Source organism: Arthrobacter jinronghuae (assembly GCF_025244825.1).
Lineage (GTDB): Bacteria > Actinomycetota > Actinomycetes > Actinomycetales > Micrococcaceae > Arthrobacter_B > Arthrobacter_B jinronghuae.
On record NZ_CP104263.1, the window covers coordinates 3,197,223 to 3,254,310 of the forward strand.

Below are 57,088 nucleotides of genomic sequence, written 5' to 3' on the forward strand. Positions count from 1 at the left end.
GCCTTCAGCGCCCCCGGTTCCTGGCCGGCGTCGAGCGCTTCCCGCACTTGGCCGAGCCCGAACTCATGGGTGACCAAACCGTCCAGGTCCACCTTGCCCTCTGCGACCAGCGAGATGGCCGTCGGCCAGGTGTTGGCGTAGCGGAAGACGCCGGTGAGCCAGATTTCGCGGTTCTGGATCACGCCGACCGGCAGTTCGACGTCCTCGGCGCCCATGCCCACCAACACGGCCCGGCCGCCGGGAGCCACCGCCCGGATGCCGGCGCGGACCGCGCTGGGAGCTCCGGAGGCGTCGATGAACGCATCCACTCCCAGCCCGTCCACCGGCTGGGAGGCATGCAGGGTGTGAGTGGCTCCGTGCGCGGCGGCGAAGTCCAGCCGGTCCTGCGCGATGTCACTGATGTACACGGCGCTGGCGCCGAAGGCGCGGGCCACCTGGGCAATGATCACGCCGATCGGTCCGGCACCGGCTACCAGCACCCGCTGTCCGGGCCCGACGCCGGCCTTCCGGCAGGCCCAGATGCCTACCGAGAGCGGCTCCATCAGGGCGGCGGCCTCGTCCGAGACCGTGTCCGGAACGGCGTGGGCGAAATCGGACTCGATCGCCACGTATTCGGCAAAGGCGCCGTCGACCGGCGGGGTGGCGTAGAAGGCCATGTCGGGACACAGGTTGTAGCGGCCCTGCTTGCACTGCTCGCAGCGGCGGCAGGGTTTCTGCGGCTCGATGGATACCCGCTGGCCGATCCGGGCCGGATCCACGGAGGCGCCGACGGCGGCAATGGTCCCGGACGCTTCGTGCCCCAGGACCAGCGGCTCCTCCACGACAAACTGCCCGATCCGCCCGTGCCGGAAATAATGCACGTCGCTGCCGCAGACGCCGACGGCGGCCACCCGGACCAGCACCTCGTTCGGTTCCAGCTGCGGAAGCGGGCGTTCGTCGACGGACAGCTGGTTGGGGACGGCCTCGTCCGCGGCGCCGTCGGCATTTCCGCCGGGGGTGGCCGGGACGCGCAGGACCGAGACGCGCATGCTGTCCGGAAGCTCCGGCGTCGGGGTCTCGGCGGCGGCGCTGGTGGAAAGTGACATTAGGGTTCCTCTTCGTTGCGGGTCCGCGGGCATGGCGGCCCCGGCGTACTGAGGACTCTAGTCCGGTGCGGCACCCGGTGTCCTTAACCGCCGTCGGGCAAACCCCCTGTCCCGTTGCCACCGAGAGCGTTACCTTTTCAGCATGCACACCCTCGTTGTTTTGTTCCGGCAGCCGCGGGACCCGGCTGCCTTCCGCCGGCACTACCGCAACGTGCACCTGCCGCTGGTGCGCAACATCCCCGGCCTCCGTGAGCTGCGGGCGTCCGAGGAGCTGAGGTCGGCGGAGGAGCAACCGCCGTATTTCGCACTGTTCGAAGCCGATTTCGACGACGAATCGGCCATGCAGGAGTCCCTGACCACCGCCGAGGGGCAGGCCGCCAACGCCGACATCCCTCGGTTCGCGACCGGCGGGCTGACCGTGTTCACCTACCGGAACTAGTGGCAGTTTCGGGGAGTTCCGGCTCAGTCGTCGTCGCCCGGCGCGGCCCGGAAACCGCGCTGCTTGGCGTCCATCCACAGCACCACGTCCATGGCCCGCAGGGCTGACACCCGCACCGGCAGCGCAGCCCGGTCCTGGACTTCGTCCAGGAGGCGGACCAGTTCCCGGTCATTGGCGGTCAGCAGCGCATGCCATTCCTCCCACTGCGTGAGGGAGGTCCCCGCTCCGATGCTGCGGGCCACCATCGAGTCCCAGATCGGAATCAGTTTCGGCCGTTTGCGGGCCAGCAGCTTGCTGGTTTTCGTGGGGCCCATCTTCCACTGCCCGCCCCGGTAGCCGCGGAAAATCTCCCAGAGCAGCCACGCCGGGCTGTCCTTGCCGAGGACGTGGACGTATTCGACGCCGGTGACGTCCGCCAGCTCCAGACTCACCGGAATCAGTTCCAGCAGCTCGCCGATCTCCGGTGCCTTCGTCTCGAGCAGCCCCACCACCGCCGGTCCCTTGATTTCCTCGCCCAGCAGGGCCAGTGCAACCAGGTCATCGGCGGTGATCCGGTCGGCGGCTCCCGGGGAGTCTCCCCCGCCGGCCCAGGTGTCGAACCTCGCCCCGGTCCGCACATGCCCGGAGGTCAGTTTCTGCGTGTAGTAGCGGCGCAGCAGGCCGGCGGCGTCGTCAACGTGGCCGGCGTCGAGGATGGCTGGAAGGTCCACGGGGTCCACCTCACTCGGGAGCGGTAATCAGGCCCTTCTCGACCATCCAGTCGAAGGCGACGTCCGCGGGCTCCTGGCCGTTGACGTCTACGGCAAGGTTCATCTTGCGCAGTTCCTCGTCCGTTAGCAACGGGGACACCTGCGCAAAGATGTCCACCAGCTCCGGATATTCCTCCAGCGCCTCGGTGTTGAAGACGGGCGCCGCGTTGTAGGCGGGGAAGTAGGCCAGATCGTCCTCGAGCACGGTCAGTCCCAGCGAATCGATCCGTCCGTCCGTGGCAAAGACCTCGCCGAAGTTGCACTCCCCGGCGTCGGTGGCCGAATACACGGCACCGGTGTCATAGATGCCGATGTTGGCGTCCGGCACGCCGTTGGGTGCCCCGCGCGGCATACCGTACTTTTCCAGCAGCGGGTTCATGCCGTCCGGACGCGAGTTGAACTCGGCCTCAAGGCAGAACGTGCGCTCCTCCACCGGCAGGGTGGTGATGTCGGAGATGCTGGCCACGCCCAGCTCCTCGGCGGCCTCGCTGCGGATCGCCATGGCGTAGGTGTTGTTCAGCGGCGCCGGATCGCCCCAAGTGACACCGTTTGCCAGGTCCGCGTCATGCACGGCCTGCCATTGTTCCTGTTTGTCCGGGATGCCTTCGCTTTGGCCGAGGTAGGCGATCCATCCGGTGCCGGTGTATTCCCAGGTCATGCCGGCCTGCCCCGACAGGAGCAGCTCCCGCGCCGGCTGGCTGCCGGGCACGTTGGTCAGGTCGGTGACGTCGAAGCCGGCGACCTTGGTGGCCAGCACCGCGATCTTGCCCAGGATGAGCTGTTCGGTGAAGTTCTTGCTGGTGATGGTGAGCTCCGCGTCGTCGGGCAGGCCCTCGACGGGCTGGATCAGCCCGGGGTCCGCGTCCGGCACGTACGAGGCGGCGGGCTGCAGTCCGCAGCCCGCCAGCAGCAGGCCGACGGCGGCAGCTCCTGCGGCAGCGAGGCGGACGCGTGCGTTTGGCTGCGTTTTCATCAGAGTCCCTTCGGCCGGGCGATGTGCTCGACCAGCCGGCCGATCCAGTCGACCACCAGCGCCAGCAGCGCCACCAGCAGGGCTCCGGCCACCAGCACCGTGGTCAGGTTCAGGTTCACGCCGGTGGTGATGAGGATCCCCAGCCCGCCGCCGTTGACGAACGTGGCCAGCGTGGCGGTGCCCACCAGAAGCACCAGTGCGGTCCGGACCCCGGAGAGCATCACGGGCACCGCGAGGGGCAGTTCCAGCCGGAACAGCACCTGGGCGTTGCTCATGCCGACGCCGCGGCCGGCCTCCACGACGCGCGGGTCCACCTGCTGCAGGCCCACCATCGTGTTCCGCATGACCGGCAGCAGGGCATAGACCACCAGCGCCCCGATGGCGGCCCGGAAACCGAAGCCGACCCAGAAGGCCAGCAGCACCAGCAGCCCGATGGCCGGCGCCGCCTGGCCGATGTTGGCCACCGCCATGATCGGCCCGGTGACCCGGCGCATCCGTCCGCGGGTGAGCAGCACGCCCAGCGGGATGGCGACCACCAGCACGATCACCGCGGACACCCCGGTGAGCAGGAGGTGCTGCACGGTGTAGTCCCACAGCGCCGCGGGATCCAGGGTGGTGCGCTCGGTGACGCTGAGCTCGGCAGTGGTCAGCCAGAGCATCAGGAGCCCGAAGGCCACCGCGATGCCGGCCAGCTGCAGCAGGAGAGGGCGCCAGGATGTCGGGCCGGCACCGGTTTCGGCTTCGGCCCGGGCCTGGGCGGCCGTGGGGACGGCGGTCATCGGGTGCCCTGGCCGGCGGCAGCACCGGCGTCGTCCTGCACTGCTGCCTGCCCGTCTGTCTCTGTGCCGCGTCGGATGCCGCCGCTGTTGAGGCCCACCGGTGCGCTGGAGGAGCCCTGCTGCGCGGCGTCGTTCGCTGCCGTGATCGCTTCCATTACGGTCTGAACGGTGACCAGCCCGAGGAACCGGTCCCGCGGACCCGTCACCAGGGCGGCGCCGGTGCTGGAGACCAGCATGGTGTCCAGCGCGTCATTGAGCGTGGACTGCTCGCTGATCACCGGAAGCTTGGGATCAACGGCGTCGGTATGCCGGTCCAGGCGGCTGAGCTGGCGGCGGGAGAGCCACTGGATGGGCCGCTCCCGTTCGTCCAGGACGACGGCGTTCTGCTCGCCCGCGCCCTGCAGCCGGGAGAGGGTGTCGCTGGCAAGGTCCCCGATGCCGGCCGTAATCGGCGAGGCCAGCTCCACCTCGTTCACACGGGTCAGCGTGAGCTGCTTCAGGCCGGCGCCGGAACCGATGAAGTTTTCCACAAACTCGTTGGCGGGGTTCGCCAGGATGCGTTCCGGGGAGTCATACTGCACCAGCTGCGCGCCCTCGTCGAAGATGGCGATCCAGTCCCCCAGCTTCACCGCTTCGTCGAAGTCATGGGTGACGCAGACGATGGTCTTGTTCAGTTCGGACTGGATATGCAGCAGTTCGTCCTGCAGCCGCTGGCGGGTGATCGGGTCCACGGCACCGAACGGTTCATCCATAAGCAGCACGGGCGGATCGGCGGCCAGGGCACGGGCCACGCCCACGCGCTGCTGCTGCCCGCCGGACAGTTCCTTCGGGTAGCGGTCACGGTAGAGGGCCGGATCGAGGGAGACCAGTTCGAGCAGCTCGTCCACCCGGGACTGGATGCGGTCCTTGTCCCAGTTGAGCATCTTGGGGACGACGGCGATGTTCGCCGCCACGGTCATGTGCGGGAAGAGCCCGCCGGCCTGGATGACGTAGCCGATCCCGCGGCGCAGCTGGTCGCCGTCGATCCCGGTGACATCTTCGCCGTCGAGGATGATCCGCCCGCTGGAGGGCTCAATGAGCCGGTTGATCATTTTCAGCGTGGTGGTCTTGCCGCAGCCCGACGGGCCAACCAGCATCACGATGCTGCCCCGCGGGATTTCCATGGTCAGCCCGCCGACGGCCGGTTTGTCCTGTCCGGGGAAGCGCTTGGTGACGTCTTCGAGCAGGATGCCGGTGGCGGTGGCTTTATCGCCGGTGGTTGGGGTAAGAGTCTCAGACACGGATACCTCGCGGGGTTGTGAGCCGGCCGAGGCCGACCAGGAGAAGGTCAAGGATCAGGGCCAGCAGGATGACGCCGACGACGCCGACCACTACGGATTCGAGGGAGTTGGCACCGCCCAGGCGGGAGAGTCCGGTGAAGATGAAGCCGCCCAGTCCCGGGCCGAGGGCGTAGGCCGCGATGGCGGCAATACCCATAACCATCTGGGCGGACACCCGCACGCCGGCGAGGATGACCGGCCAGGCCAGCGGCAGTTCGATGCGCAGCAGTGTGCGCAGCCGGCTCATGCCGACGCCGCGGGCGGATTCCACGACGGTCGGGGAAATCCCGGCCAGACCCACCACCGCGTTGCGCAGGATGGGCAGGGTGGCATAGAACGCCACGACGATCACGGCCGGCACGGCGCCGAACCCGAAGGGTGCGATCAGCAGGCCGATCAGGGCGAAGGACGGCAGCGTGAGGCCTACCGCGGAGACGCCGTTGGCCACTCCGCTGAGGGTCTTATTGCGGTAAACGAGGGCCGCAATGACCACGGCAATGACCGTGGCGAGGATCAGGCACTGGACAACTAGGCTGAAGTGCTGCCATCCGGCGAACAGGATCTGTTGATACCGGTCCGCCACGAATTCCCACACATCAAGACCTCTTCACTTTGGTTGCGTATGTTTCTTGTCGCCTGTTTCTTGTTGCCGCCCGGCGTTTGGTGTCCGTGTTTGGTCCGGGGTTGGTGTCCGGGTTGGTGTCCGGGCGAAAACTACCAAGCAACCTTACCGTTACCTGCTTCACAAAGCGCCCCGAGGAGCCCCAAACCCGGCTTAACGTGATGTTTTTGCAACGGGCGGGGTGCGGCGGGCCGCGGGGTGACGGGTGGGCTTGGGGCGGGGCGGGCCGCGGGGTGAGCCGGGGGCGGGGTGGTGGGCTTTGGGCCGGGTGGGCCGGTGGGCTTGGGGACGGGGTGCGCCGGGTGGGCCGGGTGGGCTTGACGTTCTGCCGGGGCTTCAGCGGCCGGACGCATTCATAGTGCCGTTGATGTCCTCTGGCCGGTCCAGAGGCAGCATCTACTGCACTATGAACGTGCGGGCGGCGCCGGTTGTACAGATAACGGGGCTTACCGGCGTCGGATGTACAGATAACGGGGCTTACCCTCGTCGGTTGTACAGATAACGGGGCTTAGCGGCGCCGGTTGTACAGATAACGGGGTTATTCGGCCGGCATAGGCCCGTTATCTGTACACCGGATTTTCGGAAACCGCCCCAGCCCCCTCCGCTACGAGGATCACTGTGCAGCGGGCGACGTCCGGTCAGTGCCGGAAACCGAAACGCCCGTCGACAACGTCCGGCAGGGCAACCACACCCTGGCGGCCGGGCCGCGGAAGCCCTCGCTGCTTTCGCACCCTCGCAGCCCGGTATTCCCTTCGGGTCGCCGCAACAAGCCGGAAGGAACAACCGAGCATCACCGCCACGAGAATCAGCGCGGTCACTCTCAAGACCCAGTCGTCTGACGGGAAAAGGCCAACCCCGGCGAAAAAGAGAATGAACACCAAATACAGGATGAGGAGGAGCACCCCCACCACCCAGGAATTGGGGTGGTCCGACGGCGGAGCACCGTCCGGCCGGAACCCGAGTTCGTCCGGGGCGTAGCTGTGGAGATTGCCAAACTCCGTCCGATGAAGGAATCGCTTCTCGCCCCGGGCCAGGAGCCTCCGGTGCTCTGCGAAGACTTCCTCGTCGGTGAGCATCCTGTTCAGTGTCATTCGTCCCCCATCATTGTCGGCGTTAAGTTATTCGGTCCGGACTTCCGCCGGCAAAGAAAACGGCCCGCCCAAATCAGCCCTGCCGCACGCGGGACCGAAGACGGGCAAGGAGGTGCTCCTCGGCGTCGGGCCCCGCCTTGATGCCGGCCGGCACCCGGAAGAAGAAGACCAGACCGACCACCCACCATGCGGCGAACAGTACCCACGGCTCGACGCCCAACGCCGCAGGCATGCCCGGCATGTAGAGGCTGAACAGAGCCAGGCCGAAGACGGCGGCGGCAATACCGATGGCGATGCCGCCGTTGCCGCGCCCGCCGATCCGCAGCGGACGGTCCATTGCCGGTTCGCGGCGGCGCAGGATGAGGAATGAAATCGCCACCAGGGTGTAGGCCAGCACGATGCTGGGCGCCCCGGAGTCCACCAGCCAGCCGAGCATCTCCGCCCCGCCAAACGGAGCGAGGAAACTCAGTGCCCCGATGAACAGCAGGGCGTTGTGCGGGGTGTGATACTTCGGATGCAGGCGGCCGAACCAGGCCGGGAGCATGCCGGAACGGGCCAGGGAATACATCAGCCGGGAAGCGCCCATCAACAGGGAGTTCCACGAGGTGAGGATGCCTGCAATGCCGCCGGCAATCAGGATCTTGGCCATGATGTCCGAGCCGAACATGGCTCCGACGGCGTCCGCCGTCGCAATGTCCGTCTGCGCCAGGTCTCCGGCGGACATAGCCGACGAAGTGGTCAGCACCACCATGAGGTACCAGATGGTTGCCAGCACCACGGAGACAACCACGAGCTTGCCGATCTGCTTGGCGGGGATGTTCACTTCCTCGGCGGACTGCGGAATCACGTCGAAGCCGATGAACAGGAAGGGCACCACCACCAGGACCGCGAAGAACCCGGTCATGCCGTTGTTGATCCACGGCTCCATGTTGGCCACGGACCCTCCGGCGAAGGACCCGGCGATCATCACCAGCCCGATGGCCAGCAGGAAAAGCACCACGAAGGTCTGCACCACGCCCGCTTCCTTCACGCCGCGGATGTTGATCCAGGTGATTACGACGGCGGCAACCGCACCTACCAGCGCCCAGGTCAGGTGCACGTCGAAGCCCGCCACGGTCCACAGGTGAATCTGGCTGAGGTCCGGGAAGATGTACTGCACGGTGCGGGGCAGGGCCACGGCTTCGAATGCCACGATGGTCACATAGCCGCCGATGATGGCCCAGGATCCGATGAAGGAGGTCCGCGGACCCATAGCCCGCATGATGTAGTTGTGCTCGCCGCCGGCCTTGGGCATGGCCGCGCAGAGCTCGGCGTACGTCAGTCCGACCACCGCCATAATGACGCCGCCGGTCAGCATGGCCAGCACCGAGCCGAGGGTGCCGGCATTGATCAGCCAGTCGCCGGTGAGCACCACCCAGCCGAAACCGATCATTGCGCCGAAACCGAGCGCCAAAACGTCAATCCGGCCGAGGACTTTCTTGAGCGAGGGCTCGGTTTCGTGGAGCGAGGTTCCCACCCGGCACCCCTTTCCATGTCGTGCCGCCTCAAGGGGGCAAGTGATGACGCAGCATGGGTGCGGAGAGTGGCTCCGGCTGCGTTGACGGAAGAACAACGCTAATGCAATTTGTGTTTGCGGTCACATCGGCACTTCACAAGGGTTTACGTTCTGTGCGAAGCCCCATTTGGGTGGGAAGTTCTGCGCGATTCACTGGCTCTGGCGCGTTCATAGTGCAGTAGATGCCCCCGGGCCAGCCGGGAGGCTGCATCAACTGCACTATGAACGTGCGGGCGGCGCCGGTTGTACAGATACCGGGGTTTCGCCGCGCCGGTTGTACAGATAACGGGGCTTCGCCGCGCCGGTTGTACAGATAACGGGGTTATTCCGGGGCGATAAGCCCGTTATCTGTACACCCCATGAGTTTCCGGGGCTAAGCCTCCACGTCGGTGACGCGGAGCAAGGCGCGGCTACTCTTCTCCAACGACCTCGACGATCACGTTCATGCCGTCATCCGGGTGGTAGTTCCAAAAGGTGGAGAACTCTCCCCACTGAGCAGTTTGCGTCCCGTCCAGGGCCCGGGTATTTCCTAACCTGCTGCCCACGCTGTCGGGCATATCGATGGCCGACAAAACGCAATGTATGTCCAGGAAATCGGCTCCATAGCCCAAGGTCTCTTCACCTTGACCGGACATGGTCAGGCTCTGTCCCTCGTCGCCAAGCTCTATGCCTGTCTGGTCCGTGAGCTCGCAGAGCTCCACGGCGTCGAGCAGAGCGGTGGAATTCGAAGACCTATCAATCTGCGCAAGCAGGAGCCCCGCGCCCAGACCAACAACAAGTCCAGCACCGGCGAACAACGCGTAGTTCCGCCGCGACGGAGGCAACTGGACCGTAGGCGGGTACGGCGTCATACCGAACGGCAGTGCCGCGCGATTCTCCGGTCCGGTCCCGGACTGCGCGGGAGGAGCGGGAGGGGCCGGAGGCAGCGGCGGCATGGGTTTCATCCGCGCACTCTCCGTGCCACCGGCAGGGTTCTGCGGATGCGGATACGGTGCGTCATCCTGCGTCATTACTGCTTCTCCCACTTTCCGCATCGGCTGGATTTGAAGTCTTGGCCCTCGGACAGGGTGACAGTGGGCCTGCCTCCGCCGGGGAGATCGTTTTGCAGGATGTCGTCGCCGTTCGAACCGCTTCGGTAAATTCCCCAGTAGCAGCTGGAGCCGACGTCAGCCGCGGTTGTGTAGGTCCCCGGCGAAACGTTGGTGCCCACCGTCCAGGTCCCGTCGCTGATAGTGTCAGCTGCCTTCTGCTTCTCCGCGGCGGAGACAGCAGATTCCCGCTTTTCCACATCGGCTTCGGCCTTTGCGGCAGCTTCTTCTCGCTCCCCTACCTTCATCTCCCGGGCGTACATGCCGCTGGAGAGCTTGTTGTAGTCCTCCTTCATGACGCTGTAGTCGTCCTGGGACTTCTCGAGCATCGACTGGCGCTGCGCCGATTCTTCCGAAAGCGCGATGTATTCCTCGCTCCGGGTCGGGTCGGTCAGGAAATGTCCACCTACAGCGCCGCCGGCAAGCAGTACGACGCCGGCAGCCGCCAGCCAGATCCGTGCGGCTTTGCGCTTCGCCGCCTGTCGGTCCGCCCGCGGTTCGTCCGCCGGGTTCGTGGCCTTGAGCCGGTCTCCTCGTGCTTTCCTACCCCGCAGGGACGCCGGGGTATCGGTTTCCGGGGCAGGCGGCGGAGGAGGTACTGAGCCGGCAGTCACCATCTCTGCGGTTTCTGGTTCTGCAACCGGCGGCTGCTCCGGGGTGGACTGACTGGGGTGCTGCTGCGACATTCGTGGGTCTTTTCGCTGGTGCGGATCGAGGCGGGTGCGCACACCCGCTGCCGCACGCGCGACCGCTTTCGGATGCACGCCCCTATATACATTCGGCAGCCGAGACCCATCCGTAAGGGGAAGGACATCTCACGGCATCGGCCAGGGGTGATCGCTCTGGACTCGCCGCCGCAGTTTCCGCAACGCTGAACACCGGGAGACGATTGTGTACTACTGAACTGGTACGTACAGTATAGTTCGGTTATCACGTCACCCACGAGAGGTATACCGATGTCGACGACGACAACGACCGCCCCCACAGCAAGCGAGCTCATCGCCCGCGCGGAAAAGCTGGTCCCGCTATTACGGGAGCGCGCATCCGAGGCCGAGAACCTCCGACGGCAGCTCGATGAGACCATCGAGGATTTCAAATCCGCCGGGTTCTTCACAGCGATGGTGCCCGCCGAACACGGAGGCTCCGCACTCGGCCTCAGCGAGTTCGCCGACCTCGTCCGCGTCCTCTCGCGGGGCGATGCCTCTGCCGGCTGGATCGCCGCATTCCTCATCTCGCACTCGACCCTCCTCTATCGCTACGGCGCGGAAGCACAGGGCGAGTTCTTCGCGGAAAAACCGTACGGACTGACCGTCGCCGCTGCGGGCCCGCCCGGAGCCGCAACCCCTGTGGAGGGCGGATATAGCCTCTCCGGCACCTGGCGCTTCGGTTCGGGTGTTCTACACGCTGAGTGGGCCGCACTCAGTGCAATGTCCCCCGATGGCCCTCTCAGCGTTGTGGTACCCGTCAGTGAGACGGAGATCGTCGACACCTGGCACGTCCCCGGAATGAAGGCGACGGGCTCCAACGACATCAAGGTAGAAGGACTCTTCGTTCCCCGCCACCGCACGGTTTCCTTCCCCACATACTCGTCCGAGCACAACGAGGGTGCGGCACTGACTGAATACCCGCTCATCGGCTACCCCATGAACCGCACGCTCAACCTCATCCATTCCGCTGTCGCGATCGGTACCGCAGACGCGGCCCTCGAGCTCTTCGCGGGCGGTCTCGGTAAGCGGGTCCGGATGCAGACGCAGCAGAAGCAGATCGACGAGCCGATCACCCGCCAGACCTACGGCAAGGCATGGGACCTCGTACAGGTCGCGGGTCTCCAGCTACACGACGCACTTGCGCACACTGACCGGGTTTACGGCCGGCACTCAACCGGTCCCGCGTCGCTCGCAGACCGCGCCCGCATCAATCTGGGGCTGACCGGATCCGGGCAGAAAGCTTTCCAAGCCATCGACCTCGTGGTGCGGGCAGCCGGTGCCTCCATCTTCCGCACCGGCGACCCGCTGGAGCGGATCGTCCGCGATACACAGGTCATGCGCAATCACGCCGCAGTCGACTTCGAAACCATGGCGTCCGTCGCCGGCGGCGCGCTGCTCGGTGTTGGTATCGGCGACTACGCCGAGCCCATGTTCTAAGTCGACCCGACTGCCCTCCACCTACTGATAAGGAAGACCGCATGACCGACATTGCTGCACTTGAACGCCGGATTTCCCGAACCGAGGCCTACATCGAAATCTCGAACATCATGGGAAGGATTGAGTTCCTCCACTCCGCATACGCGAACGAACCGATTGTGCCGTACTTCAGCACACGGCCCGACACCGTGATCGAACTCCCGTTCGGCCGCTACACCGGTTCCGACGCCGCGCAGCGCTGCTTCGTCGGCGCGCTCGACGAGGGCCTCCCGCCCCGCGACCTCAGCGGTGAGTACGTCGAGCACCTCCTGTCCACACCCGTCATCGAGGTTGCCGATGACCTCGAAACGGCGAAGGCCGCGTGGATCACGCCGGGCGCCGAGGCTCACCACCTCGGTTGGGTCGAGGGCAATCCCCTCCACGGGTTCTGGTACTGGGGCCGCTACCACCTGGTCTTCCGCAAGGAAGATGGTGCCTGGAAGATTTGGAAGTACCGGAACTCCCTCACGTTCGTTGCCGATTACTACAAGAGCTTCACGGACGGCAGCCTCCCCCGACCGCCAGCGCCGATCGGGAACGGTGGACCGGACAGTGCTCCACGATTCCAGGTCGAGTACACCCCGTCGTGGGATCCCAAGGAACTCGTGCACGCGCCTGAGCCCTACGCCACGTTCGTCGATGAGGACGAGTTCTAAGCACGCAGGAACACCGAAAAGCGGCCGGGTGAATAATTCACCCGACCGCTTTCCGTTCTGCCGATTAGTTGAGGCGTTCCAGCACGATTGCCATTCCCTGCCCGCCGCCGACGCACAGCGTGGCCATGCCAAGCGTCTTGTCCTCGGTCGACAGGCCGTTGATCAGCGTGCCGATGAGGCGGGTGCCGGTCGCACCGAAGGGATGTCCAATGGCGATCGCCCCGCCGTGCGTGTTGAGCTGGCGGTCCATGTCGATCCCGAGCTCCCTCGCAGAAGCAACGACCTGGACGGCGAATGCCTCGTTGATCTCAATCAGGTCGAGGTCGGCGATGGTCAGGCCGGCCCGACGCAGCGCCCGCCGCGACGATTCCACGGGTCCGAGCCCCATGATCTCCGGCGACAGACCTGAGACAGCGGTCGAGACGATGCGTGCCAGTGGCTGCAGACCGTGCGCCTTCGCATACCGTCCGGAGACGACCACTGCGGCGGATGCACCGTCATTGAGCGGGCAGGCATTGCCTGCCGTGACCGTTCCGACGGGCGAGAACACGGGCTTCAGCTCGGCCAGCACCTCCGCCGTGGTCCCCGGACGAAGCGAGTCATCCTGGTCGAAGATTGACCCGTCCGGCCGCACCACGGGCACGATCTCCCGCGCCAGGTAGCCGCTGGCCTGCGCTTCCCCTGCCAGGCGCTGCGAGCGCGCAGCGAAGGCGTCCTGATCGGCCCGGCTGACTCCGGTCAGCCGCGCCACATACTCAGCCGTGTGACCCATTTGGATATAGGCGTCGGGCATAGCGCCGTCGGTGCGCGGGTCGTGCCACGACGCCCCCGACAGCATCGCCTGCGCGGTGCGTTCGGCCGCTGCGTCGAACGCGGCATTGCCCGCCCCGGCCGGAGGGGCCGCGTGCGATGTCGACTCGGTACCTCCGACGAGGAACGCGTCCCCTTCGCCGGCCTTAATGGCGTGGAACGCCATCCGGGTGGTTTGGATCGAGGACGCGCAGAAGCGGTTCACAGTCGTGCCCGGCAGCGTGTCGTAACCGAGCAGCGTCGCCACGACCCGGGCCATATTGAAACCCTGTTCCCCGTCGGGGGCCGCCGTGCCGAGCATCAGGTCATCGACGTCGTCGATGGACAATCCTGGTACACGGTCGATGACGCCGGCGAAGACCTGGCGGGCGAGTTCGTCGCCGCGCACGTCGGCGAGTCCGCCCTTGCGGGCACGGCCGATGGCGGTACGGGCAATGGAGACAATGACGGCGTCGTTGTCGGTGAGGATGGTCATGCGGACTCCCGTAGGTGGGTTGGTTCAAGGGCGGCCATGAGGTTTACGGCGTCGTCAACGGTCTTTGCAGAGGCGAACCCGTGGAAGTCGGGACGGTAGACGACGGCCACGGCCGTATCGAAGACCTCCCCGTATCGGCCATCGACGTCGCTGCCGCTGTGCCGGTTGCGGGCCGCGGTGTCGGCGGGCATGACCTCGATGACCTTGCACGGGAATCCGGCGGGTTTGGCCGCACGGATACGCTCCGCATCGTCCTCACTCACCACGCGCCCGTCGACGAAGGCCACGAACTCTCCCCAGGTAATCCGGTCCGCGGCCGTCTCGCTGCCGTCGAGGCCACGCAACCGTCCCTGCACGCCGATTCGGCCGGCGACCGGATCGGACCCGGGCGCACCGCCGGGGAAGAAGCCCGGACCGAGGATCTCCGGGGGCATGGGAGGAAGTGCATTCCAGGGGAACGGCCCGGCACTGAGGAAGTGGGTGTCGCGCGCCTCGACCTTGGCGGGGTCGGTCTCGCAGATCATCCGGCCGAGTTCGAGCGACATCATCAGCGCATGCTGAACGTGCGCACCCCGCTCGCTCCCATAGGTGTCGAGCAGACTGAGCGGTGCGAGCCCGCTCAGCACGTGGTCAATCTTCCACACGAGGTTCGCGACATCTCGGACCCCCGACACCATGCCCCGCCCGAAGAAGGGCGGCATCTGGTGCGCGGCGTCGCCGGCGACGAACACGCGCCCGCGGCTCCATTCGGTGACGCACCGCGCGTTGAACGTGTACATCGCCAGGCGCTCGAGGTCCGCCTTCTCGGGAGTGACCTCCCAGGGAGCGACAAGTTCCCAGGCGTTCTCCGTGCTGGCGAATGCCGCAGCGTCCTCCCCGGGCATCAGCATGAATTCGAAGCGGCGCCGGCCAGGACCACCGGAGACGACAGACGTCGGACGCAGTGGGTCGCAGATCTGGCCGTTCTCGGGCGTCCATTCACGCTCGGCCATCTGGAGATCCATCACCAGCCAGTCCGAACTGAAGTCCAGATCCGTCATTGCCAGCCCGGCGAGTTCCCGCACAGCTGAGTTGGCACCGTCGCATCCCACGAGGAATTTGGCACGGACCGTGGCCCCGCCGGCAGGGCCGTGGATGAACGCCGATACCCCCTCGGCATCCTGGTCAAACCCGGTAAGAGCGGTCCCCCAGCGAATCTCGAGCCCTTCGGCCATCTCCTGGTGCCGCCGCAGCGCGGCTTCGAGGTCGGGCTGGGCGAACATCGTGGACTCCGGCCAGCCCTGCGGCCCGTCGAGGGGTGCGGGGAAGGTCAGCAGGAGCTTCCGATCGGCAGTCAGCCAGTCGTAGCTCAGGGCAGGCTCGCTGAATGTGGCCTGCTCCTCCGCATCCAGGCCTACTCCGGCTAGGAATCGGTTGACATCCGGGTCGTAATGGACGGCCCGCGGCAGAGAATACGGCTCGCGGTGCTGCTCAACGGCCAGCACCCGGTACCCGCGCTGTGCAAGGTAGAGCGAGGTCAGTTGCCCAACCACGCCCTGCCCCACAACAAGCACATCGACATCGTTGTCGCTCATTTGGCTTCGATTCCATTCTGTTCGTTGAATACTCGGGCCCGCTGGACGAACCAGTCGACCGTGCCTGGGTTCTGCAGCGATCCGCGGTTGACCGCCTTGGCCTGGTCATACCCCAGGAACACCTTCTTCAAGGGCACCTCGATCCGCTTACCGGAGTACGTGACGGGAATGCCCGGCGCTGCCTCGATCGCGTCCGGAACGTGCCGCGCCGTCGCTCGGGAACGGATCGCGGTCCGGATCCGCGCGGCCAGGTCGTCGCTGAGTTCGACGCCGTCGGCCAGTTCGACGAACAGCGGCATCCAGTACCGTCCGCCCGGCATTTCGATCCCCAGAACGACGCCGTTACGCACTTCATCCAGGGTCTGCAGTGCGGCGTAGATCTCCGCGCTGCCGAGCCGCACGCCGTCGCGGTTGAGCGTCGCGTCGGATCTTCCGTGCACCACCACGCCTCCGCGCGGGGTGCGGCTGATCCAGTCGCCGTGCGTCCAGACGGACGGGTCGGCTTCGAAGTACGCCGCATGGTACTTGGCGCCATCCTCATCGCCCCAGAAGCGGACCGGCATTGACGGCATCGGCCCGGTCAGCACGAGCTCGCCCACTTCGTCGTCCGCCGCCTCCCGGCCGTCCTCCGCTCGGACCTGGACGGGAGTTCCGAGCGTTGGTCCCTGCAGTTCACCGAGGTGCACGCGCTGCCACGGGTTGCCTCCGATGAAACCGCTGCAGATATCGGTGCCGCCGGAATCACTCGACAGGTGGACATCGGCCTTGACCGCGGCGTGGACCCAGCGCCAGGTCGAGGGGGCGAGAACCGATCCCGTTGACATGATCGTGTTCAGGCACGAGAGGTCGTAACGGTCTCCCGGGCGCAGACCGGACTTCTCCACGAGGGCGAGATATGCGGCCCCGGTGGCGAGCATCGTCGCCTGCGTCTCAGCGACGAGTGCGAACTGGCGGTCGGCGTCCGGCCACACGGACGCACCGGGGAAGGTAACCACTGATGCCCCCACGCTGAGCGTGTTCGGAAGAGTGTTCCACACCATCCAGGAGGTGTTCGCTGCGGTGAAGTAGCGGTCACCCGGACCGAGGTCGAACTGCAGCCCGATTCCCTTGGCGGATTCGAGCAGCATTCCGCCGTGTCCGTGCACGATTCCCTTCGGCGTGCCGGTGGTTCCGGAGGAGAAGAGGACCCACAAGGGGTGGTCGAACGGGAGGCGCCGGTAGTCCGCGGGTGCAGGCGGCAAGGCATCGAGGTCGTCGAGGTACACGATGTCGGTCACCGTGGGCAGCGCGGAGCCGACCGAGTCCACCAGCGGCCGGGAGTCGACCGCGCGGCCCTTGAACGTGTAGCCGGAGAAACCCAGGAGCACGCGGGGCTCGAGCGGCGCCAGCCTGTCGACGATGGCAGGTTTGGCAAAGTCGGGCGAGCACACCGACCAGATCGCGCCGAGGGATGCGGCCGCGAGCATCGCAGCGATCGCCTCGGGGATGTTCGGAAAGACGCCCGCGACGACGTCGCCCTGCTCGACGCCGAGGCCGCGGAGGCGGGCGGCGAGGGCCGCAACACGATCACGGAGACCGGGCCAGGTCCACTCGATGCGCCCGTCCTCGGACAGTCCGACGATCGCCACCTCGTCCGGCCGGGTATCCGCATGCCGCAGGACGTTCTCGGCATAGTTCAGCCGCGCCTCCGGGTACCAGACCGCACCGGGCATGCGGCGCTCCGAAAGGGCAGGTCCCACCAGCCCGTCGCCTATCAGGCCCGCATGCTCACGTACGAGATCCCAGAATGCCCCGGGCTCCTCGACCGACCACCGCCAGAAGGCAGGGTAGTCGTCGAGGAGCACCCCGTGGCGTTCGAGGGCGAGCTCACGGAGGGCCCACATCTGGGTGTTCCGGATGCTCTCCTCGGTGGGCGCCCAGGTGACTTCGGGCGCCCCGGACGTCTCGGTCACGATGCCGCGGTGAACTCGTTCGTAAACGAGCCGAAGCCGTCGAGGGTGCTGGTGAGGCGATAGCCCGGCCGCATCAGTATCCCGCGCGAGAGGCCCACACCCGCGGGCGTGCCTGTGAAGATGATGTCACCGGGCAGCAGCGTCACGATCTGCGAGAGCCTGTGGATACTCTCGTCAATCGGGAAGAACAGCTGATCCGTGTCGCCGTCCTGAAGAGTGATCGTCTCTTCGCCCGGGCGCTCGAGCACCGCGTGGAACGAGATGGAGTCCCGGTTCGGGAATTCGTCCGGTGTGACCACGTACGGTCCGAACGGTCCGAAATTCGGGAACGACTTGCCCATCGAGAACTGCGGTACGGGGGGACGGCGCTGCACAGTGCGCTCCGAATAATCCTGTCCGACGGCGATGCCGGCCACATGTTGCCAGGCATCGGCCTTCTCGATCCGGCGGCCTTCCTTACCGATAACCACGACAATCTCGGTTTCGTAATCGACGTCGTCGCTTGGCAGTTCGACCTGTGCGTTGGGCGCTGCGAGGCTGGAGCGGAACTTCGTGAAGACGATCAGGTCATCGGGTGCCGGGATGTTGGCCTCGGCGGCGTGGTCCTTGTAGTTCACGCCGATGGCGAGCACCTGCGGAGGCCTCGGGACCGGGATGCCGAGATCGGTCGGCTCGAAGGGCATAGCCGCCGGCAGGGCGGCCGCGGCCGCCCAGGCGGCGAAGTCACTCCAGCGCTCGTAGACATCCATCGGGTCAGGCCCGAAAGCGCCGTCGGAGGCTTTGGCGATGTCGACTGCTCCCCCCTCGGTCACGAGGGAGGCACGGCCATTCAGGTTGGCTATACGCATGTGTCAGGCCTCCGCTGCGAGCGGGAAGGGAACTCCGCGCAGGAGCTCGGGGTTCGCCGCGATCTTCTCTGCCCAACGGTCGGGGAACGACGGGTTGGGAACCTCGACGGCGGGACGGAACTCACCGGCATAAGCCCGGCGGTGAATCTCCTCGTGATCCATCCCCGCCTCGCGTGCGGCAACCAGCTTGTCCGGGTCGAACTGCGGTCCGAGCTGGTCCTCCGCGAACTCGCGTGATGCCCACATCCACTCGCTCGACTTGCCCCAGTCATGGAAGTTGTCCACCTGGATCTCGATGCCGTTCCCGTCCGGGTCGGTGTAGTACATGGACATCGTCATGCCATGGTCCATGTTGAAGGCGGGCAGGATGTCCTGGTCCCGCAGGCGGACGTAGTTGTCCAGCCACGAGTCGAAGTCGGGGTATTCGAACGCCGTGTGGTGGATCCCGGCCGAGTGGGGTTTGTCCACCGGCGGGACCGTGCCGGGGATGCGGAGAAGTGCGATGCGGTGGTTCGCCTCATCGTTAACCAGCCAGGCGGCGTTCTCCGAGTAGAAGATCGGCTGCAGGCCGCAAACGGCCTCGTAGAATTTCACCATGGGGTCGATCTCCATGGTCATGAAGGTCGCGTGGTGGAGTTTGGGGGCGCGGATAGGGCGCGGTTTCGGCGTGGTGGCATAGACGGACTGGGACATCATTGTTCCTTCACTCGGCGGCTGCGCTGCAGCCGATTCATTGCTGTACTTGCGGCTCGGTTTTGTAAGGAGGGCCCTCAGGCCGCCGGCTCCACGGGGGTGAAGTGACCGAACCGGCGGTGCTGATAAACGAGGCCGGCGACATCGAAGCTGTCCGCAGCACCGACGAGACCCGTCACGATCGTGTGATCGCCCGCCCGCACCAGGTCCACGACCTGACACGCTGCCCACGACGCGATGCCGGCAATACGCGGCAATCCCTGATCCATCACCCAATCCACGCCGGCGAACCGGTCGAGCCCACGCCTTGCGAAGGTCGAGGCGATCCCCGCCTGGTCGAAGGCGAGGACGTTGAGACCGAACCGCCCGGACCGCGTGATCAACTCGAGCAGGTCTGAGTCGTGTTGAAGCGACACGAGGACCATCGGTGGATCCAGGGACAACGATGCGAACGCACTGACCGTTGTCCCATGCGGGACACCGAGAGTGGTCGTCACGATGGAGACGGGCGTGGCGACGGCTCCCATGGCTGCCCGGAATGCCTGCGGATCAACGGAAACTTCTGTATGCGTATCCACCGGTACCTCCTCATTGAGATTCATAGTCGTACTGTACGGTGTAGTGCAGATAAGCGCAATGGGTTTATTCCGGCGGCGCGGGGAACGTGTCGTACGGCTCCGGGGCGAGCGGGAGCTCACGGGGGTCCCAGACCGGCGAGTAGGGCACCTGCCCGCGGGGCGGAGCATCTGGTCCGTTCTCGTCGTAGGGCGGCAGAGGCGGGATCAGCTGCGCAGCGGCATCCGTGAAGCTGGCGCTGTAGTCCGTGATGAAGGTGGCCGAGAGCCGGAAGTGCCAGAGCCGCCAGGCATCGTCTTCACGGACGAAATCCGCCGAGTACCGTCCCCAGTACCAAAGCGCCCGAAGCGGGTTGCCTTCAACCCAGCCGAGGTGATGCGCCTCGGCGCCCGGTGAGATCCATGCCGCCGAAGCGGTGCGCCCGTCCTGGGCAACTTCCACCACCGGAGTCGTGAGCAGGTGCTCAACGTACTCACCGGTCAGATCGCGCGAGGGCGCCTTCATCGGGGGCGGCGCCCACGCTCTCCGGGCGGCGTCCGGCCCGGTGAACGTACCGAACGGCATCTCCACAACCAGGTCCTCCCGGTCCGCGAACAGCGGTGGAATCAGGTCATCCCGATAGGCCGAGTGGTAGAACGCATAGCGCCCCATGAGGTTTTCGATTTCATGAACAGCTTCGAGGCGCTCCAGTCGGCGGGTAATATCTGCGAGTTCGGACATGATGCCCTTTCGTAACGGAGGGGATGGAGGGGCGACGTCGATTAAAAGAGGGGCTCGGGGAAGTCGCCGAGATCCTGCCCGAGGAGGACACCGCCGGCAACAGCGCTCATGGTCATGAAATCTGCGGACGCATGATTGCGGATGACCTGCACATCCCTGCAGATGCGCTCCAGCGGGTCACCCGTGCGGAAGATAGAGGCCCCCGACGAGCGCACCACCAGGTCCACTGCAGCAAATGCCTTGGTGCCCGCCCCGGTGAGACCCAGGTTGATCACGGCGCGGTTCTCAAGGCTTGCCTCCTGCGAGCGCTCAGGCCCGTAGATGGCGGCCGTCATTTCGAGTGCGTCCCTCATCTGCAGCTCCGCGACGTGCAGCAGGTCCCACGCGTGGGCGTATGCCGATCGCACCAGCGGCTCATCCACGATTCGCTGCCCGGTCTGCATGCGGACACGCTTACCGGCATTTCCACGGAACAGCTCCAGGGCCGCATCCGCGGTGCCGAGCGCAACTGCAGCCTGGATGACAGGCAGAATGCGGTTGACGGGGTACGCAGCGAGCGGGTAACCGGGGTGTAGCGCAGCAGCCCGTTCCGAGTCAGCGGAGAACAACGCGAACTCAATCGTTCGGTGCGCGGGAACGAAGACGTCCTTTGCCTCTACATCGTTGCTCCCGGTGCCCTTCATACCGGGGACCTGCCACGTGTCGATCACCGTCACGTCCTCGATGGGCACCGCCACCGAGAGCGGCCCGGTTGGAGAAACGGCGCTGACCATCACCCATTGGGCGTGCATCACAGCGGAGGCGAAGCGCCAGCGACCGCTGACCAGGTAGCCGCCCTCGGTCGTCACCGCCGTTCCGGGAGGGGTGGCCGCCGCCGCTGCCAGCGCGTACGTGCCGCCCTGGAAGAAGTCGGCCTGCGCCTGTGCCCCATAACGAGCGAGCAGGAGATTGTGGGCCATGAGGAACGCGCCGACCCACCCGGCTGACGCGTCGCCCCGGGACAGGGTCCGGACGATGTCCACGTACTCGATGAGGTCGATCTGGGAGCCGCCCAGCGTGGCTGGGAGCATCGCGCTGAATAGGCCTGCCCTTTCGAAGTCGGAGATCGTTTCGTCCGGGAGGCGGCGAAGCTCCTCGGTCTCGGCCGCACGCTCCCTCAGCAGGGGCACCAGTGCTTCGGCATTCGACAGGAGTTCGGCAGGGAGGGGGGCGGTAAGCAGAGGGGACATAACGGGGAACCTTTTCTTGGTGATGGGACGTGGGTGATGGAGAGAGTGGTGAGATGGCTGTTCGCGTCACGGATGCCGGCGGGTGTCCGCCAGCGGGGTGACGTATCGGGGACTCAGTCAGTAGGTCGGGGCTCGACCAGCGTTTCCTCGTCATGAACGGCAGGTCCCGTCCACGGGGCGGGGAACTTCGGCAGAAGGGCGGCGCACGCTACCGCGATGACGCCCAGCACAACGAGTACGAGCATCGGCGCGGCGTAGCTTCCCGTAGCTGCCTGAAGCGCACTGAAGAGGTACGGGGACGCCGCAAGTGCAACACCCGTAACCGCGAGCGTCATGCCTTGGAGCGCTGCGAAGGACTTCATCCCGAAATACTTGGCGATCAGCGCCGGACCCAGGGCCGACTCCACGCCCGCGATGATGCCGAGCAGTCCCATAGAGAGATAGACGAGCACCAGGGAACCACCGTTACCGAGTGCGAGCAGGAGACCCAGCGGTGCGCCGAGGAGAAGCAGCGCCACGACCCACGGGCGGCGTGTGCGGTCAAGAGTGGTACCCCCGGCAAGCAGTCCAATGATTGACGTGCTGGCGAGTACCGAAAGCGAGACCGAGACGGCGGCGGGATTGACACCGGACTGACCGAAGAAATCCACTGCGTTCTGACGCATCGCGATAGGCCCGGTCCCAGCGAGGACGAGGAAGAGGATGAGTAGAATCCACGGTCGTGTCAAAATCGCCTTCCGGAACGGCACCCCCGGAAGAGAAGCGTCGACTGCCTTGGGCAGAGGAACGTGCGCAGTGACCTTGGGCTCGGAGATGAGCCAGAGCACGGTGGGGATTCCGATGACGGCGACCGCGATGGCGGTGGCGAGGTAGGTGCCGTCCCAGCCAAGGCCCGCGAAGACCCCGGCGTCGACGCTAGGCATAGGCGCACCGCCCGCGTCACCAGGCGGAACCAGACCGCCGCTTCCGGAGTCTGCGGGGGGCTCGGCTCCCGCCGGCGCCTCGCCTGCCGGGGGCACCCCGCCTGTCTGGGGCGCGGCGTTCCCATTAATAAGCCACTGGAACAGAGGAGATGAGATCGCTGCGATCACGCCGGACGTCACGCCGACGAGGCCGAAACCAATACCACGATGCGCCGGGAACCACCCGGAGATGACTTTGAACACCACCCCCAGGCTCGCGCTGAAGCCACAGATTGCTGTGAGGGTAAGAAGCACACCGAGCAGCCATGTGGTGGTGCCGGCGACCGGAACCAAGGCCATAAAAACCGCATAGAGAATGATGGACGGCAAAGCGACCGTCCGGGCGCCGTGGCGGTCGACCCAGCGTCCGAGGAAGGGAAGGAACAATGGTCCGACGAGCAGCGGAATGCTGACGAACAGAAGTATCCCGTCCTGCGGCCGTGTACCTGTGCTCATCGCGTAGGCCGGAACAATAAAGGGGGTCATCGCAGCCAGGGCTGCAGGACTCACGGCGACCAGCAGAAGACTGCCGATCAGCGCCGCCTTGGCCCGACCCGGGGCCTTCAGGAAGTCGACGGCGTATTGTTTGAAGCTGATTTTCGCTGCGTCGTCGAGCAGGGGCACGGGCTGCGGAACGCTCGACGCCGGCACAACTGGATGATCTTTCTGCATCGGGACTCCTTGTGGTCGGTTGTCGCCGGCGTCGACCTTGACGCCTGCGCTTTCACCTGCTGGGGCACGAGGGCGAACCCCCGGGACACGACTTAGGGGCGCGGGGGTGCTGCCGGAGGACGCCCGCCCTTGGGTGCAGTGACGGGCGAACTTATCGCCGCCATCATCGGAAAAGGTGCAAGACCGAACATCGCCCGGCCATTGATCTCAGCCATCGGATCGATCCGGAACGCCCCATGCGTGGCCAGGACGTGGATGTCCCGGACCGCGCGCTGGATCGGGTTGGAGAGGGAAACCGCCGACGATCCCAGAGCGAGGAGGAGCCCGTCCACTGTGTGGAGGCACTGGTGGATCAGGTGGACGAGATCCATCGTGATTTCGGGTTCTTCAGACGGGAGATAGTCCTCACCTGTGAGCGCCCGCCGATCCGCCTCGTCCATGTGCCGGGCGAGAACGGCGTCCGCCGCGTTGATGGCCGCACGCGCTTTGCCGGCGACCATCTGGATCGAGGCCATTTCCGACATAGTCGGGTAGGGCAGATTGAACGGCGGACGCTTCGCGGCCTGCGCCAGGAACGAGTCCAGTGCCCCCTGTGCGATCCCGATGGCCAAGGCGGCGAACGCGCCGCTGCTGCCGATCATCATCCCGAACGCTCCGTGCTTGAAGCCCAACCCCGAGTAGGCGCCGCGAAGTGAATCGCTCAAACGCGGAAGGTCAGCGGTGTGGACGACGCGGTAGTCGGGGACGAAGATCTCCTCATCCGCCCGGATGCTGTTCGAGTTCGTTGCCTGAAGCCCCATAACATGCCAGTCGTCGACGATCGTGTACTGGTCCCTGGACAGGACACCCATTGCGCGTCGCCGCTCGCCGCTTGCCGGGTCGTCATACTCGAAACCAACGGAGCCCCAGGCAGCGTGCTTGCTGCCGCTGCCGAACGACCACTTGCCCTTCACCTGGTAGCCGCCGGCCACCTTGCGGCCGTCGCCGACCTTCGGTGCGAAGACGGTCGCACCGAACACGAGCGGACCGACCCATTCGTCCATTCCCGCAAGTACTTCGTCGCGGAGCTTCGCATCGAATCCAAGGATGTTCCGGGTTGCGCTCGAGACGATTACCAGCCAGGCGGCTGCCGCATCGCCCAGGCCGAGTGTCCGCACGACCTCCGCAGTGTCGCGGGCCCCGAGTGCGTAGCCGCCCAACTCTGTGGGGATCGTGATTTTGAAGGCACCGACCCGATTCACCGCCTCCAGGGTGGCAGGAGTCAGTGCGCCGAGCGCTTCCCCCTCGGCGGCCTGTTGGCGCAGCAACGGGAGGAGCTGGACAATCTCGTCCCGCATTCGGCGACCCTCATCACTCAGGTACGGCGACTCGGGGAACTTCGCCCTGGTGGTGGAAGGCCCGTCCGGCAGGATCGGCTCTCCGTTGGGGATACCTGCCGGCGGCATTGTGCGTGATGTTGTCATCGAGGGATCCAATCTCTTCTTTGAGGCTTCCGTGATCAGGGGCGGGGTGCGACCGGACCCGACGGCAGCGTCGGGGGCGGCGGGCCTTCGGCACGGAGCGGCCCCAGCGCATGCGTCCACCGCAGCAGTTCCGTCAGCATCGGTGCGACGGCACCCTGGGCGGAAGGCGGCGGCACGAAGTCGCCTTCCTCAAAGTTCTGCATAACAAGCGGCAGTACGACGCCGTCCGGCAGCGGCATCATGCGAACCGTCGTGACGATCTGTTTCATGACCTGTACTGCGCGGAGACCTCCCGCGATGCCGCCGTAGCTGACGAAGGCGACGGGAGCATACGTCCACTCGCGCCCGAGGTAGTCGAAGGCATTCAGCAGGGCGGCCGACGGCCCGTAGTTGTACTCCGGTGAAACGAAGATGAACGCGTCCGCTTCCCTGATTTTCGCGGCCCACCGCTGCGTGTGCCCATGCTCGTAGCGTCCCAGGACAGGGTGGTGGCGTTCGTCGAGGACGGGCAGTTCATACTCCGCGATGTCGACGAGCTCTACCTCGAATCTCCCATCCGCCACCGCTCGCTCGAAGGCCCACTTGGCTATGGGTCCGGCGAGGCGGCCGGGGCGAGTGCTGCCGACAATGATCTGCAGTTTGGGCATCGTCAGTCCCCCAGCGGATCCTGGCCGGGGACCGCTTTGCGGAAAGTGCTCCAATGCTCGGCAAGCTTGCCGTTGTGCACCCGAAAAACGGTGAGGATGTTCCAGTCGTAGGAGGCCTCCGGAATGACGGGATCGGGGACGACTTTTCGCATCATGAGGCAGGCAACCTCGCCATCGAGGATGACGCCCACCACCGGCGGCGGGATCTCACCAACGACCGGCACATGCCGGAAGTGTTCAATGAGCTTCTCGAGGCCGTTACCGGCCGCGTTCGGGTCGTGCTGGACGTAGTCTTCCGCGGCGTATCTGGTCATGACCTCGACGACCTGTTCCTGCACCTTGTCGTCGCGGACAATACGGGCCATGTCTGCTTCGAAGTCGATAAGCAGGCGCTTGACCGCGGTGCGTTCCGGCGAAGAATCGGCAGCGACCGCTGCCTTGAACTCCTCATTGTCGAGCCAGTTCTGATAAATCGCGGGATCACTGATCTCTGCGATTCCATTGATGACGGTAAATCCAGCCATGGTGCGGATCCTCTCTGCAGCTGTCGGCGTCGCGTCAGGGGCAGACACCGCATCGAAACGCCATCGTTTCGATCAGCTCGAGGGTCACGCTACTGCCACGCCACAGGGAGCGCAACCCCCGTCACGTTCGCAGCCTGCTCCCGGCGCAGGAGATGAGTGGGTTGGCCGGTCGGCTCCGGCTGGTTTTGCCGCCGACGACCCGTTTTCGGGAGGGGTTGCCGCCGGAGCGATGTGGAGGGCATGGGCGACGTCGGGGCGAGAGCGTGAAGTGTCAGCGGTGCGAGAGCACCGGGATCAGAATCGTGTCGACGAAGCCTGCCAAATACTCGCGGTCCGGAAATGTCCCCTCCGCCAGATGTTTGGCGAGCGGCATGGATAAGAACGCGTGATGGCAGTACCGCCGAACGGTCGCATCGACGGAGATCTCCCGACGCTCGACGGCGCGGTCGATGGCGCGGTCGAGCGGGGAACCCGCAGGAGCCGAGATCTGCTCACGCATCGTCTCCGCGAGTGCCTCATCGCGCATCGACGCGTGGGCGAGGGCCGCGAGGAGCGTCATTTCGGACTCAGCCACATGGGCGATCTGCTCCATGACGGCGAGTAGATCGCCGCGTAACGTGCCGGTATCCACATCGACCGGCTCCTCCAGTTGGGAGTGTGAACGGAGGGCGGCCATCACCAGGCCCGGCTTGCCGTGCCACTGGCGATAGATCGTCGCCGTGCTGCATTTGGAGCGTTTCGCCACGGCGGGCATGGCTAGACCTTCATAACCGACCTCCTCGAGGAGGCCAAGGGTCTCGGCGAGGATCTCCGCCTCACGGTGCGGTGAGAGTCGGCTGTGCCGAGGCCGTTCAGCGGGATCACTCACCGTCACAACCTCTCTCCCGTCATTCTTAGCCCAGCGCCGGGCCCCACGGGTAGTCATAGCCGGGTTTCAGCACCAAGTCCTGCTCCCCCGCAATCGGACGCAGCCCGCGCAGGAAGACACGCACAATGTATTCGACATGGGCTTCGAGCAGCTCGTCGGAGACGTCGAAGTCTGAGATCAGTGCATCGAACTCGATGCCGGACACCGTCATCCGCAGGAGCATTGAGGCGTGCGCCTCCGGCCGATCAACTTCGAAGTTGTGCTCGGAGCCATAGTCAACGAGCAGCTGCGCGATGATGCTGATGATGTCCGAGACGTCAGGCATCGGTATGGTGTTGAACGCAGCCTGGATCTCACGGCGCCGGTTGTGCTCAGCGATCATCACGCGGAAGTACGCGATTGCCTGTGCGCCAGTGCCGGCCCTAGTCGCCGCGACCAGGGCGCCAACCAGCCGATCCTCAGCGGACCCCTCGCCTGATCCGTCGCGCTGCCGAAGCTCGCGCAACCGCTGCCCGAGCTCCATGCTTCCATGCTGCAGAACAGCTTTGAAGAGCTCGAGCTTGTCCGCGAAGTGCGCGTAGACCGTCGTCTTGGACACTCCTGCCTGAGCGGCCACCGCGTCCATGGATGTGCCGTCATACCCGTTGAGCAGCAACAGTTCAACGGCTGCATCGAGCACCGCGTCGCGCTTGCTGCGCCCACCGCTTCGTTTGGCCCGTGGCATTCGGCTCTCCTCTGTATACGCTCCGACTCAACCCGCACACCTGCGGGTTGCCGCTCATCGCCATCCTATGCTCTGGACCGACCAGTACGGAAAGACATGCATGGACAACTTGCGCACTGATCCGTACAGTACACCCCAGCCATACAGACGGAGATGACATGACTGACACGATTCCCCAGCCACCTGACGAGCTGACTCCGGGCCTCCCCCCGGGGCCTCCCCCTGAGCGGTCAACCCCTCTGGATGCACCGGCATCCAGGTACCTCAGCGCGGAGGGGAAGCGGCTCGCAGCCGGAGTGCGCACCCTCCAGAACCGCATTCGGGAGCTCGCCCCCGAGGCCGAGCGCCGCGGCCGACTCAGCCCGGAGATTGTCGAGGCCTTCACCGAGCTTGGCCTCTACCGCGCCTGTGCCCCCATCGAGTACGGCGGCTCCGCTCTGGGTGCCCGCGACATCGCTGAGATTGCGCGGGCACTGGGACGAGGCGACGCCGCGGCAAACTGGACCTTCTTCGTCGGCACCAGCCTCCGTATGGTCAGCACCTTCCCCAAGCCCTTGGTAGACGAACTCTACAGCCGGCAGCAGGGCCATATCGGCCCGCTGGCCGCCGGGGGTTCGACGTTCGCTGCCGTGACGGGCAAGGCGGTCAGAGTGGAAGGGGGATGGAACGTTGAGGGTAAGTGGACCTACGTATCGGGAAATCACGACGCCGCCTGGCTTTTCGGCGGTGCCGCATGGACGGACGGAAACCGCAGCGGCCATGCATTATTCATGATGGACCCAGCCGACATCGAACCGGTTGATGACTGGCACGTGGCCGGCATGATGGCGTCCGACTCCAACTCCATCACCACAACCAAGCCGATGTTCGTGCCCGACCACCGCTTCATCGATATGTCAGAGCTCCCGATGCACCTGGACAGTGCAGCGGAACGGTTCGCCGGTCTTGCCTACCAGGCGAAGACACGGGCATCCATGATGACCGCAACGGTATTGAACATGGCCGCCCTGGTCGGCATGGCCGAGGGCGCCCTGGAGGTGTTCCAGGAGCTCGCGCAAAAACGGAAGCCGTTCAGCCCGCCCTACGACACGATTGCCGAAATGGCATCGAGCCAGGTCGCAGCCGGTAAGGCAAAGGCGCTTCTCGGCGTTGCGGGCGCGACCGTGCTCCAGTATGCGGACGAGATCGACCATCTCGCGGTTCGCGGCGAAGACTACACCGGCGACGAGGAAGCGCAGGGCTGCACCGACCTCGCCTTCGCCGGCCAGCTGGCGAAGGACGCGATCGACCTCCTCCTGCGCATCCTGGGGTCGTCAGGCATGGCACTGTCCAACCCCCTCCAGCGTTACTCGCGCGACTCGGGCGTCATACTCTCCCACGGTGCAATGCGTCTCGAATCCCTTGCGGAGATCAGTGGCCGCCGGCTCCTCGGACAGCCCCCGTTCAAGATGTTCGCCGGTGGACTGCAGGACAAGGGTGCGCAGAAGTAACCGGCACGGTAAACGCTGACCGTCCCGGGTGGAGCTTTCATTCCACCCGGGACCGCGCTTTCAGGGCTACAGCCGTGGAGCGGAAGCACGTCTGCCCAGCTTCCGCTCTGCGTTCAGCTCAGGACTCCAGGACACCCTCTTGGACGGAGGCGCCCGTGATCCAGCCGATAACGCTTTCCTTGTCGACTGACCCCGTCGCAGTGTCTGCCACCTTGCGCCCGCGGTTGAGGACGACGGTGCGGTCGGACACGGCGAAGGCGAGTGGAAGGTTGTGGGTGACTACGACAATCGAGGTGCCGCGCGCAGCGAGGGTCTTGATGAGCTCCTCGACGAGTTCGGTCTGCTCGTGTCCGAGCGCAGCCGTCGGCTCATCCATGAGGAGGATGCCCTGCTCGGGCAAGCGCGCGCTTGCCCGAGCAATGGCGATAACCTGGCGCTGCCCACCGGACAGCATCTCGACGGGGCGGGTCACCGGCGCCGTCCGGATGCCCAACTCGTCGAGTTCGCGCTCCGATTCACGCCGCATCGCCTTGTGGTCGAGGAACCCGAGCCACCCGAGAGGCCCACGCATGAGTTGCTCCCGGCCCAGGGTGAGGTTCCCGGCGATATCCATCGCCTCCACCAGTGCGAGGTCCTGATACACCATCTGGACACCGGCACCGGAAGCATCCCTCGGCGACTTGAAATCCACCGGGCGCCCGTGCACGAGGATCTGCCCCGAACTGGGGCTGTGCGCACCCGACATGACTTTCAGCAGCGTCGACTTGCCGGCACCGTTGTCGCCCAACAGCGCGACTACCTCACCTGCATGGACGGTCAGGGACACTCCCTCCAGGGCACGGGCATATCCGTAGTGGACCGAGATGTCCTTCAGTTCCAATGCGGCGTCACTCATCGTGTTCCTCTTTTCGCGCCGTCGTCGCCACTGGCGAGAAGGAGCTTTGACGTTGTGTTTGCCGTCCACATGTTCAGTCCGAGACCGCCGACCAGCAGCACGCCCGTCACCACCGAAGACCAGTCCGCCGGCACCTTCGCCAGCAACAGTCCGGCAGAGATCGTCGCTACCACAATCACGCCGAGACCGACCCTGGGGAGGCTCCCCCGCCCACCGACGAACGGCACCCCCGCCAGCGCAACAGCTGTCATTGCGGTGAAGACGGTGCCCACGCTGGCGCTCGGGACCGCGGTCGTGATGTACGCCGCCGTCACGATTCCTCCGAGGGCTGCGCACAGACCCGAGATCGCGAAGCCGAGGATGCGGTACCAGTTAACCGCGATGCCGACGCGGCGGGCGGCCTCGGCGCTGCCGCCGACGGCCAGCAGACGTGTCCCCCCGCGGGTGAAATTGAGGAACACAGTGAGGATAATGAAGAGGACCACCGCGATGTACACCGGTGCGGGAATGCCGAAGTATGTCCGCGTTCCCATGAACACCAGCTGGGTGAGCCCCGAGATGTTGTAACTGCCGGCGATCAGGAGCGATGCACCGCTGAGCACGCTGAGCATGGCGATGGTGACGATGAGGGGATTGAACCCCCGGAGTACGACCACGGCGTTGACAAGACCCACGACGAGTCCCACCAGCAAGCCGCACATGATAGCCGCCCCCACCGGCAGCCCCTCCTGAAGGAGGCGCCCGGTGACGACGCCGGCCAATGCGGCTGTGCCAGGCACCGAGAGGTCCAGCACTCCCGTCATGATCCCCACAGCGACACCCGCGGCGAAGATGCTCGCGATCGCTGCCGCGTTCAATATCGAGATAGCGGTGGGCAGGGTGAGGAAGTACGGTGCCCCCCAGAACGCGAAGACGGCGATGATCGCGAGGAAGAGTGCCAGGAGGCCTTGGTCACGGATCAGGAGCAGCCCACGGATCTTCCACGGCAGGGCGTTGTTCGGCGAGAGCTGACTCACCGTGTCGGCCCGGGTAACAAGCGCCATATTCAGTTACCGCCCGTAGCCTTAACCGGAGTCTCGATGATCCCGCCCTGGGATGTGGGGTCAGAGATCAGGCGAATGAGGTCTGCTCCGGCCTCGTCAACGGCGCTGGAGTAGTCCCAGCTGACGACAGCCGTGATGTCTCCGGCCTCCTGCGCGGCCACGGCCCCGTCACCGCCGCCGCCGGCCACGATGCAGGCCGGGGTCTTGTTGGCAGCCTTGAAGGCACCCGCCGCACCGAGCGCGGTCTCGTCGCTCGCCGCAATGATGACGTTCGCATCGGGGTTGGCGATGAGGAGCTGCGAGACGGTGGTCTGTGCACTCGAAATGTCCGCAGCCTCGCCGGTCGCGACGATGGGGACGTCCGGGGCTCCGGCTGCAAAGGAATTCTCGATGGCACCGATGACCTGCTCTGTGCCGCCGGCGGCGTCAGGCGGCATCAGGAACAGCGCCTCGCGCCCTTCGCCGTCAACGGCGCACTTCGCTGCGGTGTCGCCGATCATCGTCCCGTACTTCATGAAGTCCGGCTCGTCGAACGCAATTCCCGGCTGAGGCCCCTCCAACCCGACCGACATGGGCGGACCCTCCACAACCACGGGAATCTTCGCCGCCTGCAGCGCCGCGAGGCTCTGAGCGGCGGTCTCAGGCGCCACGGGCATGATCCACGCCCCCACGATGCTGCGCGTGTCGATGGCCTGCTGAATCTGCTGGGCCTGCTTCACCGCGTCGAAGCCCGCGTCCTGGATGGTGACGGTGTAACCCTCACCCTCGAAGTACTCGACCACGCCGTCGGCTAGCGCCGCGACGACGTCGATCTGGGAGGACGGAGTGAAGAAGGCAATCTCTCCCTTCGACTCAGCGCCGGCGGAACCGGCGGGCTCGGCAGCCGCTTCCTCGGATGCGGCGCATCCGGGAAGGGTCAACAGGCTGACCGCGAGCGCGGTGCCTGCGATTGTGAGGACGCGAGTATTCTTCATTGAATCTCCTTGTGCACAGGGGCAGCATTGCCTGCGAAAGACACCAGACATTATCGGTTTCTGCACTGTACCGACCAGTAGCCTAATGCGCAATACCCCCACCCGGCGGCGCCCAAGCCTCTTCTCCCTCCAGACATGAATGTCTGCGACTGCAGCAGCGGCGGGATGCTGCGGGCAACTCGTTGATCGCGGGCGGCCGGAACCCACCAAGCAACCCCTGCCGTCACATCCTTCACCACCGCAGAGACCCCAAAGCGGAACGGTTTCGCAACGGTTTCTGGATGGAGTTTGCCTGGCCCGGAGGACGTACTGGATGGGTTTACTGGGAGATGGGTTCCAAGATCGGCCGAGGGGCCCGCAGCCTTCCGACCCCGTCCGCCAGGAAAGTCAAAACCGCTCTAATGAAGCTTCGTCCCATGTACATGGGCGTATACAGAAGCGCCATCTACCCCCGGCCCAGGTGTCGAAGAAATCCTCGTCCAATGAATAGAAGTGTCGCGGGGACGATGCAGAGCGCCAAAGAATAACGGGGGCCAGCGGCATCTACTGAGCAGGTAACGGGGTTATTCCGCGCGGATACGCCCGTTATCTACTCAGTAGACCGTTTGCACGCGCAAATTGCTTCGTCTCCGCTCGCTTCCGGGCTACGCCGCTTCCCGGCCTCGCATCCACAGGACCATGTCCATAGCGCGGAGCCGGGAAATTGGGTGGTGCCGGCGATTGCGGGCCATCAGCTTGCCCGCCCGCGTCTGCCCCCCTGCCCTCCGTCTTTCCTGAACCAGGAGTGTACAGATTCCGGCCCACCAATCCCGGTTGGCCCGCCCCTGTCCCCTAGAGTGATCGCCATGGACTCGCCGCCCCAAATTGCCCTCATTGCGTTCACTGCCCTCGTCATATGCATCGGTCCCGCCCTGCTCGTGCCGGGTGTTCTCGCATATTCCGGCCGCTGGACGTCTTGGGTAGGCCCCTCCGGCCCCAAGTCGACGGCAAAGCACTCCCGGCTGGGTTTCATGATGTTCTGGGCCGGCGCGCCGATGACCGTGATGGATGTTCTCCTCGGACTGGAGGCACTGGGGGTGGACGCCTCCGTGACAAGGGATCTCGGCCTGGCTCCTTTTATGTTGTGCGTGCCCATAGCGATGATGCACGTCTTTTTCCTCCCAAAGGTCCTCCGGCCCCTCCTGCTGCCTCAGTGGTACCGGGACTGGGAGGACCCGATCAACGAGCGCGACGACCGGGAGGCGGAAGTGCGCCGTGCCAGACGCAAGCGCCTCCGGAAACTGCCCCGGGCTGAAAGACGCCGGATCCGGCTTCAGGAAAAGGGCCCGCTTGAACCCTGGATAGTCGTCGAGGTTGATCAGAAGGTTATTTGGGAAAAAACCTCGCGCTACTAGCCCTTCAGCCCCGCCCGCAGCGCCTTCCACGCACCGGTGGACCAGAGTGCCCACAGCACCAGTGGCGGCTGGAAGAACAGCCGGGCCAGTCGGGCGCCGTCGGACTCCAGACCGAATGCGTCCGTATGCGTCACGTACTGGGAAATGTTGCCCGGAAAGATCGCGATGAAGAACGCAGCCGCAGCCAGGCCCACCGGCACCCGCCGCTTCCGCAGCAGGATCAGGGCCGCGCCCAGGCTGATTTCGGCCACGCCGGAGAACAGCACCACGGCGTCCTCGTTCAGCGGGACCCAGTCCGGCACCTGCGCCTGGAATTCCTGCCGGGCAAAGGTCAGGTGCGAGGTGCCGGCGAAGGCCAGGAACGTCCCAAGTCCGACGGCGGCCCAGCGGCGTGGTTTCGACGTCGGCGGCGCGGGGCGGGCGGCAAGGGCAAGGACCTTCTTCAGGGCGGACATGTGCCCGACGCTACACCCCTGCCCCGAACGCCCGCAGGAGCCGGGCGCACCGCGGCCGCCTAGGTGAGCCGGTTGTAGGCCAGCTGCGCCAGGGCGGCGGCCTGGTCCCCCAGCACCGAGTCATCAAAAACCACCCGGGGCGAATGGTTCCAGGCGGCGGTGACCGGATTGACCGACGGCGGCGTCGCACCGAGGAAGATGAAGGTGCCGGGGACCTCGTTGAGCACCAGCGAAAAGTCCTCCGATCCCATCAGCGGATCGCGGGATTCCAGCACCCGGTCCTCGCCGAAGATCTGCCGCAGCCCGGTGACGGCTTCCCGGGTCCGGTCGGGATCGTTGCAGGTGACGGGGTAGCGGATGGTGAAGTCCACCTCCGCGCTGCAGCCGTGCGCGGCGGCGATGCCCTCGGCGAGCGCCTTGGATTCCACGATCACCCGGTCCAGGGATTCCTCCGAGAGGGTACGGACCGAGGCGCCGAGGCTGGCCGTATCCGGGATGACGTTGATCGCTTCCCCTGCGGAAAGCTGGGTCACGGTAAGCACGATCGGGTCGAAGGCGGAGAACCGGCGGGTGGCCATGGTCTGCAGCGCCGTGGCGATTTCGGTGAGGGCCGGAACGGGGTCGATGGCCGTCTGCGGCTGCGAGCTGTGCCCGCCGGAGCCCTTCACGGTGATCCGCAGTTCGTTCGCGCCGGCCATCAGCGTGCCGGGCTTGGTGCGGAAGACTCCCAGCGGGCCGGGCCGGACGTGGATGCCGTAGGCGGCTACGGGACGTTCCCCCGCGGCGTCGAGCACTCCCTCGTCAATCATCAGGCTCGCGCCGTCGTGGCCCTCCTCCCCTGGCTGGAACATAAAGATCACGTTGCCGGAGAGGTCCTGCTGCTGGGCGCTGAGCAGCCGGGCAGCGCCGACCAGGCCGGCGACGTGCAGGTCATGGCCGCAGGCGTGCATGGCGCCGTTGGTGGAGGCATAGTCCAGATCGGTCAGCTCGCTCACCGGCAGCGCGTCCATATCCCCGCGCAGCAGGACGGTGGGCCCGGGCTCGGCGCCGCGGAGCACGGCGACCACGGAGGTGGTCTTCACGCCCAGGGTGATTTCCAGGCCCAGTCCCTCAAGGGCGGCGAGGACCTTTTCCTGGGTGCGGGGCAGGTTGATTCCGGTCTCCGGATCCCGGTGCAGCTCCCGCCGCAGGGCCACCAGTTCAGGCAGGATCGCCTGTGCTTCCTGTACAAACATGCTTGAAGTCCTGTCATCTACGCTGATGGCCGGCCGCCGTTCGGGCTGCCGCTACCTACGCAGTAAATCACTCCTTCGCCTCCAGCACAGCCTTGCAGACAGTCCGGCGCAGCCGGGCGGTAATAGTCGGGACCAACGCCTTAGGACGCCGGTCCCACCGCCTGCCCGCCACGCGTCCATGGGTACTTCTCCCCATGGACGTTATTGACCACCCCGAGGTTATGTATAGTGACCGCACATAAAGGGGGGGAAGGGAATGTCTTACGACATAGATGTTCCGTCGTTGCAGGCCATACTGATGGCTGTGGCCACGGAGGGCACGGCGCTCCACGACGCCGTCAACGCAGCCAAAACCGGCGGGGATGACACCGCTGGCCAGTTCGGTACCGCAACGGAAGTGGCGGAAGCCTTTACCTCGTTCTGGACTCCGCGCGCCGACGTGGGCCAGAGGATATCCAGCCTGGTCTTCCGGAAGGCAGAGACAGTTGCCGTGGCTACCCAGGCATTTCTGGTCGGAGACGATGAGATGCACTACAACGCCCACAGCATCATGACGCGGGTAGACACCGGCTATGTTCCCCCGCTTTTCCGCCCCCAACCGCTGACCCCGTTGGACTAGCGCCATGGCCGTCATAGAAAGCATTCCGGACATCGACGTACCGTGGGAGAAACTGGGCGAGGCGGCTGCCGTCATGCGGGACAAGGCTTCTTCTGCAATCAGTCAACTTGATGCTGCCTCCGCTGCATGGGATGGGCTGCAGCAGGCCTACAAGGAAAGTCACACACAGGACCGGGTCTACGCTGCGCTCACGGACCTGCGCGACCCTGCCGTTGACTGGGCGGTTGCGCTCTCTTCCGCCGCAGCCGTACTCGAGGACTTCGCCGTAACCGGTAAGCCGCTGCAGCAGGAGGCCGAAACCCTCAAGACGGAGCGGACCGGGCTGCTCAGCAGAACCGCGTCCTCCGATATTCCCGGTGATGATGAAGCGCAGGACGCGCTGAACCGTGAAGTCTCGGAGCTCAACGAACGGGTTCTGAGCCTGCAGCGCAACTGGTCCCAGACTGTGGAAACCGCCGTCTCGGATTTGTCTCTGATATCCGGCGGAACAGGGGATACCCTGCCGGTGCTTGCTGCCCTGGGCGGCCCGGTGCTTCCCTCCCCCGACTGGATCGGCTTGACCTCCACCCTGGACGATTTCGGGGAATTGGATCCCGCGGCCGTGGCCGCCTCGCTCATCGATCTGAACGAAGAGGAACTGCGCGAGTGGGCAAAGGTGAATCCCGAAGCAGCCCTGCTTCTCTCGAACAATAAACTTCCCGAACCACCGCCTCCGGGGTCTGCCGAGGCAGCGATGCTGGAGGTCATGAACACCATGTATGACCGCCCCCGGGGGACACCTGATCTGCCCGCCGATCTGGCCGCCGAAGGCATCAGGAAGATCAACGAGGCCTGGGGACTGCTCTCGGAGGATGATCAGAAGCGGCTTCTCCTGCTGTATCCGGCTGTCTTCGGAAACCTCAACGGTGTGCCCATGGCCCAGCGGGCCCGTGCAAACACGGTGACGGCGGCCGGCTACCGCGAAGAACTTACCCGGCAGCTGGCGGCTCTGGGCGAGGGCGACGGGAGTAAAAGGGGCCAGGAGATCCGTGAGTCGCTTACCAAAAAGAAGCAGGGCCTCGACCACGTCATTAACAACGACCTGCAGACGGTGATGGTCAACATTGAGGCGGATGGGAGCATAGTCACCATGAACGGGACCCCCTCGCCCCGCACCAGGACCAGCACCTTGCTGGTCCCCGGGACGGAGGCCGATTTGGCCAGCGTGGGGGATTACACCGGCAAGCTGGCGGACCTCACGGCCGGGGCAGGAGCAGACGATCTCTCCTTCTACTGGCAGGGCGCAGACCTTCCCGACAAGATAGGCAGCAACGCCACGGGTTACTACAACACGGAAGGCGGACGAAAACTGGCCGCCTTCGACGCGGCACTGGACCTTGAACTGCCGTCAGACGCAGCCACCACAGGCATCGGTTACAGCGCCGGAGCCGCTATGTTGGGCACGGCGGAACGGATGGGCCTGGATATCGACAACGTAATTTATCTGGCACCTTCGGGAGCGGGTGAAGGGGTTAGCAGCGTCGAAAACACGACCAACCCGGACGCAAACCGATACTGGATCCAGTCCCGGGATGATCCGATCAACTTGGCTCAGTGGGCCGGCGGGATATTCCAGGGCGCTGATCCCAACGATATGGGCGTGACACGGCTGGAATCAGGTTTCATCAATCACGACGACGGCGGAGAAGTGGTGGGCGGGCACACGGAATACTTCCGTAAGGACTCTACGGCGATGAGGAACATGCGGGGCGTGATTTACGGGCAGGAACTTTATCCCTTCGTACCTTATGAACCGGACAACTACGTCATCACTGAAGGGGGTGTGGTGTTGAGTAATCCGCTGGAGGAAACCCCGGAGGCTTACAAGGGTGACCGGATGCACTCAATTCCAGGTTCCGGGAAGTGAGGACAATGCGTCGCTCCCTCCTCATGTGCCTTATCGTGCTGCCGGTTGCTGCCCTCGGAGCATGCGCCCCCGCGCTGTCGCCGGGCACCGCGGAATCCGCCTCGCCGTCCGCCCGCCCCGCGGCTGCCGTGCTGCCCGGCTTGGATCCCCTCCTGCCCAACCTCCTCGAGGCGGCCGGCGAAGGGTCGCCCCTGCGGATCAGCGACGCGAAAGAGGAATCCTGTCTGGACCTCACGCACGATGACAATTGGAACACCCTCACTCGAACCATGGCATCGGTGGACGGCAGGTACGCTGATCACCCGTCCGCCCAGGGATCAATGGACGCGCTAAAGGCCTATTTGCAGGAGGACGGCTGGGCACTGGATGACGAGGTGCGGAACGAGGAGAACAAAAACGGGGTGGTCTACGAGGTCAGCTTCCACAAGGATGAGCTGTCCCTTACCGCTCGATACGATCACGCCGCCCGAGACGGAAGGCGTTTTGTGGAGCTGGTCATCACGTCGCCCTGCGTGGAAAACCCCGATGACCACCAGATGATCCGCTCCAGCCTGGACCCGGAGTACGGTTCCTTCAGCCAGCACTATGACCACAACGCCGAAAAGGCAGACGGTTCCGGCGCAGTCTCCACCCCATGAGCAGCCGGTAGTACGGTTCCAATGCAGAGAATCCGCGTAACCGGTTCGACCGCGCAGGTCACCGAGAGACCTGCCCACTGGATCCGCCGCACGTCGTTCATCCCTGCGGCGGAGCCCGCGCCGGCGGTGCAACTCCTAGACTGGGCACCATGATCGAGACCATGGCCTTCGACACGGCCGACGCCGGGTCGGAACAGCACGCACGGACCCGGCCCGGCTGGCTCGCCCGCCTCCCCTGGCGAACCGGGGAGGACTGGGAACGCCCGGGGCCTACCGTCGCGCAGCAGCGCCACGACGTCATCGGAACCCTGGTCGTGTTGCTGGTCTCCGCTCTCGTTATGGAGGTGAGCCGCGGAATCGGTGCCCTCGCCGGGGAAACCCGGCCCATCTGGCTCCAGCATCTGGCGCTGGCCCTGATCATCCTGCCCTTGGCGGTGCGCCGCCGTTACCCGGTGGCCGTGATGCTGGTCTGCAGCGCCGCGTTCCTGGGCCTGGGACTGCTGGTGCCCATGGTTGCCACGCAGACGAGCTTCCAGGCTGCCTATTTCGCGTCGCTCTACACCGCCGTGGCCTGGGCGAAGGACCGCAGGATGCTCTGGCTCGGCACCACCGTGGTCATTGCCGTGATGGCACTGTGGATTATCCTTGCCTTCACCGTCTCCTCCGCCTATGACGGCATGCTGGAACGGGTCATGGAGGGCGATGACACCTACCGCGGTTTCCTGCCGCCGCTGGCATCCCTGGCGCTCTACAACTTCGCCATCAACGCCGCTTTCTTCGGCGGAGCCATTATGTTCGGCATGAGCGCCTGGCGCAGCGCGCACCAGCGCGAGCTGCTGGTCAAACAGTCCGCCCAGCTGGAAATCCAGGCGACGGAACTGGCCCGGCAGGCGGTGCTGGATGAGCGGCTGCGCATCGCCCGGGAACTGCACGACGTCGTCGCGCACCACATCGCGGTGATCGGTGTCCAGGCCGGCGCAGCCCGGCGGGTGCTGGAGAAGAAACCCGAGGCCACCGCGGGCGCCCTGCAGACCATCGAGGCATCCTCCCGCGAAGCAGTGGAACAGATGCGTTCCCTGCTGGGCGTACTCCGCGCGGGCGAGGAACCGGGATCGGAGTCCGACGGCGGTGCGCGGCGAACCCCCGAGCCCGGCCTCGCGGACCTCCCGGCACTGGTGGCAGAGCACGGGCAACTGGGCCTGTCCGTGTCCTACCACCGGTCCGAAGACGTGCCCGGCTCGCTGGACCGGGTCCCCGCACCGCTGGGCCTCTCGATTTACCGCACCGTCCAGGAGTCCCTCGCCAACGTCCGCCGCCACTCCACCGCAGGCTCCGCCGTCGTCGCACTCCGCACGGGCACCACGGGGACCGGCAACAGCTGGGTGGAGGTGGAGACCGTGGACAACGGCAGGCCGCGCACCGGCAGCACCGCGGGGTCCGGCTTCGGCATCCGCGGTATCCGCGAACGGGCCGACCTGCACGGCGGCACCACCGAAATCGGACCGCGTTCCGGCGGCGGCTGGCGCGTCCGGGTCCGGTTTCCGCTGCACTGACCGTTACCGTGGTTGCCGAAGGCCGCATACTGCGGCCGGCAGAACTCCTTCGAAAGGGAGAAGCGTAAGTAATGGAACCGATCCGCGTTCTGCTGGCTGATGACCAGGCCCTGCTGCGGGCGGGCTTTGCCATGATGCTCTCAGTGGAGGACGAAATCGAGGTGGTGGGCCAGGCCGCCAACGGCGCCGAAGCCGTGGACTTTGCCGCCGCACACCCCGTGGACATCATCCTCATGGACGTGCAGATGCCGGTCCTGGACGGGATCCGGGCCACCGAGCAGGTGGTGCGGGCCGGCACCGCGAAGGTCATCATCCTCACCACCTTTGAACGCGACGACTACCTTTTTGATGCCATCAGCGCCGGTGCCAGCGGCTTCCTGCTGAAGAACTCCGACCCGGACGACCTGGTGGCAGCGGTCCACGCCGTCGCCGGCGGCCACGCCCTGCTGGCACCGGAGATGACGGTGCGGGTCATCGAACGCTTTGCCCGGCAGCTGCACGCAGAGGCTGCCGGCGCGGCTGCCCACCCAAACGGCCGCCCAACCGCCACCCCCGCCGCCGTCGGGACCCGTCCGCCGTCGGGGTCCGCTCAGCAGCAGAAACTGCTGGACTCGCTGACTTCCCGCGAGCGCGAAGTGCTCGTGAACGTTGCCGCGGGCCGGAGCAACGCCGAGATCGCGGCCGGGATGTTCGTGGCCGAGGCGACCGTCAAGACCCATGTCTCCAACCTGCTGGGCAAGATCCAGGTCCGGGACCGGGTGCAGGCAGTGGTGTTCGCCTACGAGTCCGGCCTCATCCTCCCGGGGGACAAACCGGCCGCCGGCTGACCCGGAAAGGTTCCATCCCGCGGCCGATCCGCCGTGCTGCTCTTCTGCCTAAGCTCGAAGCAGAAGTTCATCACTAGGCCCGGCTTCTTCCGGGGAAGGAGCAGCACATGCTGCAGGTCCGCAATCTCACCCGACGCTTCGGGGACAAAACCGCCGTCGACGACGTCACGTTCGACATTCCGTCCGGCCGCATGACCGGCTTCGTCGGCGCGAACGGCGCCGGTAAAACCACCACCATGCGCATGATCATGGGCGTCCTGACCGCCACGGCCGGCGATGTGCTGCTGGACGGGGCCCCCGTAACCGCCGCGCAGCGCGCACAGTTCGGATACATGCCCGAAGAGCGCGGCCTCTACCCCAAGCAGCCCATCATCGACCAGCTGGTCTACCTCGGCCAGCTGCACCGGATGAGCCAGTCCTCGGCCCGGCGCGAGGCAATGGAACTGCTGGACCGGTTTAATCTGGCCGACCGGAGCAAGGACAAGCTCGAATCGCTCTCCCTGGGCAACCAGCAGCGCGTGCAGATCGCCGCCTCACTGCTGCACCGTCCCACCGCCCTGATCCTGGACGAGCCGTTCTCCGGCCTGGACCCGATCGCCGTCGACTCCATGGTGGAGCTGCTGCGCGAACGGACCGCCGCCGGTGTCCCGGTACTGTTCTCCAGCCACCAGCTGGACCTGGTGGACCGGCTCTGCGACAACCTGGTGGTCCTGCAGGGCGGGCGCCTCATGGCTGCCGGCAGCGGCGACGAACTTCGTGCCACGGCACCCCGCCGCCACCGCATCATGGTCTCCCCCGACGCCGGCTGGCTGCGCGAGGAAACCGGACTCACCGTCATCGACGTCGCCGGTCCCTCCGCACTCGTGGAGTTCGACGACGACGCGCACGCCCAGCGCACCCTGGCCGCCGCCCTCTCCCGCGGCACGGTGCAGGAATTCGCCCCCATCCGCCCGTCCCTGAGCGACATCTACCGTGAGGTGACAGCATGAGCACCGAAACCCGCACTCCCGTAGCCAAACCCGGACAGGCACCCGAGGCCCCGGATACCACGCCGGCCTGGGCAATCGTGACGCTGCGCGAAGTCATGGTCAAGATGCGTGACCGCACCTACCTGCTGTCCACAGTCGCGACCCTGGTCCTCATCGTGGGCACGATCCTGTTCAACGCCTATATGTCATCCCGCGGCTCGGACCATACCGTGGCTGTGGCAGATACCGCTGCCACGGAGATCATCACCGCCGCCGATGCCGCCGGCCAGGAGGGAGACGGGAACACCACCTTCGAAGCCGTAACGGCAGACTCCCCCGAAGCCGCCCTGCAGCTGGTCCGCGATGAAGAAGCCGACGCGGCCCTGATTCAGGACGATGACGGCAGCTGGACCCTGACCGGGAAGGACGAAATCGGTTCCGGGATCCGCGGACCTGTCTCCGAGGCCCTGACCAGCTACGTCATCAGTGCCAACGCCGCTGCGGCCGGCACCACCGCAGCGGAGCTGACCGCCGGCAGCGAGCTCGAAGAAGCGCTGCTGGAAGGCGACGCCGAGCAGGCCGGAATCGCGGCCGCCGTCGGCTTCGCGTTCAGCTTCCTCTTCTACATGGCCACGATCATCTTCGGCCTGGCGATCGCAACCTCCGTGCTGGAGGAAAAGCAGAACCGGGTGGTGGAAATCCTCGCCACCGCCATCCCCATCCGCCAGCTCCTCTACGGCAAGGTGATCGGCAACACCGTCCTGGCCGTGGTGCAGCTGGCACTCTACGGCGGGGCGGCTCTCCTGGCGCTGAACCTCACCGGTACCGCGGACATGGTGGGCTCCATCATTCCGATCTCGGGCTGGTTCCTGGTCTTCTTCCTGATCGGGTTCCTGATCCTGGCCGCCGGCTGGGCGATGCTCGGCTCCATGGCCAGCCGTTCAGAGGACCTGAACAGCAGCTCCACCCCGGTGATGGCGGTCATCTTCGCCGCCCTGTTTGCCGGCATGTTCGCCAAGGGGCAGCTGCTGGTCATCGCCTCGTTTGTGCCGGTGATTTCCTCAGTGGCCATGCCTATCCGGATGCTCAGCTCGGAGGTGCCGCTCTGGCAGACCTTCGCTTCGCTGGCCATCGCGCTAGCCGCTGCCTACGCCCTGCTGGGCTTTGCCGCGAAGATCTACCGGCGGGCCGTGCTGCAGAGCGGAGGCTCGCTGACGCTGCGCAAGGCCATGAAGCTGGAGCAGTAGCCCCGGCGGGAGAATCACAGCGGCAGGCGGGGAGCATCGGCTCCCCGCCTGTTTCATTTGTGCTGCAGTCAGTCCGGGTATTGCCGGCGCAGCTCGGCCTTGCGGATCTTTCCGCTCGCCGTCCGGGGAAAGTCCTCCACCATCGTCACGCTGCGCGGCACCTTGTACCGGGCCAGGCGGCCGAAGAGGTGTTCCTGCACTTCTTCGGCCGTCAGCGTGTATCCCTCCCGCAGGCTGATGACCGCGCGGGGAACTTCACCCCATCTGCTGTCCGGCACCCCGATCACGGCAACGGCTGCCACGGCCTCCAGTTCCGCAATAATCTGCTCGACCTCGGCCGGATAAATGTTTTCCCCGCCGGAGATGATCATGTCCTTGAGCCGGTCGGATATGAACAGGTACCCGTCGTCGTCGAAATAGCCCATGTCCCCCGACCGGAACCAAGCGTCCTCCGCATAGGCTTCCGCAGTGGCGTCGGGCCGGTTCCAATAGGAGCGGACGACGTTGGGGCCGGAAATCTGGATCTCCCCCACCTCACCCGCCGGGAGCACCCCGCCGTCCGGACCCGTGATCCGAACGTCCGTAAAGAAGTGCGGCAATCCGGCGGAACCGGCCTTTTCCCTGGACCGGGCGGCCGGAAGCGCCGTGGCTCCCGGGGCCGTTTCGGTCATTCCGTAGCCGTTGGAGAAGGACAGGCCGCGGGCTTCATAGGCTTCCAGGACCCGCAGGGGCACCGCGGATCCGCCGCAGGTGATGGTGGTCAACGAGCTGATGTCCCGCTTGTCCCAGTCCGGATGTTCACACAGCATCTGGTACGTGGTGGGCACGCCGCTGATGTAGGTGGCTGCATACTGTTCAATCGCGGCAAGCGTGCGTCCCGGTTCGAACCTGGTTTCCAGCACCACCGTCCCGCCCTTGAGGAGCACCGGCAGGACGCCCATGTCCAGGGAAGCGACATGGAACATCGGGGAGATCATCAGTGCGACCTCCGTCCCGGACACGTCATAGTCCACCAGCACGTTGTAGCAGTTCCAGGCCAGGTTGGCGTGGGACAGCAGGGCGCCTTTGGGCCGGCCGGTGGTGCCGGAGGTGTAGAGGATCATCGCGCCGTCGTCTCCCCCGACCGGCAGGTCCAGCCGGTCCGGGGATGCCGCGGCGATCACGGCGTCGAAGTCGGACACATTTTCTCCGCCCGATCCGCCCGATCCGCCCTCCTCGGCCGCTGCCGGACCGTCGGCCGACGCCGCGCCGCCGGCCTGCGCGCCGCCGTCGGCCGACGCCGCGCCGTCGGCCACCTCCAGCCGCACCGTCACCGAGGTGCCGGCTGACCCCAGCTGCGCCAGCCGCGCGAGCGCACCGGTGTACACCAGCACCGAACTGCCCGAATCCTGCAGCGCAAACTGAATCTCGGGCGGCGCCAGGCGGGTGTTCAACGGAACAAAGACGGCGCCCAGCGTTCCGGCGGCGAAAAACGTCTCCAGGAATGCGGGATGGTTATCCCCGAGGAAAGCCACCCGGGAGCCGTGGTCCACACCGGCTGCCCGCAATGCCTGTGCCAGCCGGTTGATCCGCTCGTCCAGCTCCGTGTAGCTGATGCCCCGACCCTGGAAGACCAGCGCCGTCCGGCCGGCGGACTTCAGGCGCCGGCGGTGTATCCACGATCCCAGCCCCTGGTTCTCCATGGCGCTACTGCACCGTCATGGCATCGACGTCCGGTTCCTTTGCCACGAACTCGTACTTCAGCATGAGTGCGCCCAGGTCATCCAGCTCGTCGCTTCGAAGTTCGCCGTCGAACTCCTCCATCTTCAGGTTCTCGGCGACCGCCGCGTCCATCCCCATAAACGTCGGAAGGGTGGCGCGGACGTCGTCGACGTTGGCCTGCGCTTGGGTGAGCGTTTCGGTGACGGCCTCCTTGAACGCCGCCACGGTTTCCTCGTTTTCGTCCGCATACCGGCCGGAGGTAAACGTGACCATCGTAGGCATCCCGGCGACCGCTTCCTGGTTCGGATAGCCCACCAGGACGTAGTCGGGATTGGCCAGGGCGCGGCTCAGGAAAGGCTCGGGCAGCCAGACCGCGTCCGTATTGCCTCGCTCGAGCGCGGCTTCCATGTCCTGGAACGGCAGCTCGTTGAAGTTGAGCTGCTCCGGATCGGCGCCGGCCAGGGCGGCGCTTTCCATGATGGTCAGATCGCCCTGGGTATTGACCGCGTTGACGGTGGTGGTTTTGCCTTCCAGATCGGCGAAGGACGTGATCCCGGAGTCCGCACGCGCCACCACACCGTTGATGTCGTCGCCTTCGGCGAGGGAATTGGAGTACCCGGACACGATCTTCATATCCAGGCCCTTGTCCTTGGCCACCATGACCGACAGCGGGTTACCCACGGCAAAATGGATGTCGCCGGTGGAGACCGCCGGCAGCATGGCTGCCCCGCCGGTGCCGCGCTGGAGCTCGATCTCCAGCCCGTGCTTCTCGAAAATGCCTTCATCGATGCCGTACTGCATGGCCGAGGACGGTGCGATGGACAACACCCCCACCACTACCTGCTGGAGTTCACCGCTGCCGGAACTTTCGCTGCCCGACGGCGACGACTCGGCGTCGGATCCGGCGGTCGAACCGCCGGAGCAGCCGGTCAGTGCCAGTGCCAGCAGAACTCCGCCTGCCGCAGCCGTGGACAGTTTCCTGGTGATCGTGTTCCTCATGACCTACCTCTTCATTGTGGTGGTAAGAGTGGTGCCCTGGCCGTTACCCGGACGGGGAATCCCGGAACCCGCGACGGCGGATGGCTCCATGTCACCCCGGATCGTTGAGAATGTCAACAGTATTGTTTCCCGCATACCGCCAGGGCCTCAGCAAGCGCACAAAAAACGGCGCGGCGGTCCGCAATAGCAGACCGCCGCACCGGCACTTGATCTTGACCGCCGCAACGCCCGAAGGCGAGGACGGGTGTAACCCTAGATTCCCTTTTGCATCAGGGCGGCCAGGGAGCGGAACCTTTCGTTCTGCTCCAGGTCGTCCAGCAGCACCGCCTCGCCGTCGGGACCGCAGAGGGGAATCCGCCAGTTCGGATACTCATCGGCTGTCCCCGGCTGGTTCTGGGTCTTTTTCTCGCCCACCAGGTCGGCCAGGGCCACGCCGAGAAGCACCGACGGCGTCTGCAGGATGAACTCGTGCAGCGCCTCCACCGTCTGCTGCACTTCCTCGCCGTGCATCTGGCCGGCCATCTGGTCTGAGGCGGATTCGGGCAGCAGCCCGCGCTGCCGGAGCGCCTCCAGGACAGCTTCCTGTGCTTCGCTGTCCGCCTTCCGCTCTTCCTCCACCGGACGGTTGAGCAGGCCGAGGGACTCGCGCAGGTTCACATGTTCACCGGCCAGGTAGCCGGCGGTCGGCGGGAGGTCGTGGGTGTTGACGCTGGTCAGGGCGCCCACCCGGTATTCCTCCGGATCGCGCGGGCCGTCCTCGGTCTGCTCGAACCACAGGATGGAGGTGCCCAGCACCCCCCGCTCCCCGAGGTATTCCTGGACCCACGGTTCAAAGACGCCCAGGTCCTCACCGATAACGACGGCGCCGGCCCGCTGCGCTTCCAGCGCGAGGATGCCGATCATCGCCTCGTGGTCGTAGTAGACATACGCGCCCTCGCCCGGTGAAGCGGCGTCCTGCGGGATCCACCAGAGCCGGAACAGGCCCAGGATGTGGTCCACCCGGATGCCGCCGGCGTGCCGGAGGATGGTGCGGATCATGTCCCGGTAGGCGGCATAGCCGGACTCGGCCAGCCGTCCGGGGTGCCACGGCGGCTGGCTCCAGTCCTGGCCGCGCTGGTTGAACATGTCCGGCGGGGCGCCGACGGAGATGCCGGAGGTCAGCACGTCGCGGAGCATCCACGCATCGGCGCCGCTGGGGTGCACACCCACGGCGAGGTCGTGGATCACGCCGATCCCCATGCCCGCCTTCTTCGCGGCCAGCTGCACGCCCTCCAGCTGTTCGTCGCAGATCCACTGCAGCCACTTGAAGAAGTCGATGCGTTCCTGCAGCTTGGGCAGCTGACGGAGCACGTAATCGCTGTCCGGGCCCGTGGCCTCGGCCCATTCCGGTGCGTCGGGGGCCAGTTCCTCGGCCAGGGCGCACCAGCGGGCGAAGTTCTCCAGGCCCTGCCCGGCGTCGGCCTTGAAGGCGTCGAACTGTTTCTGCCGGCTCGGGCTGCGTTCCACTTGGTACACGTCCTGCAGCACGCGGAGCTTGGCCGCATAGCTGGCGTTGCGGTCCAGTTCCGCCGCGGAGGTGTTGGCCGGGTACAGGGATCGGGCTGCCTCTTCGGCGGCCTGCCGCTGGCCGTCGGTCAGGTAGGCGTATTCCGGCACTGCTTCCACCCGGATGTACAGCGGGTTGAAGAACCGCCGCGTGGTGGGCAGGTACGGGGAGGGTTCAATGGGCGGCACCGGCTCCGCTGCGTGCAGCGGATTGATCAGGACAAACCCGGCGTCGTAATCCGTGCCGGCGACGGCGGCGAGATCCGCCAGATCGGTCAGGTCGCCGATCCCCCAGGACCGGGAAGAACGGACCGAGTAGAGCTGGGCCTGCACGCCCCAGGCGCGATCGGTTTCCAGCTTATCCGCGGTGTCGAGCCGGTCCGGGGTGACCACCAGCACGGCACTGCCGGAGATGTCGCCGCTTGCCACTTCCAACCGGTGCCAGCCCAGCTCCAACCCCTCGGGCAGGGGAACCAGGGTACGTGCCACGGCCGAGCCGTCGATGTCCCGTTCCTCCTCGGGCTGCTCCGGCCACGCGAGTTCCTGCTCTGAGCCGTCTTCCAGCCGCAGGGTCAGTATCGCAGTGCTGCCGGGCGGCAGGTGGACGGGCACGCTGCCGGGCTTGCCCTGGCGTACGACGGCGGTCGGCGGCAGCGGGCGCTTCCAGGCGGCCGCCTTTGACTCCGCGAGGGACCGTTCCAGGTCCTGTTCCGATTCGACGGCCAGGCCCAGCGCGGAAAGGACGCTGCGCAGCGTGGCGTCGGATACCTGCTGCTCGGAACCGTCCCAGCCGGTGAACGTGGTGGCTACCTTGTGAAAGTCGGCAAGCTGGCGGAGGAGGCCGGCGGCGTCCGGAACAGGTTGGGCGGACGGGGCTTTTGGCTTTTCACTCATGCAACCAATCTATGGCCCGCAGGCCGGTGCCGCACCCTCGGCATCGCTGGCAGCGAACGGACCGTTAGGGCCGTTCCTGCGTCAGGCGCCAGTTGTCCTGGAAGTCCGGATGGTCCTCGTGCACGGCCGCGAGGGCGGAGAGCGCCAGCCGGGTCCACTCCAGCTCCTCACGGAATTGGGGATCGTCGTCCGGGTCCACAATCATGCGCGAGAGGGCATGGCGGCGGGCGCCCCCGATGATCTCGATGAGCATGAGCTTCGTTTCGCATTCCTTCAACAGCCGCTCCTCGTACCAGCGGTCGGAGAGCGAAACGTCGGAGGATGCGAGTAGTTTGCGGGCCTCGGAGATGTCTTCCTGGAAACGCGTGACCAGGAAATCGACGATATCCATGGCCGAATCCTACCCGGCGCACTGCCCGCCGGTCAGGGGTCCATACGCGAACGGGAATATTTAAGGGCTATGCGCTGGTTAGTGTAAGTATCAACTAATTCAGGAGATGCCTTTTGCCGGTAGCCAGTGCCCACTCCCCCTCCACGAAAGCACGTGCAAAGCGCGTGCGCAGCATCCGTTCCCTCCGCCGCGGAGACATTGTTGAAGCGCGCAGCGGCGGCACAATCTATTTCCACGGCGAGGTCCAGGACACGGCCCCCGGTCTGTCCACCGTCTGGATCCGCGATGAATCCACCGGCCAGCGGACTGCGGCCAGCATGGACGATTTCACCCTCTGGAAGCTGTAGCGGCGGTCATGCCGCGGAACCTGGTCAGTCGATCAGGGCACCGGCACTGATGTTCAGCGTTGCGGCGGTCATGCTGGCAGCCCGGTCCGAAGCAGCGAAGGCTGCTGCATAGCCCACATCCTCCAGCGTGGCGGCGCGGCCCAGCATGGTGGAGCGAATCATGGCGTCGGCGATCTCGCCGGCGCCTTCCATGTTTTCCGGCAGAGTCTCCGGGACACCGCCGCTGCGCAGGGTCACCACCCGGATCCCGTGGGTTCCCAGTTCGCTGGAAAGCTGGCGGCGCATGGACTCCATCGCTTCAAACGCCGTCTGCAGCCCGCCCAGGTACAGACCGGGCACCGGGTCACCCGAGCCGCCGAACGCCAGGATCACGCCGGAGTGCTGGCGCATCATATGCCGGGCGGCCGCCTGCGAGGTCAGGAAAAAGGTCTGAACGGCCGTGGAAACGGGACGCAGATAATCGGCGACGGACATTTCGGCCATAGGGGTCCCCTGCACGTCCCCGTGCTGGATCACGTTCATTGAGATGTCCAGGCTCCCGGCGGCGGCCGCGACGTCGTCGGCATGTTCGTTAACCGCCCGCTCGTTGGTGGCATCCAGCAGCGCGATGTCCGCCGTACCCCCGGCATGCCGGATCCGCTCCGCCACGGCCTCGAGCGGCTCCGGCGTGCGTCCGGCAAGGAAAACCCGCGCGCCTTCCCGGGCGAAGGCCTGCGCCACGGCGCCGCCGATGCCTCCTCCGCCGCCGTAGACCACCGCGTTCTTCCCGATGAGCAGTTGCTCCATGGTCCCGCCTCCCGGTTGCCCTGCCGGTCACGGCCCGACCGTCCCGATCCGTCCCCGACGGCTTTCGGTCCCCATCATGGACCGCGCCCGGCGAGGAGGCAATGTCCTGTCCCCGCCCGAGCGGGCCTAGCATGGAGACTACGGCCGGGAGTGATCCACGGCACACTTGATGGAACGGAGCCGCATAAGATGTTCAACGCCCTCACTGTCCAGGAACCGGTAGCGCCTGCCGCACTGCTGTGCGACCGGCATCCCGCAGACTCGGTTGCTTTTACCGTCATTGAGCAGGACCTCTCGGCCACGGACCTGACCTACGGGGAGCTGCGGGAGGGTTCGGAGCGGGCCGCGGCGGCCTTCGCCCGGCTGGGGGTACGCCCCGGGGACCGGGTGGCAACCCTGATGGGCAAGAGCGGTGATCTGGTGACGGTGCTGCTGGGCCTGTGGCGTCTGGGCGCGGTCCACGTGCCGTTGTTCACGGCGTTTGCCACGCCGGCCATTTCCGTACGCCTGTCCTCCAGCGGTGCCCGGCTGGTGGTCGCCGACGGAAACCAGCTGGCCAAAGTGGCGCCCCTGGTCCCGGAGCTGGGCCTCACGGTCCTGGCCGTCGGAACGGACGGTGCCGGCGCCGATACCCCGGACGCCGACGGTGCGGCGGACGCCCTGGACTGGACACAGCTGCTCTCCGCCGAGCAGCCCGGCATACCGGCGGCAGTCCTGGACCCGGAGGACCTGCTCGTGGAGATCTTCACGTCGGGCACCACCGGCGCACCGAAGGGCGTTCCCGTACCGGTGCGGGCCCTCGAAGCGTTCTCCGCCTACTTCCACTACGGACTGGACGTGCAGCAGGAGGACGTGTTCTGGAACGCCGCTGATCCGGGCTGGGCCTACGGCCTCTACTACGGGATCCTGGCGCCGATGGCCGCGGGCCGCCGGAACCTGCTGCTGCGTGGCGGCTTCAGCGCGAAGCTGTGCTGGCAGGTGCTGGAGCGGTTCGGCGTCACGAACTTTGCGGCCGCGCCCACCATCTTCCGCTCGCTCCGGGCCGAGGCACCCGACGGCGTCGGCCCCCTGGCGCTGCAGCGCGCCTCCAGCGCTGGCGAGCCCCTCGACGCGGAAACCATCAACTGGGCCACCCGCTGCCTGGGCACCGCTGTGCGGGACCACTACGGGCAGACGGAAATGGGGATGTGCATTGTGAACGGCTGGGAAGCGTCCGTGTCCCGGGAGATCCGGCCCGGCTCGATGGGCCATGCCCTGCCCGGCTACCGCACCGAAGTGCTGTCGCTGGAAGAAGATTCCCCGGCCGCAACGGCCGAGAAGGGACGGGTGGCCATTGATGTTCCGGCCAGCCCGCTGATGTGGTTTAGCGGTTACACGGACAATCCGGAGAAAACCGCCGAACGCTACAGCAGCGACGGCCGCTGGTACTACACCGGCGACACCGGTTCGCGGGATGCCGACGGTTACACCTATTTCTCCGCCCGGGATGACGATGTGATCATCATGGCCGGCTACCGGATCGGCCCGTTTGAGGTCGAATCCGTGCTGGCCACGCACCCGGAGGTGGCCGAGAGCGCCGTGATCGGCGTGCCGGACGAGCTGCGCGGGGAACGGCTTGAAGCGTACGTGGTGCTCCGGTCCGGCTCCGGCTCCCCCGAGCTGGCGGCGGAACTGCAGCAGCTGGTGAAAACCCAGTACGCCGCCCACGCCTATCCGCGGGCCGTGCACTTTGTGGACGAGCTACCCAAAACGCCGAGCGGGAAGCTGCAGCGTTTCGTACTGCGTGCTTCCCGCTCGGCGTCGGATTCCGAACCTCCGGTGAACGCCTAGATCAGGGCGTCTGAGAGGAAGTTCGGCGTTCCGAAGCGGTGCGCGGTGATGCTGACGGCCTGCTCATGCAGGAACGGCAGCAGCTCCAGGCGGCCGGATTCGGTGACGGGCTGGGCGTAGACGGCAATGTCCGGAGTGCCGCCGGTGGCTTCGGCCAGCGCCTGCACGGAGCCGCCGATCAGCCGGACCCGTCCGGACGTCAGCGAGGCAGCGGAAGCCAGCCACGCGGCATCGTCCTGAACCCGGAACTGAAGTCCGAGTTCGGTCAGCACAGCCCGCAGACCGGCCGGGAGGTCGACGGCGGTGGACACGCTGACTGCCGATCCGGCAGTCAGCGCTGCGGCCAGGACCCGGACCAGCAGGGCTGCGGGCTGGCCTTCGGCGAGGCGGACAGTCACCGGAACGGGTACGTACCGGAAGACGTTGCGCTCGGCGGACAGGGCGGACACGTCCTTGGCGGTGCCGAATTCGCCGTTCCAGGCCCGCGCGTCGCTGTTCGCGGCGCGGCGGAGGAAGGCGGCGTCGTCGGCGGTGAAGGCCGAGCCTGCGGATTCGGCGGCGGCGATCAGGCGTGCAGCCGGCGCCGCGGCGGGCAGCTCGGCGGGTGCCTCGGAGGTCCCGTTCACTGCTTCCCAGTTGCCCAGGCCGATCAGGTAGTTCGGGCCGCCGGCCTTGGTGCCCGCACCCACGGCGGACTTCTTCCAGCCGCCGAAGGGCTGGCGGCGGACGATGGCGCCGGTGATGCCGCGGTTCACGTACAGGTTGCCTGCCTGGATGCGGTTCAGCCAGACGTCCATTTCCGCCGGCTCGAGGGAATGCAGCCCGGCGGTGAGGCCGTAGTCGATGTCATTCGCCATATCGATGGCCTCTTCGAGCGTCTCGGCGGTCATGACGCCGAGGATCGGGCCGAAGTACTCGGTGAGGTGGTACTCCGAGCCGCGGCGGACGCCGGTGCGGATGCCCGGGCTCCACAGCCGGCCGCTCTCGTCGAGCTGTTCGGGCTGCAGCAGCCAGGCCTCGCCTTCACCCAGCTCGGTGAGGCCTCGAAGCAGCTTGCCGGCGGCGGGCTCGATGACCGGGCCCATCTGCGTGGTGGGGTCTTCGGGGTAGCCGACCTTCAATGACTGGACGGCGTCCACGAGCTGGTTCCGGAAGCGCGGGGACTTGGCCACGGAACCGACCAGGATCACCAGGGAGGCCGCGGAGCATTTCTGCCCGGCGTGCCCGAAGGCGGACGCGGCGACGTCGCGGGCGGCGAGGTCGAAGTCCGCGCTCGGGGTGACGATCACGGTGTTCTTGCCCGACGTTTCCGCCAGCAGCGGCAGGTCGTGACGGAAGGAGCGGAACAGCTCGGCGGTTTCGTAGCCGCCGGTCAGGATCACGCGGTCCACGGCCGGGTTGGAAATCAGCTGGCGGCCGAGTTCCTTTTCACCCAGCTGGACGAACTGCAGGACGTCGCGCGGAACGCCGGCCTCCCAGAGCGCTTCCACCATGACCGCACCGCAGCGGGCGGACTGGCGGGCGGGCTTGATGACGACGGCGGACCCGGCGGCCAGGGCGGCGAGGGTCGAGCCGGCGGGGATGGCTACCGGGAAGTTCCACGGCGGGGTGACCACGGTCAGGCGGGACGGGACGAAGCGGGCGCCCTCCACGTTGTCGAGTTCGCGGGCGAGCTCGGCGTAATAATGCGCGAAGTCGATGGCTTCCGAAACCTCGGGGTCCGACTGGTCCAGGGTCTTGCCGGTTTCGGCGGCCATGACCTCCATCAGGTCGGCGCGGCGTGCCTCGAGGACTTCACCTGCGCGGTGCAGGACCTCGGCGCGTTCGGCACCGCTGAGTGCACCCCATGCCTTGCCCTTGGTGACGGCGGTGTTGATGACGGCGTCGAGCTCCGCCTCGGTGCCGACGGCGGCGGCGGCCACGGCGGCCTTGCCCAGGTCGGATCCGGGGACGCGGGCGAGGATGCCCCGGCCCCAAGCCTGGTTGGCGGGCAGCGACGGGTCGCTGTCCGGGGTGTTGTCGAAGCTGTCCGTGGCGGCAGCCGCTGCGGGGAGACTGCGGTCCTGCACGCGGTGCGGGGCGGGAACAGCGGTGTCCAGATTCTCCAGCGAGGCCAGGAAGCGCAGCTTCTCGCGTTCGAACAATGCCTCGTTGTCGGCCAGTTCAAACACGGCGGACATGAAGTTCTCCGAGCTGGCGCCTTCCTCCAGCCGGCGGATCAGGTATGCGATGGCGACGTCGAATTCCGCCGGGTGCACTACCGGGGTGTAGAGCAGGAGGCTGCCGACGTCGCGGCGCACCACCTCGGCCTGGCCGGCGGCCATGCCGAGCAGCATTTCGAACTCGATGCCGTCCCGCACGCCGCGTTCCCCGGCCAGCAGCCAGGCGAACGCGACGTCGAACAGGTTGTGTCCGGCGACGCCGATCCGCACGTTCTTGATGCGGTCCGGGTGCAGGGCGTAGTTGATAACGCGCTTGTAGTTGGTGTCGCTGTCCGCCTTGGTGTGCCAGGTGGCCAGCGGCCAGCCGTGCAGGGAGGCTTCCACCTGTTCCATGGGCAGGTTGGCGCCCTTGACCACGCGGACCTTGATGGCGGCACCGCCGTCGGCACGGCGCTCGGCAGCGAATTCCTGCAGGCGCATCATGGCCGAGAGGGCATCCGGGAGGTAGGCCTGGAGCACGATGCCGGCTTCCAGGTCCTTGAACTCGGGCTGCGAGAGGATTCCGGTGAAGACCGCCATGGTCATCTCCAGGTCCTTGTACTCCTCCATGTCCAGGTTGATGAACTTCTTCACCGGGGACTGCGCGGCGCGGCGGAAGAGCGGGGTCAGGGATTCAATGACGTGCTGCACGGCCTCGTTGAAAGCCCACGGGGAGTGCGGGGCCACGGTGGAGGACACCTTGATGGAGACGTAGTCGACGTCGTCGCGGGCCAGGAGGGCATGGGTGCCTTCCAGCCGGCGGGCTGCCTCATGCTGGCCGAGGACGGCCTCGCCCAGGAGGTTCATGTTCAGCCGGGTGTTGTCCTTGCGGATGCCGGCAATGGCCTTGCCCAGCTTCGCGTCCGTGGCGTCGACAATCAGGTGCCCGACCATTTCGCGCAGCACCTTGCGGGCGGCGGGAATGACAATCTGCGGGACCACGGGACCGAGGATGCCGCCGGCGCGCACAGCCGCGCGCATGTACCAGGGCAGGAAGCCGGGAACGCGGGGAGCCAGGGCGGCGAGGTTGCGGGCTGCCACGCGGATATCTTCGGGGCGCACGACGCCGTCCACGAAGCCCACGGTGAAACCCAGGCCGTCCGGGTCCTTCAGGACGCCGGCCAGCTGCGCGGCAGAGGCGTCCACGGGGACGGCCGAGGCCTCGGTCAGCCAGCGGCGGACGAGGGCTACGGACTGCTCTGCCAGCTCGGCGCTGGGGGCGGCGTCGGCGGTGGCGCGGTCCTCAAAGATATCGGTCATGAGTTGGTGCTCTTTTCATCTAACAGGCAGTTATCCCCCCGGAGGTACTGACTCAGTATCCGCCTGTTGTTCAATTAGATAAAGCGATCTTTTCCGACCGATACAGTTTGGTTCTGCTTACTAATTAGAAAGGTGCCCGCGTGCTCGATATCCGCCGGCTGCGGCTGCTGCGCGAACTCAAGGTCCGGGGCACGCTGGCATCCGTTGCCGCGGCCCTGAACTTCAGTCCGTCCTCGGTGTCGCAGCAGTTGGCACTGCTGGAGAACGAGGTAGGGGTGCCCCTGCTGCGCAAGACCGGACGCCGGGTCACCCTCACACCGCAGGCCGAAATCCTGGTGGACCACGCCGCCGGGATCCTCGACGCCATGGAGCGGGCGGAAGCGGATCTGGCCGAGTCCCTGACCACCGTGACGGGAACGGTCCGGGTGGCCGTCTTCCAGTCAGCGGCACTGGCCCTGATGCCCGATGCCCTCACCATCCTGGGGCGGGACTATCCCGAGGTGCGGATCGAAATGACCCAGCGCGAACCCGAAACCGCACTGTATGAAACCTGGGCCCGGGATTTCGACCTGGTGATCGCCGAACAGTACCCCGGGCATGCCGCACCCCGGCATCCCGGCCTGGACCGCGTGCAGCTCACCACGGATGCCATCCATCTGGCGGTGCCCGCCGAGTCCCTGGGCGGCGGGGACATCCGTTCCATCGCGGACACCGCCTCCCGAGCCTGGGTGATGGAACCCCGCGGCGCGGCCTCCCGGCATTGGGCGGAGCAGGCGTGCCGGCAGGCCGGGTTCGAGCCGGACGTCCGCTATGAAACGGCCGACCTGCAGGCGCAGATCCGGCTGATCGAGTCCGGCAACGCCGTCGGCCTCATGCCGGAGCTGGTGTGGACGGGCCGCACACCGACGGTCCGGCTGCTGGATCTGCCGGGCCGGCCGCGGCGGACCATCTTCACATCGGTCCGGGAAGCGGGGAGCCAGCGTCCAGCCATCCTCGCGTGCCGGGAGGTCCTGGAGCGGACGGCCCGGCTGCTGTCCTCCGCGTAGGGGCGTGCGGGTTGGGTGGGGATTCTCCCTGCCGGTTTGGGATTCTTCTGCCAGTTGTGGGGTCTCCTGCCGGTTTGGGACATCCCTCCGCTGCGCTGTGGCAGGGTTTTCCCAACCCGGTCTATTTGACCCAAACCGGAGGGTTCAAGCCCGCGTATGCCAGCGACCGCCGATGTGCCCACCGCATTACCGCCCTATTGCGGTTCCTCAGGTCCCGGCTTCACGCCGGACCAGCTGGCGGCACCCCCGGCGTCGGGAAAGAGGGTTGCCTTCATGGCGCGGTCCCCGGCCACGCCGCCCGGAACGTAGTAAGACAACAGGTCAGGAACGTTGGGGTCGTATGGCGCGTAGAGTCCCGGCGCCAGTGCAACCACCAGCCCGTCAACGAGCTTGCTGTCGAACCAGCCGGCCACCCGATAGTCCACAGAGGCGGCGTTCACGATCAGTGGGTAGCCCGGGAACGCGGCGCTGGCCTCGGCCGCTTTGGACGGGGCAGACGCATCGGGTGACGCGCCGGCGTCGCTGGCCGTGACCTCGTAGGGCGCGCACTGGGCGAGGATCTCCGATACAGCGTTTCTCCAGGCGTAGATATCGAAGTGCCAGGCGGAACCGGAGTCCCCGGCCACCGGTATGACGCTTTCAATCGGGGCCGACAACTCCTTTAGCAGGACGTCCATCCCCTCCGGGGCGCTGTCGGCTATACCGCGGACTTCCGTGTTGAGCGCGTTTGCACCCGTACCGTCGGAGCCCTCGAAGCCGAACGTTGAACCGTTGTCTTTCACGAAGTAGATGGCCCGATAGAGGGGGCCGTTACCCTCGGTCCCTAGGAGCTTGCGGCACGTTCCCTCTGCCGAGTCCAGTGCCACCGTCTCGGCGGTTGACCCGGCAGCTGCCGCGGCGGAAGCAGGGGCGGAGGCACCGGCGGAGGCAGGTCCGGGCTCCGCTGCTTCCGCGCCGCAGCCGGTGACGAACAGCAGGGCCAAGGCCGGAATGGCTGCGGTTTTTTTCATGGTTCCCCCGGGACTTCGTGGACAGTTGCCCCAACCTAGCACCTGCATCGGACCGGCGGGGTTTTTGGTCCCGCTGCGGAGCCGGGCTTCGGATTCATAGTGCAGCAGATGCTGCCTGTTGAGGGGTCAGGCTGCGTCTACTGCACTATGAATGTCGGGACCGTGGGCTTGGGCCGCCGTCGGGCTTCGACCGGGGTGCCGGGCTCCAGTCGGGCCGGCATCGGACAGAGGATCCCACCACGTGGTGCCGTTGTGGCTGATGGGGTCCCACGAGGCAACAGCCGCCCCACCCTGTGGGACGCTGTGCCGGCAGCGGACAGAGGATCCCACCCGGTGGTGCTGTTGTGCCAGATAGGGTCCCACGAGGCAACAGCAACCCCACCCTGTGGGACGCTGTGCCGGCAGCGGACAGAGGGATCCCACCCGGTGGTGCTGTTGTGGCGGATGGGGCCCCACAAGAACTGCGGATGTTCCAGTCCGCACAACTCATCCACTGAGCAGTTAATGGGGTTATGGCCGCTCCATAAGCCCGTTATCTGCTCAACAGATGCGGGAACG

General features: G+C 66.2%; 51 protein-coding genes (1 of these 51 running past the window's edge). 15 read left to right on the forward strand and 36 right to left on the reverse strand.

The window, feature by feature from the left end; genetic code table 11:
• Positions 1-1,085, reverse strand: partial view of an NAD(P)-dependent alcohol dehydrogenase gene (locus N2K98_RS15015; RefSeq protein WP_255864807.1) — the 5' portion only. The gene continues 22 nt to the left of window position 1, outside the view; the window shows 1,085 of its 1,107 coding nt (coding positions 1-1,085); the start codon lies at positions 1,083-1,085; its stop codon lies off the left edge, out of view.
• A 142-nt stretch (positions 1,086-1,227) separates the two neighbouring features.
• Here N2K98_RS15015 and N2K98_RS15020 point away from each other — a divergent pair, with 142 nt between their 5' ends.
• The gene (locus N2K98_RS15020; RefSeq protein WP_229950574.1) at positions 1,228-1,524 is read left to right on the forward strand and encodes an EthD family reductase; all 297 of its coding nucleotides are present in this window, start codon (positions 1,228-1,230) and stop codon (positions 1,522-1,524) included.
• A 23-nt stretch (positions 1,525-1,547) separates the two neighbouring features.
• Here N2K98_RS15020 and N2K98_RS15025 read toward each other — a convergent pair whose 3' ends face one another.
• The 9 genes from N2K98_RS15025 to N2K98_RS15065 all read right to left on the reverse strand — a co-directional run bounded on the left by N2K98_RS15025 (position 1,548) and on the right by N2K98_RS15065 (position 10,386).
• Positions 1,548-2,234: a DUF6308 family protein gene (locus N2K98_RS15025; RefSeq protein WP_255796702.1), complete on the reverse strand. Its 687-nt coding sequence runs from the start codon at positions 2,232-2,234 to the stop codon at positions 1,548-1,550.
• Between the two features lie 10 nt (positions 2,235-2,244).
• Positions 2,245-3,246 (reverse strand): glycine betaine ABC transporter substrate-binding protein, encoded by a 1,002-nt coding sequence (locus N2K98_RS15030; RefSeq protein ID WP_255796701.1) that lies wholly within the window; start codon positions 3,244-3,246, stop codon positions 2,245-2,247.
• Positions 3,246-4,025: an ABC transporter permease gene (locus N2K98_RS15035; protein WP_407079852.1), complete on the reverse strand. Its 780-nt coding sequence runs from the start codon at positions 4,023-4,025 to the stop codon at positions 3,246-3,248. Before N2K98_RS15035 ends, N2K98_RS15030 begins: the two co-directional genes overlap by 1 nt.
• Positions 4,022-5,305, reverse strand: coding sequence for an ABC transporter ATP-binding protein (locus tag N2K98_RS15040; RefSeq protein WP_255864805.1), 1,284 nt, complete (start codon positions 5,303-5,305; stop codon positions 4,022-4,024). The genes N2K98_RS15035 and N2K98_RS15040 overlap by 4 nt, the downstream gene beginning before the upstream one ends.
• Positions 5,298-5,939 carry an ABC transporter permease gene (locus N2K98_RS15045; protein ID WP_227919365.1) on the reverse strand — a complete coding sequence of 214 codons (642 nt, stop codon included), beginning with the start codon at positions 5,937-5,939 and terminating at the stop codon, positions 5,298-5,300. The genes N2K98_RS15040 and N2K98_RS15045 overlap by 8 nt, the downstream gene beginning before the upstream one ends.
• A gap of 665 nt (positions 5,940-6,604) precedes the next feature.
• Positions 6,605-7,057, reverse strand: coding sequence for a hypothetical protein (locus N2K98_RS15050; RefSeq protein WP_255864804.1), 453 nt, complete (start codon positions 7,055-7,057; stop codon positions 6,605-6,607).
• 73 nt (positions 7,058-7,130) lie between these two features.
• Positions 7,131-8,573: an APC family permease gene (locus N2K98_RS15055; RefSeq protein WP_255864803.1), complete on the reverse strand. Its 1,443-nt coding sequence runs from the start codon at positions 8,571-8,573 to the stop codon at positions 7,131-7,133.
• A gap of 449 nt (positions 8,574-9,022) precedes the next feature.
• A complete protein-coding gene (locus tag N2K98_RS15060) occupies positions 9,023-9,622 on the reverse strand; it encodes a hypothetical protein (RefSeq protein WP_255864802.1) in 600 nt (199 codons plus the stop codon).
• On the reverse strand, positions 9,622-10,386 hold the full coding sequence (locus tag N2K98_RS15065) for a hypothetical protein (protein WP_255796693.1): 765 nt from the start codon (positions 10,384-10,386) through the stop codon (positions 9,622-9,624). Before N2K98_RS15065 ends, N2K98_RS15060 begins: the two co-directional genes overlap by 1 nt.
• Before the next feature lie 270 nt (positions 10,387-10,656).
• Here N2K98_RS15065 and N2K98_RS15070 point away from each other — a divergent pair, with 270 nt between their 5' ends.
• Positions 10,657-11,844, forward strand: a complete 1,188-nt coding sequence (locus N2K98_RS15070) for an acyl-CoA dehydrogenase family protein (RefSeq protein WP_255796692.1) — start codon at positions 10,657-10,659, stop codon at positions 11,842-11,844.
• Positions 11,845-11,885: 41 nt separating this feature from the next.
• A complete protein-coding gene (locus tag N2K98_RS15075) occupies positions 11,886-12,539 on the forward strand; it encodes a nuclear transport factor 2 family protein (RefSeq protein WP_229950596.1) in 654 nt (217 codons plus the stop codon).
• A gap of 64 nt (positions 12,540-12,603) precedes the next feature.
• Here N2K98_RS15075 and N2K98_RS15080 read toward each other — a convergent pair whose 3' ends face one another.
• From N2K98_RS15080 to N2K98_RS15145, 14 genes are all read right to left on the reverse strand, one after another.
• On the reverse strand, positions 12,604-13,824 hold the full coding sequence (locus N2K98_RS15080; protein ID WP_255864801.1) for an acetyl-CoA C-acetyltransferase: 1,221 nt from the start codon (positions 13,822-13,824) through the stop codon (positions 12,604-12,606).
• Positions 13,821-15,398 (reverse strand): bifunctional 3-(3-hydroxy-phenyl)propionate/3-hydroxycinnamic acid hydroxylase, encoded by a 1,578-nt coding sequence (locus N2K98_RS15085; protein WP_255864800.1) that lies wholly within the window; start codon positions 15,396-15,398, stop codon positions 13,821-13,823. Before N2K98_RS15085 ends, N2K98_RS15080 begins: the two co-directional genes overlap by 4 nt.
• The gene (locus N2K98_RS15090; RefSeq protein ID WP_255864799.1) at positions 15,395-17,350 is read right to left on the reverse strand and encodes an acetoacetate--CoA ligase; all 1,956 of its coding nucleotides are present in this window, start codon (positions 17,348-17,350) and stop codon (positions 15,395-15,397) included. Before N2K98_RS15090 ends, N2K98_RS15085 begins: the two co-directional genes overlap by 4 nt.
• Positions 17,347-18,198, reverse strand: a complete 852-nt coding sequence (locus tag N2K98_RS15095; protein ID WP_255864798.1) for a fumarylacetoacetate hydrolase family protein — start codon at positions 18,196-18,198, stop codon at positions 17,347-17,349. The genes N2K98_RS15090 and N2K98_RS15095 overlap by 4 nt, the downstream gene beginning before the upstream one ends.
• Positions 18,199-18,201: 3 nt before the next feature.
• Positions 18,202-18,894, reverse strand: coding sequence for a VOC family protein (locus tag N2K98_RS15100; protein WP_229950604.1), 693 nt, complete (start codon positions 18,892-18,894; stop codon positions 18,202-18,204).
• 74 nt (positions 18,895-18,968) lie between these two features.
• A complete protein-coding gene (locus tag N2K98_RS15105; protein ID WP_255796685.1) occupies positions 18,969-19,469 on the reverse strand; it encodes a flavin reductase family protein in 501 nt (166 codons plus the stop codon).
• A 64-nt stretch (positions 19,470-19,533) separates the two neighbouring features.
• Entirely contained in the window at positions 19,534-20,187 is a 654-nt protein-coding gene (locus tag N2K98_RS15110) for a nuclear transport factor 2 family protein (protein ID WP_255864797.1), read from the reverse strand.
• A gap of 41 nt (positions 20,188-20,228) precedes the next feature.
• Complete coding sequence (locus tag N2K98_RS15115) at positions 20,229-21,416, reverse strand: acyl-CoA dehydrogenase family protein (RefSeq protein ID WP_255864796.1); 1,188 nt, start codon at positions 21,414-21,416, stop codon at positions 20,229-20,231.
• A gap of 113 nt (positions 21,417-21,529) precedes the next feature.
• A complete protein-coding gene (locus tag N2K98_RS15120) occupies positions 21,530-23,050 on the reverse strand; it encodes an MFS transporter (RefSeq protein ID WP_255864794.1) in 1,521 nt (506 codons plus the stop codon).
• Positions 23,051-23,142: 92 nt separating this feature from the next.
• Positions 23,143-24,513, reverse strand: a complete 1,371-nt coding sequence (locus tag N2K98_RS15125; RefSeq protein WP_255864793.1) for an acyl-CoA dehydrogenase family protein — start codon at positions 24,511-24,513, stop codon at positions 23,143-23,145.
• A 35-nt stretch (positions 24,514-24,548) separates the two neighbouring features.
• Positions 24,549-25,160: an NADPH-dependent FMN reductase gene (locus N2K98_RS15130; RefSeq protein ID WP_255864792.1), complete on the reverse strand. Its 612-nt coding sequence runs from the start codon at positions 25,158-25,160 to the stop codon at positions 24,549-24,551.
• Positions 25,161-25,162: 2 nt separating this feature from the next.
• Positions 25,163-25,684 (reverse strand): nuclear transport factor 2 family protein, encoded by a 522-nt coding sequence (locus tag N2K98_RS15135; RefSeq protein ID WP_229950617.1) that lies wholly within the window; start codon positions 25,682-25,684, stop codon positions 25,163-25,165.
• A 271-nt stretch (positions 25,685-25,955) separates the two neighbouring features.
• Positions 25,956-26,552: a TetR/AcrR family transcriptional regulator gene (locus tag N2K98_RS15140; RefSeq protein ID WP_229950618.1), complete on the reverse strand. Its 597-nt coding sequence runs from the start codon at positions 26,550-26,552 to the stop codon at positions 25,956-25,958.
• A 25-nt stretch (positions 26,553-26,577) separates the two neighbouring features.
• On the reverse strand, positions 26,578-27,276 hold the full coding sequence (locus tag N2K98_RS15145; RefSeq protein WP_229950620.1) for a TetR/AcrR family transcriptional regulator: 699 nt from the start codon (positions 27,274-27,276) through the stop codon (positions 26,578-26,580).
• Positions 27,277-27,434: 158 nt separating this feature from the next.
• On the opposite strand from N2K98_RS15145, the gene N2K98_RS15150 reads away from it, so the two are divergent.
• Complete coding sequence (locus N2K98_RS15150; protein WP_255864790.1) at positions 27,435-28,766, forward strand: acyl-CoA dehydrogenase family protein; 1,332 nt, start codon at positions 27,435-27,437, stop codon at positions 28,764-28,766.
• Between the two features lie 118 nt (positions 28,767-28,884).
• Here the strand turns inward: N2K98_RS15150 and N2K98_RS15155 are convergent, their stop codons facing one another.
• Genes N2K98_RS15155 through N2K98_RS15165 form a run of 3 tightly spaced genes read right to left on the reverse strand, consistent with a single transcriptional unit; the run spans position 28,885 to position 31,678 of the window.
• Complete coding sequence (locus N2K98_RS15155) at positions 28,885-29,661, reverse strand: ATP-binding cassette domain-containing protein (RefSeq protein WP_255796679.1); 777 nt, start codon at positions 29,659-29,661, stop codon at positions 28,885-28,887.
• Positions 29,658-30,704: an ABC transporter permease gene (locus N2K98_RS15160; protein WP_255864789.1), complete on the reverse strand. Its 1,047-nt coding sequence runs from the start codon at positions 30,702-30,704 to the stop codon at positions 29,658-29,660. Before N2K98_RS15160 ends, N2K98_RS15155 begins: the two co-directional genes overlap by 4 nt.
• A gap of 2 nt (positions 30,705-30,706) precedes the next feature.
• Positions 30,707-31,678 (reverse strand): substrate-binding domain-containing protein, encoded by a 972-nt coding sequence (locus N2K98_RS15165; protein ID WP_255864788.1) that lies wholly within the window; start codon positions 31,676-31,678, stop codon positions 30,707-30,709.
• Between the two features lie 845 nt (positions 31,679-32,523).
• On the opposite strand from N2K98_RS15165, the gene N2K98_RS15170 reads away from it, so the two are divergent.
• Positions 32,524-33,072, forward strand: coding sequence for a hypothetical protein (locus N2K98_RS15170; RefSeq protein WP_255864787.1), 549 nt, complete (start codon positions 32,524-32,526; stop codon positions 33,070-33,072).
• Here N2K98_RS15170 and N2K98_RS15175 read toward each other — a convergent pair.
• A complete protein-coding gene (locus N2K98_RS15175) occupies positions 33,069-33,527 on the reverse strand; it encodes a DoxX family protein (protein WP_255864786.1) in 459 nt (152 codons plus the stop codon). The genes N2K98_RS15170 and N2K98_RS15175 overlap by 4 nt on opposite strands.
• A gap of 59 nt (positions 33,528-33,586) precedes the next feature.
• Positions 33,587-34,762, reverse strand: coding sequence for a M20 metallopeptidase family protein (locus N2K98_RS15180; RefSeq protein ID WP_255864785.1), 1,176 nt, complete (start codon positions 34,760-34,762; stop codon positions 33,587-33,589).
• Between the two features lie 256 nt (positions 34,763-35,018).
• On the opposite strand from N2K98_RS15180, the gene N2K98_RS15185 reads away from it, so the two are divergent.
• From N2K98_RS15185 to N2K98_RS15215, 7 genes are all read left to right on the forward strand, one after another.
• Positions 35,019-35,381, forward strand: a complete 363-nt coding sequence (locus N2K98_RS15185; protein WP_255864784.1) for a DUF6507 family protein — start codon at positions 35,019-35,021, stop codon at positions 35,379-35,381.
• Between the two features lie 4 nt (positions 35,382-35,385).
• The gene (locus N2K98_RS15190; RefSeq protein WP_255864783.1) at positions 35,386-37,287 is read left to right on the forward strand and encodes a hypothetical protein; all 1,902 of its coding nucleotides are present in this window, start codon (positions 35,386-35,388) and stop codon (positions 37,285-37,287) included.
• Positions 37,288-37,292: 5 nt separating this feature from the next.
• Positions 37,293-37,925 (forward strand): hypothetical protein, encoded by a 633-nt coding sequence (locus tag N2K98_RS15195; RefSeq protein ID WP_260553724.1) that lies wholly within the window; start codon positions 37,293-37,295, stop codon positions 37,923-37,925.
• Between the two features lie 149 nt (positions 37,926-38,074).
• The gene (locus N2K98_RS15200) at positions 38,075-39,478 is read left to right on the forward strand and encodes a sensor histidine kinase (protein ID WP_255864781.1); all 1,404 of its coding nucleotides are present in this window, start codon (positions 38,075-38,077) and stop codon (positions 39,476-39,478) included.
• 71 nt (positions 39,479-39,549) lie between these two features.
• Positions 39,550-40,305 (forward strand): response regulator transcription factor, encoded by a 756-nt coding sequence (locus tag N2K98_RS15205; protein ID WP_255864780.1) that lies wholly within the window; start codon positions 39,550-39,552, stop codon positions 40,303-40,305.
• Between the two features lie 107 nt (positions 40,306-40,412).
• The gene (locus N2K98_RS15210) at positions 40,413-41,294 is read left to right on the forward strand and encodes an ABC transporter ATP-binding protein (protein ID WP_255864779.1); all 882 of its coding nucleotides are present in this window, start codon (positions 40,413-40,415) and stop codon (positions 41,292-41,294) included.
• Positions 41,291-42,520 carry an ABC transporter permease gene (locus tag N2K98_RS15215; RefSeq protein WP_255864778.1) on the forward strand — a complete coding sequence of 410 codons (1,230 nt, stop codon included), beginning with the start codon at positions 41,291-41,293 and terminating at the stop codon, positions 42,518-42,520. Before N2K98_RS15210 ends, N2K98_RS15215 begins: the two co-directional genes overlap by 4 nt.
• Before the next feature lie 68 nt (positions 42,521-42,588).
• On the opposite strand, the gene N2K98_RS15220 is transcribed toward N2K98_RS15215, so the two are convergent.
• The 4 genes from N2K98_RS15220 to N2K98_RS15235 all read right to left on the reverse strand — a co-directional run bounded on the left by N2K98_RS15220 (position 42,589) and on the right by N2K98_RS15235 (position 48,050).
• On the reverse strand, positions 42,589-44,202 hold the full coding sequence (locus N2K98_RS15220) for an acyl-CoA synthetase (protein ID WP_260553733.1): 1,614 nt from the start codon (positions 44,200-44,202) through the stop codon (positions 42,589-42,591).
• Between the two features lie 4 nt (positions 44,203-44,206).
• Positions 44,207-45,220, reverse strand: a complete 1,014-nt coding sequence (locus tag N2K98_RS15225; RefSeq protein ID WP_255864776.1) for an ABC transporter substrate-binding protein — start codon at positions 45,218-45,220, stop codon at positions 44,207-44,209.
• Positions 45,221-45,472: 252 nt separating this feature from the next.
• Positions 45,473-47,659: a 4-alpha-glucanotransferase gene (gene malQ, locus N2K98_RS15230; protein ID WP_255864775.1), complete on the reverse strand. Its 2,187-nt coding sequence runs from the start codon at positions 47,657-47,659 to the stop codon at positions 45,473-45,475.
• Positions 47,660-47,723: 64 nt separating this feature from the next.
• A complete protein-coding gene (locus N2K98_RS15235) occupies positions 47,724-48,050 on the reverse strand; it encodes a DUF6221 family protein (protein ID WP_229950649.1) in 327 nt (108 codons plus the stop codon).
• Between the two features lie 113 nt (positions 48,051-48,163).
• Here N2K98_RS15235 and N2K98_RS15240 point away from each other — a divergent pair, with 113 nt between their 5' ends.
• On the forward strand, positions 48,164-48,397 hold the full coding sequence (locus N2K98_RS15240) for a hypothetical protein (RefSeq protein WP_255796663.1): 234 nt from the start codon (positions 48,164-48,166) through the stop codon (positions 48,395-48,397).
• Between the two features lie 24 nt (positions 48,398-48,421).
• Here the strand turns inward: N2K98_RS15240 and N2K98_RS15245 are convergent, their stop codons facing one another.
• Complete coding sequence (locus N2K98_RS15245; RefSeq protein ID WP_255864774.1) at positions 48,422-49,183, reverse strand: SDR family NAD(P)-dependent oxidoreductase; 762 nt, start codon at positions 49,181-49,183, stop codon at positions 48,422-48,424.
• Positions 49,184-49,372: 189 nt separating this feature from the next.
• Here N2K98_RS15245 and N2K98_RS15250 point away from each other — a divergent pair, with 189 nt between their 5' ends.
• Positions 49,373-51,013, forward strand: a complete 1,641-nt coding sequence (locus N2K98_RS15250; protein WP_255864773.1) for an AMP-binding protein — start codon at positions 49,373-49,375, stop codon at positions 51,011-51,013.
• Here the strand turns inward: N2K98_RS15250 and N2K98_RS15255 are convergent.
• Positions 51,010-54,474 carry a bifunctional proline dehydrogenase/L-glutamate gamma-semialdehyde dehydrogenase gene (locus N2K98_RS15255; protein WP_255864772.1) on the reverse strand — a complete coding sequence of 1,155 codons (3,465 nt, stop codon included), beginning with the start codon at positions 54,472-54,474 and terminating at the stop codon, positions 51,010-51,012. The two genes, N2K98_RS15250 and N2K98_RS15255, sit on opposite strands and share 4 nt — an antisense overlap.
• 140 nt (positions 54,475-54,614) lie before the next feature.
• Between N2K98_RS15255 and N2K98_RS15260 the strand changes: the two genes are divergently transcribed.
• Positions 54,615-55,520, forward strand: a complete 906-nt coding sequence (locus tag N2K98_RS15260) for a LysR substrate-binding domain-containing protein (RefSeq protein WP_255796660.1) — start codon at positions 54,615-54,617, stop codon at positions 55,518-55,520.
• 194 nt (positions 55,521-55,714) lie between these two features.
• Here N2K98_RS15260 and N2K98_RS15265 read toward each other — a convergent pair whose 3' ends face one another.
• Positions 55,715-56,530, reverse strand: a complete 816-nt coding sequence (locus N2K98_RS15265; protein ID WP_255864771.1) for a hypothetical protein — start codon at positions 56,528-56,530, stop codon at positions 55,715-55,717.
• Between the last annotated feature and the right edge of the window lie 558 nt (positions 56,531-57,088).

What these genes read in the sequence shown, in the direction of transcription:
- N2K98_RS15170 (WP_255864787.1), top strand. Translation starts at nt 32,524, where the DNA reads ATGGACTCGCCGCCCCAAATTGCCCTCATTGCGTTCACTGCCCTCGTC.
- N2K98_RS15065 (WP_255796693.1), bottom strand. Translation starts at nt 10,386, where the DNA reads ATGTCGCAGCAGCACCCCAGTCAGTCCACCCCGGAGCAGCCGCCGGTT.
- N2K98_RS15155 (WP_255796679.1), bottom strand. Translation starts at nt 29,661, where the DNA reads ATGAGTGACGCCGCATTGGAACTGAAGGACATCTCGGTCCACTACGGA.
- N2K98_RS15210 (WP_255864779.1), top strand. Translation starts at nt 40,413, where the DNA reads ATGCTGCAGGTCCGCAATCTCACCCGACGCTTCGGGGACAAAACCGCC.
- N2K98_RS15205 (WP_255864780.1), top strand. Translation starts at nt 39,550, where the DNA reads ATGGAACCGATCCGCGTTCTGCTGGCTGATGACCAGGCCCTGCTGCGG.
- N2K98_RS15235 (WP_229950649.1), bottom strand. Translation starts at nt 48,050, where the DNA reads ATGGATATCGTCGATTTCCTGGTCACGCGTTTCCAGGAAGACATCTCC.
- N2K98_RS15200 (WP_255864781.1), top strand. Translation starts at nt 38,075, where the DNA reads ATGATCGAGACCATGGCCTTCGACACGGCCGACGCCGGGTCGGAACAG.
- N2K98_RS15060 (WP_255864802.1), bottom strand. Translation starts at nt 9,622, where the DNA reads ATGACGCAGGATGACGCACCGTATCCGCATCCGCAGAACCCTGCCGGT.
- N2K98_RS15245 (WP_255864774.1), bottom strand. Translation starts at nt 49,183, where the DNA reads ATGGAGCAACTGCTCATCGGGAAGAACGCGGTGGTCTACGGCGGCGGA.
- N2K98_RS15265 (WP_255864771.1), bottom strand. Translation starts at nt 56,530, where the DNA reads ATGAAAAAAACCGCAGCCATTCCGGCCTTGGCCCTGCTGTTCGTCACC.
- N2K98_RS15175 (WP_255864786.1), bottom strand. Translation starts at nt 33,527, where the DNA reads ATGTCCGCCCTGAAGAAGGTCCTTGCCCTTGCCGCCCGCCCCGCGCCG.
- N2K98_RS15110 (WP_255864797.1), bottom strand. Translation starts at nt 20,187, where the DNA reads ATGTCCGAACTCGCAGATATTACCCGCCGACTGGAGCGCCTCGAAGCT.
- N2K98_RS15150 (WP_255864790.1), top strand. Translation starts at nt 27,435, where the DNA reads ATGACTGACACGATTCCCCAGCCACCTGACGAGCTGACTCCGGGCCTC.
- N2K98_RS15225 (WP_255864776.1), bottom strand. Translation starts at nt 45,220, where the DNA reads ATGAGGAACACGATCACCAGGAAACTGTCCACGGCTGCGGCAGGCGGA.
- N2K98_RS15080 (WP_255864801.1), bottom strand. Translation starts at nt 13,824, where the DNA reads ATGACCATCCTCACCGACAACGACGCCGTCATTGTCTCCATTGCCCGT.
- N2K98_RS15130 (WP_255864792.1), bottom strand. Translation starts at nt 25,160, where the DNA reads ATGCCCAAACTGCAGATCATTGTCGGCAGCACTCGCCCCGGCCGCCTC.
- N2K98_RS15215 (WP_255864778.1), top strand. Translation starts at nt 41,291, where the DNA reads ATGAGCACCGAAACCCGCACTCCCGTAGCCAAACCCGGACAGGCACCC.
- N2K98_RS15220 (WP_260553733.1), bottom strand. Translation starts at nt 44,202, where the DNA reads ATGGAGAACCAGGGGCTGGGATCGTGGATACACCGCCGGCGCCTGAAG.
- N2K98_RS15035 (WP_407079852.1), bottom strand. Translation starts at nt 4,025, where the DNA reads ATGACCGCCGTCCCCACGGCCGCCCAGGCCCGGGCCGAAGCCGAAACC.
- N2K98_RS15020 (WP_229950574.1), top strand. Translation starts at nt 1,228, where the DNA reads ATGCACACCCTCGTTGTTTTGTTCCGGCAGCCGCGGGACCCGGCTGCC.
- N2K98_RS15075 (WP_229950596.1), top strand. Translation starts at nt 11,886, where the DNA reads ATGACCGACATTGCTGCACTTGAACGCCGGATTTCCCGAACCGAGGCC.
- N2K98_RS15125 (WP_255864793.1), bottom strand. Translation starts at nt 24,513, where the DNA reads ATGACAACATCACGCACAATGCCGCCGGCAGGTATCCCCAACGGAGAG.
- N2K98_RS15190 (WP_255864783.1), top strand. Translation starts at nt 35,386, where the DNA reads ATGGCCGTCATAGAAAGCATTCCGGACATCGACGTACCGTGGGAGAAA.
- N2K98_RS15255 (WP_255864772.1), bottom strand. Translation starts at nt 54,474, where the DNA reads ATGACCGATATCTTTGAGGACCGCGCCACCGCCGACGCCGCCCCCAGC.
- N2K98_RS15100 (WP_229950604.1), bottom strand. Translation starts at nt 18,894, where the DNA reads ATGATGTCCCAGTCCGTCTATGCCACCACGCCGAAACCGCGCCCTATC.
- N2K98_RS15145 (WP_229950620.1), bottom strand. Translation starts at nt 27,276, where the DNA reads ATGCCACGGGCCAAACGAAGCGGTGGGCGCAGCAAGCGCGACGCGGTG.
- N2K98_RS15180 (WP_255864785.1), bottom strand. Translation starts at nt 34,762, where the DNA reads ATGTTTGTACAGGAAGCACAGGCGATCCTGCCTGAACTGGTGGCCCTG.
- N2K98_RS15165 (WP_255864788.1), bottom strand. Translation starts at nt 31,678, where the DNA reads ATGAAGAATACTCGCGTCCTCACAATCGCAGGCACCGCGCTCGCGGTC.
- N2K98_RS15095 (WP_255864798.1), bottom strand. Translation starts at nt 18,198, where the DNA reads ATGCGTATAGCCAACCTGAATGGCCGTGCCTCCCTCGTGACCGAGGGG.
- N2K98_RS15050 (WP_255864804.1), bottom strand. Translation starts at nt 7,057, where the DNA reads ATGACACTGAACAGGATGCTCACCGACGAGGAAGTCTTCGCAGAGCAC.
- N2K98_RS15070 (WP_255796692.1), top strand. Translation starts at nt 10,657, where the DNA reads ATGTCGACGACGACAACGACCGCCCCCACAGCAAGCGAGCTCATCGCC.
- N2K98_RS15185 (WP_255864784.1), top strand. Translation starts at nt 35,019, where the DNA reads ATGTCTTACGACATAGATGTTCCGTCGTTGCAGGCCATACTGATGGCT.
- N2K98_RS15030 (WP_255796701.1), bottom strand. Translation starts at nt 3,246, where the DNA reads ATGAAAACGCAGCCAAACGCACGCGTCCGCCTCGCTGCCGCAGGAGCT.
- N2K98_RS15195 (WP_260553724.1), top strand. Translation starts at nt 37,293, where the DNA reads ATGCGTCGCTCCCTCCTCATGTGCCTTATCGTGCTGCCGGTTGCTGCC.
- N2K98_RS15135 (WP_229950617.1), bottom strand. Translation starts at nt 25,684, where the DNA reads ATGGCTGGATTTACCGTCATCAATGGAATCGCAGAGATCAGTGATCCC.
- N2K98_RS15160 (WP_255864789.1), bottom strand. Translation starts at nt 30,704, where the DNA reads ATGGCGCTTGTTACCCGGGCCGACACGGTGAGTCAGCTCTCGCCGAAC.
- N2K98_RS15120 (WP_255864794.1), bottom strand. Translation starts at nt 23,050, where the DNA reads ATGCAGAAAGATCATCCAGTTGTGCCGGCGTCGAGCGTTCCGCAGCCC.
- N2K98_RS15115 (WP_255864796.1), bottom strand. Translation starts at nt 21,416, where the DNA reads ATGTCCCCTCTGCTTACCGCCCCCCTCCCTGCCGAACTCCTGTCGAAT.
- N2K98_RS15085 (WP_255864800.1), bottom strand. Translation starts at nt 15,398, where the DNA reads ATGAGCGACAACGATGTCGATGTGCTTGTTGTGGGGCAGGGCGTGGTT.
- N2K98_RS15250 (WP_255864773.1), top strand. Translation starts at nt 49,373, where the DNA reads ATGTTCAACGCCCTCACTGTCCAGGAACCGGTAGCGCCTGCCGCACTG.
- malQ (WP_255864775.1), bottom strand. Translation starts at nt 47,659, where the DNA reads ATGAGTGAAAAGCCAAAAGCCCCGTCCGCCCAACCTGTTCCGGACGCC.